46 protein-coding genes, 1 tRNA gene and 3 rRNA genes (2 of these 50 cut by a window edge) are annotated in these 57,671 nt (G+C 55.9%); 14 read left to right on the plus strand and 36 right to left on the minus strand.

Annotated elements, in window-relative coordinates; genetic code table 11:
- Window positions 1–731: the 5' portion of a tRNA dihydrouridine(20/20a) synthase DusA gene (gene dusA / locus EH164_RS20755; protein ID WP_124970650.1), read on the minus strand. Its footprint begins 268 nt before the window's first position; the window shows 731 of its 999 coding nt (coding positions 1–731); it begins with the start codon at window positions 729–731; the stop codon falls past the left edge of the window.
- Window positions 732–813: 82 nt separating this feature from the next.
- Entirely contained in the window at window positions 814–2,079 is a 1,266-nt protein-coding gene (gene traF / locus EH164_RS20760) for a conjugal transfer protein TraF (RefSeq protein ID WP_124971640.1), read from the minus strand.
- Window positions 2,080–2,410: 331 nt separating this feature from the next.
- On the opposite strand from traF, the gene zur reads away from it, so the two are divergent.
- Window positions 2,411–2,926 (plus strand): zinc uptake transcriptional repressor Zur, encoded by a 516-nt coding sequence (zur, locus tag EH164_RS20765; RefSeq protein WP_023478461.1) that lies wholly within the window; start codon window positions 2,411–2,413, stop codon window positions 2,924–2,926.
- 349 nt (window positions 2,927–3,275) lie between these two features.
- On the opposite strand, the gene EH164_RS20770 is transcribed toward zur, so the two are convergent.
- The 4 genes from EH164_RS20770 to EH164_RS20785 form a co-directional block, all read right to left on the minus strand.
- Window positions 3,276–3,485, minus strand: a complete 210-nt coding sequence (locus EH164_RS20770) for a CsbD family protein (RefSeq protein ID WP_023478538.1) — start codon at window positions 3,483–3,485, stop codon at window positions 3,276–3,278.
- Window positions 3,486–3,618: 133 nt separating this feature from the next.
- The gene (gene dinF, locus EH164_RS20775; RefSeq protein ID WP_124970653.1) at window positions 3,619–4,953 is read right to left on the minus strand and encodes an MATE family efflux transporter DinF; all 1,335 of its coding nucleotides are present in this window, start codon (window positions 4,951–4,953) and stop codon (window positions 3,619–3,621) included.
- 75 nt (window positions 4,954–5,028) lie between these two features.
- Window positions 5,029–5,643 (minus strand): transcriptional repressor LexA, encoded by a 615-nt coding sequence (lexA, locus tag EH164_RS20780; protein WP_023478391.1) that lies wholly within the window; start codon window positions 5,641–5,643, stop codon window positions 5,029–5,031.
- Window positions 5,644–5,751: 108 nt separating this feature from the next.
- Window positions 5,752–6,120: a diacylglycerol kinase gene (locus EH164_RS20785; RefSeq protein ID WP_124970656.1), complete on the minus strand. Its 369-nt coding sequence runs from the start codon at window positions 6,118–6,120 to the stop codon at window positions 5,752–5,754.
- A gap of 132 nt (window positions 6,121–6,252) precedes the next feature.
- Here EH164_RS20785 and plsB point away from each other — a divergent pair, with 132 nt between their 5' ends.
- On the plus strand, window positions 6,253–8,673 hold the full coding sequence (plsB, locus tag EH164_RS20790) for a glycerol-3-phosphate 1-O-acyltransferase PlsB (protein ID WP_023478464.1): 2,421 nt from the start codon (window positions 6,253–6,255) through the stop codon (window positions 8,671–8,673).
- Window positions 8,674–9,022: 349 nt separating this feature from the next.
- Here the strand turns inward: plsB and ubiA are convergent, their stop codons facing one another.
- The 5 genes from ubiA to malK form a co-directional block, all read right to left on the minus strand.
- Window positions 9,023–9,895, minus strand: coding sequence for a 4-hydroxybenzoate octaprenyltransferase (ubiA, locus tag EH164_RS20795; protein ID WP_124970659.1), 873 nt, complete (start codon window positions 9,893–9,895; stop codon window positions 9,023–9,025).
- Between the two features lie 12 nt (window positions 9,896–9,907).
- Entirely contained in the window at window positions 9,908–10,405 is a 498-nt protein-coding gene (gene ubiC, locus EH164_RS20800; RefSeq protein WP_023478465.1) for a chorismate lyase, read from the minus strand.
- A 181-nt stretch (window positions 10,406–10,586) separates the two neighbouring features.
- Window positions 10,587–11,534: a maltose operon protein MalM gene (gene malM / locus EH164_RS20805; protein ID WP_124970662.1), complete on the minus strand. Its 948-nt coding sequence runs from the start codon at window positions 11,532–11,534 to the stop codon at window positions 10,587–10,589.
- Window positions 11,535–11,642: 108 nt separating this feature from the next.
- A complete protein-coding gene (locus EH164_RS20810; protein WP_124970665.1) occupies window positions 11,643–12,995 on the minus strand; it encodes a maltoporin in 1,353 nt (450 codons plus the stop codon).
- Window positions 12,996–13,166: 171 nt separating this feature from the next.
- The gene (gene malK / locus EH164_RS20815; protein ID WP_023478364.1) at window positions 13,167–14,276 is read right to left on the minus strand and encodes a maltose/maltodextrin ABC transporter ATP-binding protein MalK; all 1,110 of its coding nucleotides are present in this window, start codon (window positions 14,274–14,276) and stop codon (window positions 13,167–13,169) included.
- Between the two features lie 370 nt (window positions 14,277–14,646).
- Between malK and malE the strand changes: the two genes are divergently transcribed.
- The 3 genes from malE to malG all read left to right on the plus strand — a co-directional run bounded on the left by malE (window position 14,647) and on the right by malG (window position 18,411).
- Window positions 14,647–15,837 (plus strand): maltose/maltodextrin ABC transporter substrate-binding protein MalE, encoded by a 1,191-nt coding sequence (malE, locus tag EH164_RS20825; protein ID WP_124970671.1) that lies wholly within the window; start codon window positions 14,647–14,649, stop codon window positions 15,835–15,837.
- 124 nt (window positions 15,838–15,961) lie between these two features.
- Window positions 15,962–17,506, plus strand: coding sequence for a maltose ABC transporter permease MalF (malF, locus tag EH164_RS20830; RefSeq protein WP_023478334.1), 1,545 nt, complete (start codon window positions 15,962–15,964; stop codon window positions 17,504–17,506).
- Window positions 17,507–17,520: 14 nt separating this feature from the next.
- Complete coding sequence (gene malG / locus EH164_RS20835) at window positions 17,521–18,411, plus strand: maltose ABC transporter permease MalG (RefSeq protein ID WP_023478487.1); 891 nt, start codon at window positions 17,521–17,523, stop codon at window positions 18,409–18,411.
- Window positions 18,412–18,486: 75 nt separating this feature from the next.
- Here the strand turns inward: malG and psiE are convergent, their stop codons facing one another.
- Window positions 18,487–18,897, minus strand: coding sequence for a phosphate-starvation-inducible protein PsiE (gene psiE / locus EH164_RS20840; RefSeq protein ID WP_124970674.1), 411 nt, complete (start codon window positions 18,895–18,897; stop codon window positions 18,487–18,489).
- Window positions 18,898–19,034: 137 nt separating this feature from the next.
- Between psiE and EH164_RS20845 the strand changes: the two genes are divergently transcribed.
- Together EH164_RS20845 and EH164_RS20850 are read left to right on the plus strand one after the other, a co-directional pair.
- The gene (locus EH164_RS20845; protein WP_124970677.1) at window positions 19,035–19,544 is read left to right on the plus strand and encodes a GNAT family N-acetyltransferase; all 510 of its coding nucleotides are present in this window, start codon (window positions 19,035–19,037) and stop codon (window positions 19,542–19,544) included.
- 9 nt (window positions 19,545–19,553) lie between these two features.
- Complete coding sequence (locus EH164_RS20850) at window positions 19,554–20,015, plus strand: acyltransferase (protein ID WP_124970680.1); 462 nt, start codon at window positions 19,554–19,556, stop codon at window positions 20,013–20,015.
- 35 nt (window positions 20,016–20,050) lie between these two features.
- On the opposite strand, the gene EH164_RS20855 is transcribed toward EH164_RS20850, so the two are convergent.
- From EH164_RS20855 to pgi, 5 genes are all read right to left on the minus strand, one after another.
- The gene (locus EH164_RS20855) at window positions 20,051–22,147 is read right to left on the minus strand and encodes a YjbH domain-containing protein (protein ID WP_124970683.1); all 2,097 of its coding nucleotides are present in this window, start codon (window positions 22,145–22,147) and stop codon (window positions 20,051–20,053) included.
- Window positions 22,148–22,149: 2 nt separating this feature from the next.
- Window positions 22,150–22,887, minus strand: coding sequence for a capsule biosynthesis GfcC D2 domain-containing protein (locus tag EH164_RS20860; protein ID WP_124970686.1), 738 nt, complete (start codon window positions 22,885–22,887; stop codon window positions 22,150–22,152).
- A complete protein-coding gene (locus tag EH164_RS20865) occupies window positions 22,884–23,522 on the minus strand; it encodes a YjbF family lipoprotein (protein ID WP_023478525.1) in 639 nt (212 codons plus the stop codon). The genes EH164_RS20860 and EH164_RS20865 overlap by 4 nt, the downstream gene beginning before the upstream one ends.
- A 64-nt stretch (window positions 23,523–23,586) precedes the next feature.
- Complete coding sequence (gene yjbE, locus EH164_RS20870) at window positions 23,587–23,829, minus strand: exopolysaccharide production protein YjbE (protein ID WP_071789442.1); 243 nt, start codon at window positions 23,827–23,829, stop codon at window positions 23,587–23,589.
- A 444-nt stretch (window positions 23,830–24,273) separates the two neighbouring features.
- Window positions 24,274–25,923, minus strand: coding sequence for a glucose-6-phosphate isomerase (gene pgi / locus EH164_RS20875; protein ID WP_124970688.1), 1,650 nt, complete (start codon window positions 25,921–25,923; stop codon window positions 24,274–24,276).
- Window positions 25,924–26,286: 363 nt separating this feature from the next.
- Here pgi and lysC point away from each other — a divergent pair, with 363 nt between their 5' ends.
- Window positions 26,287–27,636: a lysine-sensitive aspartokinase 3 gene (gene lysC, locus EH164_RS20885; protein ID WP_124970694.1), complete on the plus strand. Its 1,350-nt coding sequence runs from the start codon at window positions 26,287–26,289 to the stop codon at window positions 27,634–27,636.
- 359 nt (window positions 27,637–27,995) lie between these two features.
- On the opposite strand, the gene EH164_RS20890 is transcribed toward lysC, so the two are convergent.
- The 3 genes from EH164_RS20890 to EH164_RS20900 are packed head-to-tail and all read right to left on the minus strand — an operon-like array spanning window position 27,996 to window position 31,155.
- Window positions 27,996–28,781: a nucleotidyltransferase domain-containing protein gene (locus EH164_RS20890; RefSeq protein ID WP_023478385.1), complete on the minus strand. Its 786-nt coding sequence runs from the start codon at window positions 28,779–28,781 to the stop codon at window positions 27,996–27,998.
- Window positions 28,782–28,793: 12 nt separating this feature from the next.
- On the minus strand, window positions 28,794–30,020 hold the full coding sequence (locus EH164_RS20895) for an RtcB family protein (RefSeq protein WP_124970697.1): 1,227 nt from the start codon (window positions 30,018–30,020) through the stop codon (window positions 28,794–28,796).
- Entirely contained in the window at window positions 30,010–31,155 is a 1,146-nt protein-coding gene (locus EH164_RS20900) for a slipin family protein (RefSeq protein ID WP_124970700.1), read from the minus strand. The genes EH164_RS20895 and EH164_RS20900 overlap by 11 nt, the downstream gene beginning before the upstream one ends.
- Before the next feature lie 473 nt (window positions 31,156–31,628).
- Here EH164_RS20900 and rtcR point away from each other — a divergent pair, with 473 nt between their 5' ends.
- Together rtcR and panS are read left to right on the plus strand one after the other, a co-directional pair.
- Window positions 31,629–33,215 (plus strand): RNA repair transcriptional activator RtcR, encoded by a 1,587-nt coding sequence (gene rtcR / locus EH164_RS20905; protein ID WP_124970703.1) that lies wholly within the window; start codon window positions 31,629–31,631, stop codon window positions 33,213–33,215.
- Window positions 33,216–33,364: 149 nt separating this feature from the next.
- Window positions 33,365–34,306: a ketopantoate/pantoate/pantothenate transporter PanS gene (gene panS, locus EH164_RS20910; protein ID WP_124970706.1), complete on the plus strand. Its 942-nt coding sequence runs from the start codon at window positions 33,365–33,367 to the stop codon at window positions 34,304–34,306.
- Between the two features lie 53 nt (window positions 34,307–34,359).
- Here panS and EH164_RS20915 read toward each other — a convergent pair whose 3' ends face one another.
- Together EH164_RS20915 and EH164_RS20920 are read right to left on the minus strand one after the other, a co-directional pair.
- Window positions 34,360–34,698, minus strand: coding sequence for a helix-turn-helix domain-containing protein (locus tag EH164_RS20915; protein ID WP_023478347.1), 339 nt, complete (start codon window positions 34,696–34,698; stop codon window positions 34,360–34,362).
- Window positions 34,685–35,050 carry a type II toxin-antitoxin system RelE/ParE family toxin gene (locus tag EH164_RS20920; RefSeq protein ID WP_124970709.1) on the minus strand — a complete coding sequence of 122 codons (366 nt, stop codon included), beginning with the start codon at window positions 35,048–35,050 and terminating at the stop codon, window positions 34,685–34,687. Before EH164_RS20920 ends, EH164_RS20915 begins: the two co-directional genes overlap by 14 nt.
- Window positions 35,051–35,225: 175 nt before the next feature.
- Here EH164_RS20920 and EH164_RS20925 point away from each other — a divergent pair, with 175 nt between their 5' ends.
- Window positions 35,226–35,498, plus strand: coding sequence for a DUF3811 domain-containing protein (locus EH164_RS20925; protein ID WP_042712605.1), 273 nt, complete (start codon window positions 35,226–35,228; stop codon window positions 35,496–35,498).
- On the opposite strand, the gene rluF is transcribed toward EH164_RS20925, so the two are convergent.
- The 5 genes from rluF to metH form a co-directional block, all read right to left on the minus strand.
- Window positions 35,499–36,368 carry a 23S rRNA pseudouridine(2604) synthase RluF gene (rluF, locus tag EH164_RS20930; RefSeq protein ID WP_124970712.1) on the minus strand — a complete coding sequence of 290 codons (870 nt, stop codon included), beginning with the start codon at window positions 36,366–36,368 and terminating at the stop codon, window positions 35,499–35,501.
- Window positions 36,369–36,624: 256 nt separating this feature from the next.
- Complete coding sequence (locus EH164_RS20935) at window positions 36,625–38,256, minus strand: Na/Pi cotransporter family protein (protein ID WP_124970715.1); 1,632 nt, start codon at window positions 38,254–38,256, stop codon at window positions 36,625–36,627.
- Window positions 38,257–38,427: 171 nt separating this feature from the next.
- A complete protein-coding gene (locus EH164_RS20940) occupies window positions 38,428–38,904 on the minus strand; it encodes a hypothetical protein (RefSeq protein ID WP_241174988.1) in 477 nt (158 codons plus the stop codon).
- On the minus strand, window positions 38,879–39,655 hold the full coding sequence (locus tag EH164_RS20945) for a hypothetical protein (RefSeq protein ID WP_124970718.1): 777 nt from the start codon (window positions 39,653–39,655) through the stop codon (window positions 38,879–38,881). Before EH164_RS20945 ends, EH164_RS20940 begins: the two co-directional genes overlap by 26 nt.
- A 257-nt stretch (window positions 39,656–39,912) precedes the next feature.
- Window positions 39,913–43,599: a methionine synthase gene (gene metH, locus EH164_RS20950; RefSeq protein WP_124970721.1), complete on the minus strand. Its 3,687-nt coding sequence runs from the start codon at window positions 43,597–43,599 to the stop codon at window positions 39,913–39,915.
- A 241-nt stretch (window positions 43,600–43,840) separates the two neighbouring features.
- Here metH and EH164_RS20955 point away from each other — a divergent pair, with 241 nt between their 5' ends.
- The 3 genes from EH164_RS20955 (at window position 43,841) to EH164_RS20965 (ending at window position 46,586) form a co-directional block, all read left to right on the plus strand.
- Window positions 43,841–44,503 (plus strand): hypothetical protein, encoded by a 663-nt coding sequence (locus EH164_RS20955; protein ID WP_124970724.1) that lies wholly within the window; start codon window positions 43,841–43,843, stop codon window positions 44,501–44,503.
- 120 nt (window positions 44,504–44,623) lie between these two features.
- Window positions 44,624–45,451 (plus strand): glyoxylate bypass operon transcriptional repressor IclR, encoded by an 828-nt coding sequence (gene iclR / locus EH164_RS20960; RefSeq protein WP_023478496.1) that lies wholly within the window; start codon window positions 44,624–44,626, stop codon window positions 45,449–45,451.
- Window positions 45,452–45,569: 118 nt separating this feature from the next.
- On the plus strand, window positions 45,570–46,586 hold the full coding sequence (locus tag EH164_RS20965; protein ID WP_241174989.1) for a hypothetical protein: 1,017 nt from the start codon (window positions 45,570–45,572) through the stop codon (window positions 46,584–46,586).
- Here the strand turns inward: EH164_RS20965 and aceK are convergent.
- The 9 genes from aceK to EH164_RS21010 form a co-directional block, all read right to left on the minus strand.
- Window positions 46,583–48,331, minus strand: a complete 1,749-nt coding sequence (aceK, locus tag EH164_RS20970) for a bifunctional isocitrate dehydrogenase kinase/phosphatase (protein WP_124970727.1) — start codon at window positions 48,329–48,331, stop codon at window positions 46,583–46,585. The two genes, EH164_RS20965 and aceK, sit on opposite strands and share 4 nt — an antisense overlap.
- An 86-nt stretch (window positions 48,332–48,417) precedes the next feature.
- Window positions 48,418–49,728: an isocitrate lyase gene (aceA, locus tag EH164_RS20975; protein WP_023478373.1), complete on the minus strand. Its 1,311-nt coding sequence runs from the start codon at window positions 49,726–49,728 to the stop codon at window positions 48,418–48,420.
- 152 nt (window positions 49,729–49,880) lie between these two features.
- Window positions 49,881–51,482: a malate synthase A gene (gene aceB / locus EH164_RS20980; RefSeq protein WP_124970729.1), complete on the minus strand. Its 1,602-nt coding sequence runs from the start codon at window positions 51,480–51,482 to the stop codon at window positions 49,881–49,883.
- A 246-nt stretch (window positions 51,483–51,728) separates the two neighbouring features.
- Entirely contained in the window at window positions 51,729–52,658 is a 930-nt protein-coding gene (gene metA, locus EH164_RS20985) for a homoserine O-succinyltransferase (RefSeq protein WP_023478504.1), read from the minus strand.
- 133 nt (window positions 52,659–52,791) lie between these two features.
- On the minus strand, window positions 52,792–53,220 hold the full coding sequence (locus tag EH164_RS20990; RefSeq protein WP_124970731.1) for a YjaA family stress response protein: 429 nt from the start codon (window positions 53,218–53,220) through the stop codon (window positions 52,792–52,794).
- Window positions 53,221–53,318: 98 nt separating this feature from the next.
- Window positions 53,319–53,434, minus strand: a 5S ribosomal RNA gene (gene rrf, locus EH164_RS20995).
- Between the two features lie 195 nt (window positions 53,435–53,629).
- Window positions 53,630–56,536: ribosomal RNA gene (locus tag EH164_RS21000) — 23S ribosomal RNA — on the minus strand.
- 202 nt (window positions 56,537–56,738) lie between these two features.
- Window positions 56,739–56,814, minus strand: a tRNA-Glu gene (locus tag EH164_RS21005).
- 84 nt (window positions 56,815–56,898) lie between these two features.
- Window positions 56,899–57,671 (minus strand): 16S ribosomal RNA (locus EH164_RS21010) (it continues 769 nt past the right edge of the window).
- The 16S, 23S and 5S rRNA genes sit together here with 1 tRNA gene alongside, the layout of an rRNA operon.

Consider the following 57,671-nt stretch of genomic DNA (forward strand, 5'->3'; position numbering starts at 1 on the left):
ATGCCAGGGTTTTGATAGACTTCGCGCCCGACCATCACGCCATCCATATGTTCAAGATGCGCTTTCGCCTCTTCCAGCGATTTGATACCGCCGTTGATCGACATCGTCAGGTGCGGGAAGTCGCGTTTCAGCTGATAGACGCGCGGGTAATCGAGCGGCGGAATTTCGCGGTTCTCTTTCGGGCTGAGGCCAGAAAGCCAGGCTTTGCGGGCGTGGATCGTGAAGCTTTCACACTCGCCTTTACCGGCTACGGTGCCAATAAAGTCGCAGAGAAATTCGTAGCTGTCCTGCTCGTCAATGCCGATACGGGTTTTGACCGTCACCGGAATGGAGACGACATCGCGCATCGCTTTAATGCAGTCAGCGACCAGCTGCGCTTCGCCCATCAGACAGGCACCGAAACGGCCATTCTGCACGCGGTCAGAAGGGCAGCCGACGTTGAGGTTGATTTCATCATAGCCGCGCGCTTCAGCAAGCTTCGCACAGTGAGCCAGCTGCGCGGGATCGCTGCCGCCTAGCTGCAACGCCACCGGATGCTCCTCCTCGCTGTACGCCAGGTAATCGCCTTTGCCGTGAATAATCGCCCCGGTGGTCACCATCTCGGTATAGAGCAGCGTGTGGCGCGACAGCAGACGCAGGAAGTAACGGCAGTGCCTGTCCGTCCAGTCGAGCATCGGGGCAATCGAGAAGCGATGAGCGGGAAATGTTGAGGACGGTTTTTCTGGCAGCATGGCGATTATTTGAACATCAAAAGAAAAAGGGGCGCTACTATAGCACAGGCAAAACCGGAGGCGCAGCGCCTCCGGTTAATCCTTAGAATGTCAGGCTAAGCTGCGCACCGGCACCCCAGGTTTCGTCTTCGCCCACCAGCCCCATCAGATCGAGATGAACGCGGTTGAACGGCGAGAAGCCAACACCAGCGGTGAAGACATCTTTATCATCGCCTTTCACATCAGCGCGATAACCGGCACGCACTGCCAGCCAGTTAAGCGGACGCACTTCTGCCCCGACGCCGACATACTGCGAGTTTTTCTCGCTCTTAAAGCCTTTGGTTTCAGTCAGATCGCCGTCAGCACTCAGCGTTACCAGCTCGTTATGCCAGGCGGCACCGGCGGTGACGATCGGGCTAATCTGGTAGGTATCTTTGTAGTTACGCACTTCGCCTGTTCTGCCGTTACGGATGATGGCGTCCTGAGTGTCGATGTTACGCGAGATCAGGTTCTGACCGGTCAAACCGAGCGTCACGTTTTCATTGAGGTCAGCGGCGAGGCCAACGTCAACGTTGAAGCCGGTGTCATCGCGGCGGTAGCGGCTGCTGTTCCAGTCATCGCTGTCGTAGTCATAAATCGACGCCGTGTAGTTGTAGACCCACACTTTTTGCAGCTTCGGCGTTACGCCAACGGAGAGCGGAATGCCGCCTGCGTCAAACTGGTGTGCCAGCGCCACGCCAAAGTCGGTAACAATTGCGCCACGCCCGGAAGCGGTGGAGTTCAGGTTACGGGTGATCTCATCGCTGCCGTTTGGCGACAGCGCCGCGCCCAGCGCTTCACGCACCGCAACGGCATCGCTGTTCTGAATGCTGCGCAGGTAATCAATATCCTGCTGATCGATATTGGAGCTAACGCGTGCGTGGGCGTAGGCTTTGGTGACGAAAGCCGCAGAGAGCACATCGTTAGGGATGCTGACGGCAATACCGGCTGCCGCTTTTGCCTGCGCGGTTTTGCCACGCAGCTTAACCAGCTCGTCACCCAAATCTTTGGCCGCATTCTGGAATTGATCGATGGTGCCAAACGGGTTGGTAATAATCTCTATCGGCGTCAGATTATTGACGACATTTTTATACTGATCGACTTTGTCATTGATGTAATCAATTTCGTCGCGCAGATTGTCCTTATCTGAAATTTGTGCCTGTACGCTTGGCAGAATAACGGTGACATCATCTTCCGGTTGCCCCTTCGCCAGCAACGCCGGGTTGATCAGTGCTCCACTGCCATAGTTTGCCGATGCGACGCCCGTTCCACCCATTGCATCGTTACGCGCTTCTGCCCATGTATTGGCTGCTCCCGCCTGATTTGCCATAAAAAAGGAGACAGCAATGGCGACCACCGAAAGTTTCGCATTTATTTTCACAGTATGTTCTCGTAGCCAGATGAGTATTTAAGCCTGTTAGTTTGCGCACAAACAGGAATTTATATTGCTGTGAATAACAGTAGAAAAAGGCACTACCTCTTCCGAACGCTCCAGGGCGGCCGGTTCATATTTATAGTGATGGCACTCACTATTTATAGAAGAGGAAAACCGTTTCGGGAAGGAAAGTTCCGAAAGTGTGTTTAAAGTTGGCGGTCTCGGCGTTTCAGGCAGGACATGGTAAAGTGTGAAGCTTCATCTTTTCACCAACCCGAGAGCGCCTATGGATAAGACCACTTCGCAAGAGATGTTAGTGCAGGCTGAAAAGCTGTGCGCGCAGCGCAACGTGCGCCTGACTCCACAGCGTCTGGAAGTTTTACGTTTGCTGAGCCTGCAAAAGAGCGCCATCAGCGCCTACGATCTGCTAGACCTGCTGCGGGAAAGCGAACCCCAGGCCAAGCCGCCCACGGTTTATCGCGCGCTCGATTTTCTGCTCGAGCAGGGTTTTGTGCATAAGGTGGAGTCCACGAACAGCTATGTGCTGTGCCATCTCTTCGATCAACCGACGCATACCTCTGCGATGTTTATCTGCGACCGCTGCGGTGCGGTTAAAGAGGAGCAGGCGGAAGGGGTGGAAGATATCATGCACGCCCTGGCGGCGAAGATGGGCTTTGCCCTGCGCCATAACGTGATTGAAGCCCACGGTTTATGCGCGGCCTGCGTGGAAGTCGAAGCCTGCCGTCATCACGACCATTGCCAGCACGATCACAGCCTGCAGGTGAAGAAGAAACCACGTTAGAGATTTTTACTTTTGTGTTTCTGTTTCTCTTTTACAAGGTACAAGGCAATCCCAAAAGATTTCGCGTTTTAGCAAGGCGGCAAACGCGCGAATCATGGGGAGCATACGAAAGTATGTGACTCATGTGAGCAAGAGCAGCCAACGCAGATAAAACGTGAAAGATGAAGGGATTGGGAGCATAGATAAGTATGTGACCCATGTGAGCAAGAGCAGCCAACGCGGATAAAACGTGAAAGATGAAGGGATTGCAGATAAAACATGGAAGATAAGGGTGAGTAGGGAGGTACATCCTTGTACCTACGGGCAGGGTAGCCTGTGAGGGTTAATACACTTGAGGGGGAAGTGTTGGCTACCAGCGGTATTCGTTACGAGTTTCCCAATCCGTAACTTCCTTCTCCGCTTCGTCTTTCGCGTAACCGTAACGTTCCTGGATTTTACCTACCAGCTGGTCACGTTTACCTTCAATGACGGTCATGTCGTCATCGGTCAATTTGCCCCATTTCTCTTTAACAGTGCCTTTAAACTGTTTCCAGTTACCGCCGACTTCGTCTTTGTTCATAATTGACTCCTTATCGTTCGGTTAAAATGACGTTCTTGCGTGCTGAACGTATTAATTATTGTAGATAAGGATTCGGCGTTTGGTTTTTTATTCGGAATCTTTAACCATACACGCCAGACGAAGCCGCAGATCCTCATGCATTGTCGGCATTGGCAAACCAGCTGCCGTTGCGCCAGTGATGACGCCAGATTAGCGCCAGCGTGATACCACGCAGCGCAAGGAAAACGCCCAGAGAGAGCCATAAACCGTGGTTGCCAAGCCACGGCACCGTCAGCAGAGTCAGACCAAAACCGGCAGCGGCAACCGCCATACTGTTACGCATTTCAGCTGCGCGCGTCGCCCCCACAAACATGCCGTCGAGCAAATAGCACCATACTCCCACCAGCGGCAGTATCACCTGCCAGATGAGATAGTGCCCGGCAACCGCCTGCAGTTCAGGAATGGAGGTCAACAGCGCAATAATCGTGCTGCCCGCCAGCGTGTAGACAAGGGCAAAGGCGAGCGCCACAAGCCCTGCCTGCCTGCAGGCCGCGCGCCAGACGTGCAGCAGCTGGCTGCCATCGCGCGCGCCGTAAGCCTGACCAGAGTGGGCTTCGACGGCATAGGCAAAGCCGTCCAGCGCGTAGGCGGTAAAGGTGAGGAACATCATCAGCACCGCGTTGGCGGCGACCGTTTCGCTGCCGAGACGCGCGCCCAGCACGGTGATGGAGCCAAAGCAGAGTTGCAGCAGCAGCGAGCGCAGCATGATATCGCGATTGAGCGCCAGCAAGCGGCGAACGCCGCCGCGCCAGGCGGATTTCAGCATCGAAAGAGAGATAGCCTGTCGGCGTAAAACCTGCCACACCATCAGCAGGCCGATAAAGAAGGTGACATATTCCGCGATAACGGTGGCGAGCGCAGCGCCCTGCACATTCATATGCAGGCCCATCACCAGCCAGAGATCGAGAACGATATTGAAGAGGTTGCCGACCACCAGCAGTATCACCGGTGCACGGGCATACTGCACGCCGAGCAGCCAGCCAAGCAGCACCATATTGCCCAGCGAGGCGGGTGCACTGAGCCAGCGAATGGCAAGAAAGCGTCGCGCCTGCTCCAGCACCGCCTCACTGCCGCCGGTAATATGCAGCGCCAGGTCGATAAGCGGCGTGCGTAACAGCGCAATGACAACCCCTGCGCCGAGCGCCAGCAGCAGAGGCTGGACGAGCGCACGTGAGAGTGCAGAAGGATTTTTCGCACCAAATGCCTGGGCGGTCAGCCCGGTGGTGCTCATACGCAGAAACAGCAGCAGCATAAAGAGGAAGCTGGTTGCCGTTGCGCCAATCGCCACGCCGCCAAGGTAGACGGGGCTATCCAGATGACCAATCACCGCCGTATCAACCAAGCCCAGCAGGGGAACGGTGATATTGGATAAAATCATCGGCAGCGCAAGCCGCCACAAAGCTTTGTCGGATGCGGTTAACAGCGGCATAGCGTAAGCGTCGTTAAAGAGGAGAAGCGTGGCGCTGCGGCGCTAAACGGGGCGCCACAGCAGAGAAAAGAGGCGTTACAGCCATTCACCGTTACGGATCACGCCGACTGCCAGCCCTTCAATGGTGAAGTTCTGCTTACGCAGATCGACCACAATCGGGGAAAAGTCGCTGTTTTCTGCCAGCAGCTCAACGGTATTGCCATGTTTTTTCAGGCGCTTCACCGTCACTTCATCTTCGATACGGGCGACGATCACCTGGCCGTTACGCGCATCCTGGGTTTTATGCACCGCCAGCAGATCGCCGTCCATAATACCGATATCTTTCATCGACATCCCGCTAACGCGCAGCAGGAAGTCCGCATGCGGTTTAAAGAGATTCGGATCGACCTGATAGTGGCTTTCGATATGCTGCTGTGCCAGCAGCGGCTCACCCGCAGCGACGCGACCAATCAGCGGCAGACCGATATCGTTCTCTTCTTCAAGCAGCAAGCGAAGACCGCGCGATGCACCAGATACGATTTCGATCACCCCTTTGCGCGCCAGCGCTTTAAGGTGTTCTTCGGCTGCATTTGGGGAACGGAACCCCAATTGCTGTGCGATTTCCGCACGCGTCGGTGGCATACCGGTTTGGGTGATGCGATCGCGAATCAGATCGAACACCTCTTGCTGCCTGGCCGTTAATGCTTTCATCCCGCCCCCTGGGTGTATATACAGTTATGCTGTGAGTATATACAGTCAACGGCGATTTTGAAACCACATTTAAGCAAAAATCCAGAGTGTTATAGAATTATGGAAACGCTATCGAAAATGTGACCAAAGAAGCGAGATCCAGGTAAAGAGCGCCAGTAAGATTGTCATCAGCACCGCTGCCGAGCCCATATCTTTTGCCCGGCCGGAAAGCTCATGGAACTCAGGGCCAATACGGTCCACAACCGCTTCGATAGCGCTGTTGAGGATTTCAACAACCATCACCAGCGTGACCGAGCCAATAAGCAGGACGCGAGTAATGACATCAATATCCAAAAATGCAGCAATAATAATAGCCAGAACAACGGCGACGCCCTCCTGGCGAAATGCAGCTTCATTAATCCAGGCTGCGCGGACGCCTTTCCACGAATATCCTGCGGCTTTAATGATCCGGGTAAAACCGGTGGTATTATTGGCCATGAAAAGAACCTTTTTAACTATTAAGCGTCAATGAGTAGTGGTACACGCAGCGGTACCACAGAAATTATGCGTGCTTTCTGATATTCTTGCGGCGCAATGGCACTATTAATAACCAGAGGCTTTACACCCTTTATGTCCGGCTGGCCACGAATTTACTACAAATTACTGAACTTACCATTAAGCGTGCTGGTAAAAAGTAAATCGATCCCCGCAGAACCTGCACAGGAACTGGGGCTCGATACATCACGTCCTATTATGTACGTGCTGCCTTATAACTCAAAGGCAGACTTAATGACCTTGCGCGAGCAGTGCCTGGCGCATGAATTACCCGATCCCCTCGAACCGCTGGAGATCGATGGCGCGCTGCTGCCACGCTACGTATTTATTCACGGCGGCCCGCGCGTATTCACCTATTACACGCCGAAAGAAGAGTCGATCAAACTCTTCCACGACTACCTGGATTTGCACCGCAGCCATCCCGATCTGGATGTGCAGATGGTGCCGGTATCGGTGATGTTTGGCCGCTCGCCAGGGCGTGAAAAGGGTGAAATCAACCCGCCGTTGCGCATGCTCAACGGTGTACAGAAATTCTTCGCTGTGTCGTGGCTTGGCCGCGACAGCTTTGTGCGCTTCTCCCCGCCGGTTTCGCTGCGCCGCATGGCGACTGAACACGGCACGGATAAGATCATCGCGCAGAAACTGGCGCGCGTGGCGCGTATGCACTTCGCCCGTCAGCGTCTGGCCGCCGTTGGCCCGCGTCTGCCGGCGCGCCAGGATCTCTTCAATAAGCTGCTGTCGTCTAAAGCGATTGCCCGTGCGGTGGAAGATGAAGCGCGCAGCAAAAAGATCTCCCACGATAAGGCGCAGCAGAACGCTATCGCGCTGATGGAAGAGATTGCCGCTAACTTCTCCTACGAGATGATTCGCCTGACCGACCGTATCCTCGGCTTTACGTGGAACCGGCTCTATCAGGGGATCAACGTGCACAACGCTGAGCGCGTACGCCAGCTGGCGCACGAAGGCCATGAAATTGTTTATGTGCCCTGCCACCGCAGCCACATGGACTACCTGCTGCTCTCCTACGTGCTTTACCACCAGGGTCTGGTGCCGCCGCATATTGCGGCCGGGATCAACCTCAACTTCTGGCCCGCCGGCCCGATTTTCCGCCGTCTTGGCGCCTTCTTTATTCGCCGTACCTTTAAAGGCAACAAGCTTTATTCGACGGTGTTCCGTGAATATCTGGGCGAGCTCTTCAGCCGTGGTTATTCGGTAGAGTATTTCGTTGAGGGCGGTCGCTCGCGTACCGGGCGTCTGCTCGATCCGAAAACCGGTACCCTGTCGATGACTATCCAGGCAATGCTGCGCGGCGGCACACGCCCAATCACGCTGGTGCCTATCTATATCGGCTATGAGCATGTGATGGAAGTCGGCACCTACGCCAAAGAGCTGCGCGGTGCGACGAAAGAGAAAGAGAGCCTGCTGCAGATGCTGCGCGGCCTCAGCAAGCTGCGTAACCTCGGTCAGGGCTATGTGAACTTCGGCGAGCCGATCCCGCTGATGAACTACCTGAACCATCATGTGCCGGAGTGGCGTGAATCGATCGATCCGATTGAAGCGATCCGCCCGGCATGGCTGACGCCGACGGTTAACAGCATCGCTGCAGATCTGATGGTTCGCATCAATAACGCCGGGGCGGCGAACGCCATGAACCTCTGCTGTACGGCGCTTCTGGCTTCGCGCCAGCGCTCGCTGACGCGCGAGCAGCTGACCGAGCAGCTTAACTGCTACCTCGAGCTGATGCGCAATGTGCCCTACTCGCCGGACTCTACCGCACCATCCGCCAGCGCTGCCGAGCTTATTGCTCACGCGCTGCAGATGAACAAGTTTGAGGTCGAGAAGGACACCATCGGCGATATCATCATCCTGCCGCGCGAGCAGGCGGTGCTGATGACCTATTACCGCAACAACATTGCGCACATGCTGATGCTGCCGTCGCTGATCGCGGCGATTGTCACTCAGCATCGCGCGATCTCACGCGGCGAAATTCTGCGTCACGTTGAGCTTCTCTACCCGATGCTTAAAGCCGAGCTGTTCCTGCGCTGGGAAAACGCAGAGCTGGCAGAGGTGCTGGATAAGCTGATTCAGGAGCTGGTGCGCCAGGGGCTGATTACCCTGAAAGAGGATCTTCTCAGCATCAATCCGGCACACTCACGCACTCTGCAACTGCTGGCCGCAGGCGCGCGCGAGACGTTGCAGCGTTATGCCATCACCTTCTGGCTGCTGAGCGCCAACCCGGCGATGAACCGCAGTACGCTGGAGAAAGAGAGCCGTACGCTGGCGCAGCGCCTGTCGGTGCTGCATGGCATCAACGCGCCGGAGTTCTTCGATAAAGCGGTCTTCAGCACGCTGGTGCTGACGCTGCGCGACGAGGGTTATATCAGCGATACCGGCGACGCCGATCCGGCGCGCACGCTTGGCGTTTACCAGATGCTGGCGGAGCTGATGACATCGGATGTGCGTTTAACGATTGAGAGCGCGACGCAAGCGGAGTGACGGAAGTGCCGGATGGCGCGTAAACGCTTATCCGGCCTGGGTGGTAATGCTGAAGGGTATGCTCATTGCCGGATGGCGCGTAAACGCCTATCCGGCCTACGGGGTAACGCTGGAACTGTATGGTCATTGCCGGATGGCGCGTAAACGCTTATCCGGCCTACGTAATAACGCTGAAACCGTATGGTAACAGCCGGATGGTGCGTTAACGCTTATCCGGCCTGGGCGGTTTCAGCGGCTCCGAACCCGTAGGCCGGATAAGGCGCAGCCGCCATCCGGCAACTCAGCGCCCGAACCCGTCAATTCATTGCACGAGCGCAGCAACGACGCGCGCAACCCCGACAAACCCGCGTTATACGTGTAGATAACTCACCGCCAACCCCAGAAACAGCACCAGACCAACGTAGTTATTATTCAGAAAGGCTTTAAAACAGGCATCGCGCTCGCGGCCTGCAATCAACACCTGCTGATAGACAAACAGCGCCCCGGCGATCAGCACGGTGGCGTAATAGATCCACCCCAGCCCGTTCAACCAGCCAACTGCCGCCATCATCGCCATCACCAGCACCTGCAAAATGCCGATAATCAGCTTGTCGTGGCGTCCAAACAGGATCGCCGTCGACTTGATACCAATCTTCACATCATCGTCGCGATCGACCATCGCATATTCGGTGTCATAGGCCACCGCCCACAGGATGTTGGCGAAGAACATAATCCAGCAGCTCAGCGGCACGGACTCGCTCACAGCGGCAAACGCCATCGGTATCGACCAGCCAAACGCCGCGCCCAGCACCACCTGCGGCAGATGCGTATAGCGCTTCATAAACGGATAGATCCAGGCCAGGCCCAGCGCCGCGACCGAGAGCAGAATGGTCATCAAATTGAGGGTAAGCACCAGCGCAAAAGCCAGCAGCACAAGGATGATAAACAGCCCGCGCGCCTCATTTTCCGTCACCGCGCCGCTCGGTAATGGACGATTCGCGGTGCGCTTTACATGCCCGTCAAATTTACGATCCGCGTAATCATTCACTACGCAGCCAGCCGCGCGCATCAGCCAGACGCCAGCGACAAACACTAACAAAATCCACAGCGGCGGTACGCCCGGTGTTGCCACCCACAGCGCCCACAGCGTCGGCCACAGCAGTAACAGCGCACCAATCGGTTTGTCCGTACGCATCAGCCGATGAAAGGCCAACAGTTTAGTTGGCGTGAGACTCCACTCCATTTTCAGTTCCTCTTAGTACAGCGGTGACGCGGGCAGAAACAGTTCGGTCAACATCAGCGGTTTTCCGCCGAGACGCAGGCGGGAACGCCGCCCCCATAACTGCTCGTGGCGTCCAATATCAATAAAGTCACGCGTAAGTGTAGAAGAGGTGAAAAGATATCGCCCCAGCGGCGTATTCCCCAGCTTCTGTAGCGCCAGTTCCGGGCCGCTCAGGGTTGACTCGGGCACCACGGTGCGACCGGCAAGCCACGGCTCGCCGTCGGCGCAGAGCAGGATTTCCCGCAGCCAGTAACGGGCTTCATCGGGCAGATGATCGCGCTCTTCGGCGATCTCATCAGGCGTGACAAACCCCTCGCGGATTAGCGTAACCGTGACCTTTTTGCCCTGTTGTTCAAAACGTTTGGTCATGGAATCTTCCAGCAACAGCCACTCGAGCAGTTGCGGTTCCAGCGCGGGGATTGCGTCCAGGTAGCGCAGCGCACGCAATTGCGTAAGCGCAGGATGTGACATGCCATACTCTCCGGTACATAACGTCGCAGTAGTGTATCGCAGAACCGATGAGTGAGTGGCGGGAAAGTTTATTCGCTTTTCATCCGTGCAACAGTTACGCAACAGCGCGCCCGCACGGCGGAAAAAAAGGTGCGTCTGGCGACGCACCAGTTACTGCAAGTATCAACAACGTGGGGAGAGTTTACCCCTTGCCTTTTACACTGCTGATAAAAGTGGCACGGGCAGTTTTCGACCCGAGACGCTCCGCTTCATTCAATAATTTCAGGGCCTTATCGATATCACCCTTCTCAGCCGCCTGTTTGATCGCCCGGTTAAAGTAGCTCTCGGTATCATTGAGCATCGGCTCGCTTTTCGCGGCAGGCGCCGGAGCCGGTTCAGCCACCGGCGCTGGTGCAGGCTGCGTGTTATAGGCTGGTGCGGCGGTGTTGCCGACCGTCACCGCACTCGGTGCCGAGGAGCCAAACAGCGGGCCAACCAGGATGCTTGAGCTGCTGCTGTTTTTCACTTTCAGCTTAACCACGCCATCGGTGATATGGCGGGCAATGGGGTCGGGAATCGAAGGAACCGCGTTGCCCACGCCTTTGGCATAGGCTTTAGCAGGATCGAGCAGGGTTGTGGTTTTTTGCAGATCGCTCTGCGTGGTAAAGACCAGAATGTAGAGTTTCTGCTGGCCCAGCGCGGGCGTCAGCCGCATTACCCCTTCCAGCCGATCGGCGCTCATCACGCCCGGCTCCTGATAGGTAAAGTAGCTACCGGGAAAGTAGGCCGCAGGTGCCATGTTTTGATCGAAAACCAGCACATTTGGCGCGAAAACACCGCTCTCTTTATTAACTTCGCTGGTAAGTGTCAGGGTCAGCTCGCCGATGTTTGCCGGTACGCTAAAGGCGGCAACCGGGCCGGTAATACCGGCAACATTAAGATGCTGCCCGCCAGTAGAGAGCTGTACCGACTGGGTATTACTGGTATCGGCAGGCGTCCAGTTAAGCTGCTGTAAAGCTGAGGTTGGGATCGCGGGCGCAGCGGCGGTATTTTGCGGCACGATATTGACATCAGCCAGCGTGATACCCGGTACGCTCGCCAGTAAACCGACGGAGAGGGACAGGGCGATGAGACTTTTTTTCATTTTCATTGTTATCACCTTCAGGATGCAGAACAGCGGTAGCCAGGCAATAGCGCGCTGTTTGTAAGGATCAGAGGGGCTTGCGCCCCTCTTTTGGTCATCAGACTGCTATCAGGCTTACCACCAGATTTCCATCTGAGCGCCGAAGGACCACTCGTCGTTGTCGCCGCGACCGAAGGTCTGACCGCCGGTTCCGTTGCGGGTTGCCAGCGAGTAGTCGACGTTGTTGCCAGGATTACCGTTGTAGTTGTAGCCCCATTTCTCATCCCATTTCGCGTAGGTTGCGAAGACGCGGATTGCCGGACGGGACCAGATGCTGTCGCCAGCCTGCCATTGTTGCGCGAGGGTGATTTTGTACTGGTTGTTGGTGTCGTTAGTACGCTGGGATTTCACGTTGTCATAGCCAACTTCCAGCAGGGTGCTCATGATCGGCGTCCACTTGTACATTGGGCGCACACCCACGGTCCACCATTTGGTGCCGTTGTTGTTATCCCAGTCGATGTCCTGGTACATACCGACATACATCAGGTCCCAGCTATCGCCAAGAGAGATGGCACCGTGGTCGAGAATACGCAGCAGCGAGCCGTTGTTGTTGGTGCTGTAGGCGTTATTCGGGAAGGTGCTGTTGGTATCAATACCGACACCGCTGCCCTGAGAAAGCCCTTTGCCCTGCGAGGTCAGAGCATCAGTCCCGTACTGAACCACAAATTTGTTATAGCCTTTCAGCATGCTCTGAACATGCTCAGCGGTGAACATCCAGCCATCTTTGGTCGACGTGGCACCATTCAGGTATTCACCATCACGCGTGTTTGCACGACCATAGTCCACACCCAGTTCCAGTGTGCCGCCCGGGTTGACTTCCATCTGGCCTAAACGCACGTCAAAGACGTCGTTAGCGGTTTTTCTGTTGTAATCGTAAATATTGTTGCTGGAGAAGGTGGAAGAACCACCCGCTTCCGTTGAGCGAGTCACGGCGAGAGAGAGTTTGCCGAAGCCAAGATCAACGTTTTCCAGACCCGCGCCCGGACCGGAGATATCCCAGTAGTAGAAGTCGATCATGTGGACATCATGACGCTGGTAGAAGCGTTTACCTGCCCAGATGGTTGAACCTGGCAGCGCGTCAATCAGGTTTTTACCCTGCACATTCGCTTCACGGAAGGCAGGATCGGTCGCTTCCCAGTCATTCTGCTGGGCGACGGAATAGGCTACGTTAGTGTCGAAGTAGAAGCTTTTATCGCCTTCTTTCCACACTTCCTGACCGAGTTTTAATTCTGCATAGGTTTCACATTCGTTGCCGAGACGGTACTTGGAGCCCGCACCGGTGGCCTGGAAGCACTGCTGCTCGCCGCCGCTGCCGGTCCAGCCAATGCCGGAACGTGCATAACCTTTAAAATCAACAGCGCCCGCCTGAGCAGACAAAATGCCTGCCGTAATGGCGATTGCCAGAGGAACTTTGCGCAGAGTAATCATCGTTCTATCTCCTGAGAGCTTGCTTTTCTTTTTTTACACGCCCCCGTCCGGCTAACGCTTTGTTGGCTGCCGTATTCACCCGTGCGCCTACGTTTGTAAGCGCACAAAGTGCATGCCGTTGCCGCCTCGACATCATGCGAATGGCTTTGTGTAATCTCTTTGTGGGGTAGCTTAAACGCCAGGTTCTTTATGCAACCGGCGGCAGGCGGTGCCATCTTCGCGGAACAGATGGCAACGCTCCGGCGGTAAGCCGATGGCGAATGTGGCACCCTCTTCTACCAGCACCACGTCGTTCTGGCGGTAGACCAGGTTCTGACGTATTGCGGGGATCTGGATATGAATCTGTGTTTCGTGACCAAGCTGTTCGACGACCTGAACAGTGCCGGAGAGCGTGACATCGGCGATATCGCTGGGCAGCAGATGCTCCGGGCGAATACCGAGCGACATATTGGCGCCGACCTGCACGTTCGCACTGTCGACCGGCAGCCACACCTGCTGGCGGTTGGGCAGCTCAACCTGCACCTGCTCAATCGCCGTGGCGGTCACTTTTACCGGCAGGAAGTTCATCTTCGGCGAGCCGATAAAGCCTGCGACAAAGCGATCTGCCGGGTAGTGATAAAGCTCGAGCGGCTTGCCGACCTGCGCCACGCGCCCGGCGTCCAGCACCACGATTTTGTCCGCCAGCGTCATCGCTTCGACCTGATCGTGGGTGACGTAAATCATCGTGCGGCGCAGGCGCTTGTGCAGACGGGAGATCTCAATACGCATCTGCACGCGCAGCGCGGCGTCGAGGTTAGAGAGGGGTTCATCGAGCAGAAAAACGCGCGGCTCGGCCACCAGCGTACGGCCAATTGCCACGCGCTGACGCTGGCCACCGGAGAGCGCCTTCGGTTTACGCTCCAGCAGGTGCCCCAGTTGCAGCACTTCGGAGACCTGGGTGACGCGCGATTTAATCAAATCTTTCTTCGCGCCCGCGAGCGTGAGGCCGAATGACATATTGTCCGCCACCGACAGGTGTGGATAGAGCGCATAGGACTGGAACACCATGCCGATACCGCGCTCAGCGGGCGGCACATCATTCATGCGGGTATCGCCAATCAGCAGATCCCCGCTGGTAATCGTCTCCAGCCCGGCAATCATGCGCAGCAGCGTTGACTTACCGCAGCCTGACGGGCCGACAAACACGACGAACTCACCTTCGTGAATGTCCAGACTGATATCTCTCGATACCACCACATCGCCCCAGGCTTTCGTGACATTTCGCAGCTGTACGCTCGCCATCCCCATCTCCCTTCGTTACAACCTGATACCAACGGATACATTCAAAGTGGCCTGACTATGGCGTAACGATTTTTCCGGCGAATCCTCCACCCCCTGCGTTTTTTATGGGGGAGGAGATGGGAGGATGAGACGCGCTGCTCTGCCCCCCCGACGAGCGGGCGGCGGGTAATTTCGTGACCGGCTTTGCAAAAAACGGCGCATTTTTATGTGCGCTGCGACACATAACGAAAATCTCTGTAACAGAGATCACACAAATCACCCCAGGGGCGTAGGGGCGGGGATGATGAGAAGCGCTTGCCAAAAAAGGAGACTACTCCCGTCAAACCACCTTATGCGTATTCATGAGCACATCATCTAAAGGACGGGATATATGAAAATCAAAACAGGCGCACGCATCCTCGCATTGTCCGCAGTGGCAACGATGATGTTCTCCGCCTCTGCCCTTGCCAAAATCGAAGAAGGTAAGCTGGTTATCTGGATTAACGGCGACAAAGGCTATAACGGCCTGGCCGAAGTGGGTAAAAAATTCGAGAAAGATACCGGCATCAAAGTGACCGTTGAGCACCCGGACAAGCTGGAAGAGAAGTTCCCGCAGGTTGCAGCGACCGGCGACGGCCCGGATATCATCTTCTGGGCGCATGACCGTTTCGGTGGCTACGCACAATCTGGCCTGCTGGCAGAAGTGACGCCGGACAAAGCCTTCCAGGACAAACTGGTTCCCTTCACCTGGGACGCGGTGCGCTACAACGGCAAGCTGATCGCCTACCCGGTCTCTGTAGAATCCCTGTCGCTGATTTATAACAAAGACTTAGTGCCGAACCCGCCGAAAACCTGGGAAGAGATCCCGGCGCTGGATAAAGAACTGAAGGCGAAAGGCAAGAGCGCGCTGATGTTCAACCTGCAAGAGCCCTACTTCACCTGGCCGCTGATTGCCGCCGATGGCGGTTACGCCTTTAAGTATGAAAACGGCAAATATGATGTGAAAGATGTTGGCGTGGATAACGCGGGCGCGAAAGCCGGTCTCAGTTTCCTGGTGAAACTGATCAAAGACAAGCACATGAATGCCGACACCGACTACTCGATTGCCGAAGCCGCGTTTAACAAAGGCGAAACGGCGATGACCATCAACGGGCCGTGGGCATGGACCAATATCGACAAGAGCAAAATCAACTACGGCGTCGCGCAACTGCCAACCTTCAACGGTAAACCGTCGAAAACCTTCGTCGGCGTGCTGAGCGCAGGTATCAACGCCGCCAGCCCGAACAAAGAGCTGGCGAAAGAGTTCCTTGAAAACTACCTGCTGACCGATGAAGGCCTGGCGGAAGTGAACAAAGACAAACCGCTCGGTGCGGTAGCGCTGAAATCTTATCAGGATCAGTTAGCGAAAGATCCGCGCATCGCCGCCACCATGGCGAACGCTAAAACCGGCGAAATCATGCCGAATATCCCGCAAATGTCCGCCTTCTGGTACGCCACCCGTACCGCGGTGATCAACGCTGTCACCGGTCGCCAGACCGTGGATGCAGCGCTGAAAGATGCGCAGGGCCGCATCACTAAGTAAGAACGTAACGGCCCTGTTCCTCACGGAGCAGGGCTAACTGGACAGGCTGTATACATGCCAGATTTCACGCTGCCTCGCCAACAACGAAGCGGCGTGAAAAGGGGCGTGTAGAGAGGACACTCCCATGGATGTTGTAAGAAAACGCCACTGGTGGCAAAGCTCGCAGGTTGCATGGGCTGCCATCGCCGTAATTGGGCTGCTGGTGGCTTACCTTGTCGTCATGATGTATGCCCAGGGGGAATACCTTTTTGCCATCACCACGCTCGTGCTGAGTTCGGCGGGCCTCTACATTTTTGCCAATCGTAAAGCGTACGCCTGGCGCTATGTCTATCCGGGACTTGCGGGGATGGGGCTGTTCGTCCTCTTCCCGCTGATTTGTACCATCGCCATCGCCTTTACCAACTACAGCAGCACTAACCAGCTCACCCAGGAGCGCGCACAGCAGGTGCTGCTCGACCGCTCATATCAGGCGGGCAAAGCCTATAACTTCGGGCTCTATCCGGACGGGGATAAGTGGCAGTTAGCGCTGACGGATGGCGAGAGCGGCAAACACTATCTCTCCGACGCTTTTAAACCCGGCGGCGAACAGCAGTTGAAGGTTAAAGAGGTCGATGCGCTGCCTGCGGGCGAGCGCGCCAATCTGCGTGTGATTACGCAAAACCGCCAGGGGCTGAACCAGCTCACCGCGGTACTGCCGGATGAGAGCAAAGTGGCGATGAGCTCGCTGCGCCAGTTCTCCGGCACCCGCCCGCTCTATCAGGTTGAGCAGGACGGCACGCTGCTCAATAACCAGAGCGGCGTCAAGTATCGCCCGAACAACCAGACCGGCTTCTACCAGGCGCTTAACGCTGACGGCAGCTGGGGCAGTGAGAAACTGAGCCCCGGTTATACCGTCACTATCGGCTGGGATAACTTCACCCGCGTCTTTACCGATGAAGGTATTCAGAAACCGTTTATCGAGATTTTTATCTGGACGGTGATCTTCTCCATCCTCACCGTGGTGCTGACGGTAGCGGTCGGCATGGTGCTGGCCTGCGTCGTGCAGTGGGAGTCGTTAAAGGGTAAAGCTGTCTACCGGCTGTTGCTGATCCTGCCTTACGCCGTGCCGTCGTTTATCTCGATCCTGATCTTTAAAGGGCTGTTCAACCAGAGCTTTGGTGAGATCAACATGATGCTGAGCGCACTGTTCGGCATTAAACCGGCGTGGTTTAGCGATCCGAATACAGCCCGCGCGATGGTAGTGATCGTCAACACCTGGCTCGGCTACCCCTACATGATGATCCTCTGCATGGGGCTGCTGAAAGCGATCCCGGAAGATCTCTATGAAGCCTCGGCAATGGACGGCGCCGGGCCGTTACAGAACTTTTTCCGCATCACCTTCCCGCTGCTGATCAAGCCCCTGACGCCGCTGATGATCGCCAGCTTTGCCTTTAACTTTAACAACTTCGTGCTGATCCAGCTGCTGACCAACGGCGGCCCGGATCGCATCGGCACCACCACGCCGGCGGGCTATACCGACCTGCTGGTGAGCTACACCTACCGCATCGCCTTTGAAGGCGGCGGCGGCCAGGACTTCGGTCTTGCGGCGGCTATCGCCACGCTGATCTTCCTGCTGGTAGGCGCGCTGGCCATCGTCAATCTGAAAGCCACGCGCATGAAATTCGATTAAGGAGGAGGAAAACTATGGCTATGGTGCAGGCGAAATCGCAAAAGCTGCGGCTCTTTTTCACCCATGCGTTACTGCTGCTGTTTATCGCCGCGATTATGTTCCCGCTGCTGATGGTGATCGCCATTTCACTGCGTGAAGGCAACTTCGCCACCGGCAGCCTGATCCCGGAGCGCATCTCCTGGGAGCACTGGCGGCTGGCGCTGGGCTTTAGCGTTGAGCATGCCGATGGGCGCGTCACCCCGCCGCCCTTCCCGGTGCTGTTATGGCTGTGGAACTCGGTGAAGATCGCCGTGATTACCGCTATCGGCATTGTCGCGCTCTCCACCACCTGCGCCTACGCCTTTGCCCGTATGCGTTTTCGCGGTAAAGCGACGCTGCTGAAAGGGATGCTGATTTTCCAGATGTTCCCGGCGGTGCTGTCGCTGGTGGCGCTCTATGCCCTGTTCGATCGTTTAGGCCAGTACATTCCGTTTATTGGGCTGAATACGCACGGTGGAGTGATCTTCGCCTATCTCGGTGGGATCGCACTGCATGTCTGGACGATCAAGGGGTATTTCGAGACGATCGACAGCTCGCTGGAAGAGGCCGCCTCGCTGGATGGCGCGACGCCGTGGCAGGCGTTCCGCCTGGTGCTGCTGCCGCTGTCGGTGCCGATTCTGGCGGTGGTGTTTATTCTGTCGTTTATTGCGGCCATTACCGAAGTGCCGGTCGCCTCGCTGCTGCTGCGCGATGTCGACAGCTACACGCTGGCGGTGGGGATGCAGCAGTATCTCAACCCGCAGAACTACTTATGGGGCGATTTCGCCGCCGCGGCGGTGCTCTCCGCCATCCCGATTACCCTGGTGTTCCTGCTGGCGCAGCGCTGGCTGGTCAATGGCCTGACGGCCGGCGGGGTGAAGGGCTAAATTTCATCGTTGTCATACCCTTGTTGTTATTGCCACTGCACCCTCAATTTCGGCGGCCTGAACAGGCCGCCTTTTTTATTCGCGGCGCAGGCGCTGGGAGTTACAGATCCACAGCGTGATCACTAACAGCAGGATCGCCGCCGAGTAGATCAGCACATCCATCGGCGACTCATGATCGATAATGATCAACCGCACAATCGCCGTAATGCCGATATAGACAAAGTAGCGCAGCGGGAAGTGAAGCCCGGACTGAAAATACTTCACAATCAAGGCAATAAATTCGAAATAGAGAAAGTAAACCACCAGCCCTTCGACAAGCTCATATTTGCTGGTCTGTACCGGCGCGAAGAGCGCAATGGCCAGATGCAGCGTCTCTTTGCCTAAAAAAACAATCAGGATAATACCCAGCGCCAGCAGACCCAGGCTGAGTATGCCCTGCAAAATAGTTGAAACAAACGCCACCCGCGGGTGATTAAGCGACGACATAACAGCACCTCATTATTGTTAGAAGATCCTCTGTATATCGCGTAAATGTGATCTTGATCTACTTTTTTTACTTAGATTATGTGACAGCCCGTGATGAAATGTATCGCTGAGCCAGCGAAGCGGGAGAGTAATAAGCGATGATGACGATACGTAAAGCGAGCGTGGAAGATGCCGCGCTGTTGAGCGAGATGGGCTATGCCAGTTACACCCACCATTTCGCGCACTTATGGCAGGAGAAGAGTGAACTGGAGGCATTTCTGCACCAGGAGTACGCTGTGCCATCCCTGCAACAGAGCCTGCAAAGCGAAGCGGGAAACTGGTTTATCCTCTGCCATCCCAATCCGGTGGGTTTTGCTAAAGTCACGTGGCATTGCGCCAGTGACGATAATGGCCCTGCCGGCACGCTGCTGCATAAGCTCTATCTCTTACCTGGCGAAACGGGAAAAGGCTACGGCGAGCATCTCATTAATGAGATAGCGCGTGAGGCGCAAGGCCGCGGCGAGACCTTTTTCTGGCTGGAGGTGCTGGATGCCAACCCGCACGCGCAGCGTTTCTATCAGCGCCAGGGGTTCGCGTTTATTAAGAGCGCCCTCTTCACCACACCTTCGCAACAAAGCACGCTGCATATTTTCGGCAAAGCGCTTTAAGGAGCCATCATGCACACCGCCTCTCTTCGCCACGCCGCCGTTCGCAACGTGACCTGCGGTGAAAATGTGGTGATTTATGAGCCTGCCAATCTGTATGACTGCACGCTGGCGGATGAAGTTTTTGTCGGCCCGTTTGTAGAAATCCAGGGCAATACGCAGATAGGCAAAGCCACGAAGATCCAGTCCCACACCTTTATTTGCGAGTACGTCACCATTGGCGAAGGCTGCTTTATCGGCCACGGCGTGATGTTCGCCAACGATCTGTTTCGCGACGGCAAACCCGATCCAAATCGCGAAAACTGGGGGCGGATCACGATTGGCGATGGCGTATCTATTGGCAGCGGTGCGACGATTCTGGCGGTCTCGATTTGCGATGGCTGTGTGATTGGCGCGGGTAGCGTGGTGACAAAGACGATTACGGTGAAAGGGGTTTATGCGGGCAACCCAGCGCGACTGCTGCGCCGGTTGTGAAACAACGCCCTTCTCAGCACGAGAAGGGCGTTTGCTTACTGGAAGTTAACCGACTTATCGCTGGTCAGGCTGTAGAGATCGAACTTACGGCCCAGTTTCTGGCCGCCGTCACGCGTCAGCGGTGTCCAGCCGATGGCGGCACGGCTGCGGGTCGGGCTGGCGCTGAACAGATCCAGCGGTACGGAGACATACACCCCTTTGGTGAAATCCCCTTCGCCGTACTGCGCGGCGGAAACGTTGGTTTTCGTCGCATACGCCCCGACCACGATGCCGCTGTCGAAGTGTTTCGACACTTCCAGCGTCACCCCTTTATCGCCCGCCAGATACTGCCCGGCGCTCGCTTTCACCAGCACATTATCGGCAAACCACGGCGTCCAGTAGGCGGTGAAGTGCCCGGTTTTCACGCTGTAATCGGTGAACTTCATCATGTCTTGGGCGCTGCGCCAGTCACGCTGCTTCACGTAGTTCGCGTCAATGCCGAAGGCCAGCGGCCCGTCGACCGGACGCCACAACACCTCTGCACCCGCGCCGCCGTACATGGTCTCCATATAACCGCCATAGACCTGGCCATAGAAGTTATTGCCGAGATACTGGAAGTAGTTAGCCTGCAGGTTGTTCACATAGACATCGTTCTGCACATATTCACGCACGCGGGTACGCACACGCGGCAGCGCGGAGTCCTTCGGCGGGTTGGTGTAGTTAAACTTGTCATAGTTATTGGAGATGTTGCCGAACAGGCTGCCGGTGGTCAGCAGATGGTCGGTGACCCACCAGTCGGCGGTCGCCATCACCCCCAACTGATACATGTAGAAGCCTTCCGGCCCGCCGAGCGACTGGTTAAGCACCGGATCGAGATGGAAGTCGAAGGCCGTGCGGTCGATATACCAGCCCTGCTCGGTTTTATCCGGCACGATTGGCGTGACGCGTTTTTGCACCAGCTCCGTATCCTGCCCCAGCGGTTCGCCCTCAAGGTGGCGTTTCAGGCTGGCGACATCCGTTTCGGTGGTCACGGCTGGCATACGCAGGCGGTTTTCCGTCACCCGGATGATGCGAATACCGTCCGGCAAATCATTCATGATGATACGGTTTGCGCGCTCAACCCCTTCCTGGTTATGACGATATTTCACCTGCTCGCCGGTGACATAGAGCGTATCGCCCTTGACCTGAATTTGCGGGTCCGCGAGACCGGCGTTGTACTTCAGCAACGTCAGCTGATTCGCCACCACCGAGTGTTGCAGGATCGCATCCTGCGGCTGCGGTTGATACTTCGGCCGTGGATTATCGCTATAGGAAGGACGCAAATTATTGAAGTTATTGCGCAGGGTGAAGCCGAACATCCAGGTGTTGCCGCGCTCGTAGCTCAGGTTGATGTCTGCCCAGTCCGACACGCGATAGATCGCGCCGACGTTCACTTTGCTGCGCTGCGGCAGTTTGCCGGCAAAATCCTGCTGGTAGTTGTTGCCGTCATACTCCAGCTTCAGGCGCAGCGGGTTCCACGGCGTCTGGTACTCTACGCCGCCGAACAGCGCGCTCGGGCCGCGGAACATCTGGCTGGTATCCGTTGAACCGGCCTGTTTATAGCGGTTGTCACGCACGCAATAGGCTGACTTGTAGCTACAGAGCGGGTTTTTAATATTTCCATTGGTGCCGAGATAGCCCCAGCCGATACCGAGGGAGAAATCAAACGGTCCCCAGGCTTTGTTCGCCACCAGATATTCGCCATCGAACAGCCCCGTCCCGCCGATATCGCGCGCACCGACGGAGACCTGCGGCAGCCAGTAGCCCTCTTCCCAGAGGCGTAATTTCAGATCGAACGCTTTATCTTTATAGGTCTGGTTGCCGGAGAACGCTTCGACCGAGCTATATTTGCGCGTGCGCACGTCGGTGTAACGCAGTGTGGTTTCCAGCCACGGGAAGAGCTGCACCGAGCCAGAGTAGTAACGGTACTGGTCATTGTCGCGGTAGTTGAGGCTCAGTTCGCCCTCGGGTGCCATACGCGCGGTGGGCGTTTGCAGCAGGCCGACGCCGCCGAAATCTGACTGCGAAGGCCCGATCGGTTCCGGCCAGGTCTCTGCGTGACAAGCGGCGCTCACACCAAGCGCCAATATGCTAATAACAAACGATTTTTTCATTATTATTCCGGTATCCGATGCGTCAGGGACTGGAGAATGTCGGCATTGAGCTTGTCATTCTCATCGCTCCACAAACCCGGTGCGAAACCGACGAAAATCACGCTGCCGGGCATCGGCTCGACGTGACGACGGTTCCAGTAAGCCACCGGTACCTTTTGCGTTTTACCGTTGGGATAGACCACCCATGCGTAGCTGCGATCCGCGCCGCTCAACAGATCCATCTCGTCGAGGTAGCTCACCACATCGCGCTCTGGCGTAAAGGGTTTCTTGCCCGGGCGGCTCACCAGCCCGACTACGGTAATGGTGGTCGGCTGCGGTCCCACCCACAGGGTGTAGTCGCCTTCCAGCGGCCGGTTAGCGCGGCGGTGCGTGCGTAAAAAGTCGGGATCGAGTTCAACAAGTTGCCTGCCGGTGACCTTGATTCCCTGCAACTGCTGACGCAAGCCGTTAATGGTGGCGGCGCTGTCACCGCCCTCTTCTGACGCGAGCGTGGTGAGCCGGGCCAGCAGCGCCTGATGGCGTGCCTGCTCGGTAATGGTCGCCTTGCGCTCGCTGACCACCGCACCCGGCCACCAGCTGTTTGCCAGCCGCGGCTGACCCACCAGATCGACCAGATGTTCGGCATTGGTTAAGGTTTTCGGTTTGCTGTCGCCTGCGGTATAGACATCAACGTTGCCAGCCGCCAGCGCCAGCGGTGAGACGAGGCTTGAAAGCATCAAAAGGAGCGCGCGTGTTTTCATTGTTTGCCCGCCTTAATCAGCGTGGTTTTCACCGGGAACCAGTCCGCGCCAAGATACTGTTCAGACTGGCGGATCACCCCGTCCTCATCCACCCAGTAGCGGTTGCGCCAGCTTTTTTGATCCGTTGTGACCTCTTCGTCCAGCACGCGAACGCGGGTTTCGTCGCTGCCCAGCTGCACGGTGTCGGTGCCATTCCAGTGGAACACCGAGCGGGCAGTGGCGTAGCGCACCTGTTTGTATTCGGTCCAGCCCATCATGCGCGTCCAGCTGGTGCCATCGATAATTTGGTTAGGTTTCGCCAGCGGATCTGCCGCCAGGTTGGTGACATCAAGCAGGTTATCGGTGCCAAGGTGGGTTTTTACGATGCGATAGTTTTGCGTCACGATGACGGCCTGATCTTGCGTCACCCATTTTTGCTGCCCGTTTTCGGCAAATGCCAACACCACAAACAGCTGAGGGCCGTTATTCAGCCGCATATATTGGCTGGCGTAGGGCATATTACGGATATCTTCATCGGTAAGCTGCACGCCCGGCGTGCCAAATACGCTATTCCAGAGTGAATTCCCGAGGCCTTTGATCGGGCCAGAACATGCCTGAAGGAGCAGGCAAATCAAAATGATACCAGGTCGCTTCACGACTCTTCTCCGAAAGGGACGAAATAACCACACCGAAGTGTGGTTATAGTTAATGCACTCGCTATTACTGAGTACTTGTCGTGGTGGTGGTTGTGGTCCCCGTATTGGAACCATCACCGCCACCGGTTGCCGCCAGAGCGACACCTACCGCTGACCCTACGGTGCTCGCACTCGTTGCCGCAGAGCTGCCTGCAGAAACAGAGGTCGCTGCCGAGCCTGCTGCGTCACCGGTTTGCACCGGTGCAGCGAAAGCAGACGTCGCCGCAAGCGCGGTTATGGCAAAAATGCCATAAAGAGCTTTTTTCATATCAATTTCCCTTCATTGAATGAATGGAGATTTGCCTGAAAAAATTCAGGCGATAGGGAGTATACACAACTAAAGCAGATGAATTACGCCTCAGGAAATAGCGGGGAACCTTTTCGGAACATTAGCCGGAGCGTATATTTAGCAAGCAGTTAAATTTATAAATACTTTAAAAAACAAAGATATAAATAATCACATATTATTCACACAATAAGGCTAGTCCTAAAATAGATAGTAAGCGTTACGCTATGCGCGCTGATTTTCGGATAAACCTGATGAACCAAATTACGCATGGCAAAGGCAGCTATTCGGCGTGGATTAGCCTTAATGGAAATAACATTATTGGAATTACTTATATATTGATTCGCGCAGGCGGCGGATATTTAAGGCGCGGCGAGAATAATTGTGCAGGCAAAAAAAAGCGCCGCCGAAGCGACGCTTTCTCTGTTAACCGCGCCAGGATTTGTAGCGGTTAATCAGCCCGTTTGTTGAACTGTCGTGGCTGGAGATCGATTGATCGTCGCCCAGCTCTGGCAGGATACGGTTTGCCAGCTGTTTGCCTAACTCAACGCCCCACTGGTCAAAGGTGAAGATGTTGAGGATGGCGCCCTGGGTGAAGATTTTGTGCTCATAGAGCGCAATCAGCGCGCCGAGGCTAAACGGCGTGATTTCACGCAGCAGGATGGAGTTGGTCGGGCGGTTGCCTTCAAACACTTTGAACGGCACCACGTGGTCCAGCGTCGCCGGATCTTTACCCTGATCGCGATACTCCTGCTCAACCACGTCGCGGGATTTGCCGAATGCCAGCGCTTCGGTCTGGGCGAAGAAGTTGGAGAGCAGTTTCTGGTGGTGATCGGAAAGGGCGTTATGGGTAATGGCCGGAGCGATGAAATCGCACGGCACCATTTTGGTTCCCTGGTGAATCAACTGGTAAAACGCATGCTGACCGTTGGTACCCGGCTCACCCCAGATGATTGGGCCAGTCTGGTAATCCACGGCGTTGCCATTGCGGTCAACATATTTACCGTTGGATTCCATGTTGCCCTGCTGGAAGTAGGCGGCAAAGCGGTGCATGTACTGGTCATACGGCAGGATCGCTTCGGTCTCAGCGCCGAAGAAGTTGTTGTACCAGATACCGATCAGCGCCAGCAGCACCGGCAGGTTCTTATCCAGCTCGGTAGAGGCGAAGTGCTTGTCCATGGCGTGCGCGCCGGAAAGCAGCTCAACAAAGTTGTCGAAGCCCACTGAGAGGATGATTGACAGGCCAATCGCCGACCACAGGGAGTAACGGCCACCCACCCAGTCCCAGAACTCAAACATGTTAGCGGTATCAATCCCGAACTCACCCACCGCTTTCGCGTTGGTAGAGAGCGCGGCAAAGTGCTTCGCCACATGCTTTTCGTCACCGGCGGTTTTCAGGAACCAGTCGCGCGCGCTATGGGCGTTGGTCATGGTTTCCTGGGTGGTGAAGGTTTTCGATGCCACGAGGAACAGCGTGCTTTCCGGGTTCACTTTCTTCAGCACTTCGGCGATGTGGGTACCATCGACGTTAGAGACAAAGTGCATGTTGAGGTGATTTTTGTACGGGCGCAGCGCTTCGGTGACCATAAACGGGCCGAGATCTGAGCCGCCAATGCCGATGTTAACCACGTCGGTGATCGGCTTGCCGGTGTAGCCTTTCCAGCTACCTGAAATGATCGCTTCTGAGAAGCTCTTCATCTTCTCCAGCACCGCGTTCACTTCCGGCATCACATCTTTGCCATCGACCACAATCGGCGTATTGCTACGGTTACGCAGCGCGACGTGCAGCACGGCGCGATCTTCGGTGCGGTTGATCTTCTCGCCGGAGAACATCGATTGGATGGCACCAGCCAGATCGGTCTCTTTAGCCAGCGCCAGCAGCGCGTCGAGGGTCTCTTGCGTGATGCGGTTTTTGGAGTAATCCACCAGCATCAGATCGTCGAAGGTGGCGGAGAATTTGGTAAAGCGGTCACCGTCTTTTGCGAAGAGATCCGCAAGGGTGACGTCTTTCATTTCAGCGTAGTGTTTCTGTAGTGCCTGCCAGGCAGAAGTCTGCGTTGGATTGATGTTTTTCATAGCAATACTCTTCTGATTTGAGAAGTGAGACTGCCGTCGATTGTAGCGCCTGCGCGGGGAAGGTGTGATGGTTTTTATGTCAAAGGTTCGGTCGATGTGCGCAAAAGCCAGGCAAAAAACAGCGAAAACCAGCACAACATAAGTCATTTTACTAACAGCAAAAGCAGCATGAAAAATCCGCATAATCCCGACGTTGACACTGTGCCCGCCCAGCCTTTATTTATAAATACGCTGTTTTACGAAGTTTTTTGCAGGATAACTGCACGCTTCAGTTTCATCTACCCAGGCCACCGCTGTGGGGCGAAAGGCGAAGGTTCAACCTTGTGCCATGGCTGAAATGATATCCCCTGACACGAGGTAGTTATGTCAAGTTTCGTTGTCGCTAAATTTGGCGGCACCAGCGTTGCCGATTACGATGCCATGAACCGCAGTGCGGACGTGGTGCTCTCCGATAACAGTGTTCGTCTGGTGGTGCTCTCCGCTTCCGCGGGCGTGACCAACTTACTGGTTGCGCTGGCCGAAGGCCTCGAAGCGACCGAGCGTTTCGTCAAGCTCGACGCCATCCGCAAAATTCAGTTCGATATTCTGGAGCGTATGGGCAGCCAGGCGGTGATCCGCGAAGAGATCGAACGCCTGCTGGAAAATATTACTACCCTCGCTGAAGCTGCTTCGCTGGCAACCTCGGCGGCGCTGACGGATGAGCTGGTCAGCCACGGCGAACTGATGTCGACCCTGCTGTTTGTGGAAGTGCTGCGCGAGCGCAGCGTGCAGGCGCAGTGGTTTGATATCCGCAAAGTGATGCGCACCAGCGACCGTTTTGGCCGCGCCGAGCCGGACGTAGCCGCCCTCTCAACGCTTGCCACGCAGCAACTTGCCCCGCGCATCAATGAAGGCCTGGTGATCACCCAGGGCTTTATCGGCAGCGAAGCGAAAGGCCGCACCACCACGCTTGGCCGCGGCGGCAGCGACTACACCGCCGCTCTGCTGGCTGAAGCGCTGAGCGCATCGCGCGTCGATATCTGGACCGATGTGCCGGGCATTTACACTACCGATCCGCGCGTGGTGCCGGCAGCAAAACGCATTGATGAAATCGCCTTTGAAGAGGCGGCAGAGATGGCGACCTTCGGCGCGAAAGTGCTCCATCCGGCGACGCTGTTACCGGCGGTGCGCAGCGATATTCCGGTGTTTGTTGGCTCGAGCAAAGATCCGCAGGCGGGCGGCACGCTGGTGTGCAATAACACCACTAATCCGCCGCTGTTCCGCGCGCTGGCGCTGCGCCGTAAGCAGACGCTGTTAACGCTGCACAGCCTGAATATGCTGCACTCACGCGGCTTCCTCGCCGAAGTGTTCGGCATTCTGGCCCGGCACAATATTTCGGTCGATCTGATTACCACCTCGGAAGTGAGAGTGGCGCTGACGCTGGATACCACCGGTTCCACCTCCACGGGCGATACGCTGCTGACGCAGGGGCTGTTGATGGAGCTTTCGGCGCTCTGTCGGGTGGAAGTGGAAGAGGATCTGGCGCTGGTGGCGCTGATTGGCAACGATTTGTCGAAAGCGTGCGGCGTGGGCAAAGAGGTGTTCGGCGTGCTCGAACCGTTCAACATCCGCATGATCTGTTACGGCGCGTCGAGCCATAACCTCTGTTTCCTCGTCCCCGGAAAAGAGGCCGAACAGGTGGTGCAGAAGTTACATCACAACCTGTTCGAGTGAGGTTCTGGGCTCTGCCTGATGGCGGCTGCGCCTTATCAGGCCTACGGGAATAATGCCGTTTGTAGGCCGGGTAAGCGTAGCGCCACCCGGCAAAAAGCCCTGTCCGAAGCCAAAACCGGGTGCAATATCGTGGTTCTGCCTGATGGCGGCTACGCCTTATCAGGCCTACGGGAATAATGCCGTTTGTAAGCCGGGTAAGCGCAGCGCCACCCGGCAAGCAGACTCCGCAAGCCAAAACCAGCCGCAATATCGTGGTTCTGCCTGATGGCGGCTACGCCTTATCAGGCCTACGTAAACCATGCATATTTCAATCGCATGGCCGTTTGTAGGCCGGGTAAGCGCAGCGCCACCCGGCAGGGTTACGCCATCACCGTTTCAAACAGCAACTGGTCGAGATCGCGGACATTGCCGCTGCGGCTCTCGGGCAATGCATCCGCCACTTCACCGCGCGCCAGCTCCTGGCTGATAAAATCATGCATCAACGGCCGACGCGCGCCGTACTGCGCTTCACCTGCGCGCTGCTTCACCTCCAGCAGCTCATCGATTTCAGCCCGCAGCGGCGCGCCGAGATCGCTCCCTGCCAGCAGCGTGGCGAAACGCATCGGCGGCATCCCTTTCCCCGCCTCTATCCAGCGCACCGCCAGCAGCGGACGCAGCACATAGAAGTATTTCTTCAGCCGTACCTGCTCATCCTGCAAGTAGCTGCGGAAGTTCTTCTTCGCCATCGCGTAGTAGTGCCAACGCGCACGAACCGGTGAAAACCAGTGCGGCACCTGATCGCGTAACGCCGCCAGCACGCCCTCATCCTGTTGATAAACCACCGGCGAATCGAGCCACTCGATAAGCGTCGGGTTTGCGGCCTTCAATAACCCCAGCGCTTTGCGCCACTCCCAGCCGCAAACATCCAGCTCCGCGTCTATCGGCAGCTCGATCACATCGCGCTGCGGCTCAACGCGCAGATACCACTGCGGCTTATGCACATACAAAAAGCGCACATCATAATCGCTGTCCGGCGAGGCAAAGCCCCATCCGCGACTGCCTGATTCGCAGGCGTAGAGCACTCTCACATCATATTTGCGCTCTACTGCCTCTAACTCGAGCCGCACGCGTTCACGCATGGCGGCATCAACTCCGTGCTGTTCCATCTTTTCACCCTTTTATCCTTTTACGCACACCACCTGACGCAGGGTATGCACCACTTCCACCAGCGAGGCCTGCGCCGCCATCACGGCGTCGATATCTTTATAGGCCATTGGGATCTCATCGATCACCTCGCTGTCTTTACGGCACTCCACATGCGCGGTAGCGCGGATCTGATCTTCAACGGTAAAGCGCTTTTTCGCCGCGGTACGGCTCATGGTACGCCCGGCACCGTGGCTGCATGAGCAGAAGCTCTCCTCATTTCCCAGCCCGCGCACGATAAAACTTTTCGCGCCCATTGAGCCGGGAATAATCCCCATCTGCCCTTTTTGCGCCGAAACCGCACCTTTACGCGTTACCAGCACCTCTTCACCAAAGTGCGTCTCTTTTTGCACATAGTTATGGTGGCAATTTACCGCTTCCTGCTGGGTCATAAAGGGTTTAGTGACAATACTCGACAGCGCTGCCAGCACGCGCGACATCATCACTTCCCGGTTATGACGGGCGAAATCCTGCGCCCACTCGACCGCCTCCAGATAGTCGTCATAGTGCTTGCTCCCCTCGCGGAAATAGGCGAGGTTTCTGTCCGGCAGATTGGCGATATGCTGCTGCATATCCTGCTGGGCCAGGGTGATAAAGACGTTGCCGATGGCGTTACCCACGCCGCGCGAACCGCTGTGCAACATCACCCAGACCCGCTGCTGCTCATCCAGACACACTTCAATAAAGTGGTTACCGGTGCCTAATGTTCCCAGATGCTGATAATTGTTGGTCTTCAGCAAGCGCGGATATTTATCCGTCAGCCGCTTAAAGCGCGGCGCAAGCGACGCCCAGTGCGCATCCACCTCTTCCGGCGGTCTTGACCATGAGCCTTTATCGCGCTTTGATCGGTTTACCGAGCGCCCGTGCGGCACGGCTTGCTCAATGGCGCTGCGCAGCCCGCTCAGGTTATCGGGCAGATCGCTTGCCAGCAGCGAGGTGCGCACGGCAATCATGCCGCAACCGATATCCACGCCGACCGCCGCCGGGATAATCGCCCCTTTAGTCGGGATGACGCTACCAATGGTAGAGCCTTTACCGAGATGCACATCCGGCATCACCGCCAGATGTTTGAAAATAAAAGGCATTTTGGCGGTGTTAAGCAACTGTTCACGCGCTTCTGGCTCGACCGGCACGCCGTGGGTCCACATCTTCACCGGCGCGCTGTTTTCACGCGCCAGCAGGTTGTAATCGTTATGCTGCATTATCTTTTCCTTTAATATTTACAAGGCCGTGCAATACCTGGTCGAGACCACCGAAGACCGAGATCTTATCGATGCGCTCTGCGACACGCTCCAGCGTTTCCAGCTCTTTCAGGCGCAATGCCACCGGGTTACTCTCCATCACTTTCGCCGTATTCAACAACGAACGGGTGGCGGCGGTCTCTTCGCGGCGGCGGATCACATTCGCCTGCGCCGACTTTTCTGCCTCAACTAAGCGCGACAGAATGGTTTTCATCTCGCCCGGCAGGATGATGTCTTTCACGCCAAGCGATGCCACTTCAATGCCGAAGGCCGCCATGCGGTTCGCCACCTGCACGCTAACCACATCAGCAATAATCTGCTTATCTTCCAGCAGCTCATCCAGCGTGCGGGTACCGATCGCTTCACGCAGGGCAAACTGCAGCTCGCGGTAGAGGTGATCCAGCGGTTTGCTCAACTGGGCAAACGCGCTCAGCAGATCGCTGTAACGCCAGTTCGCCGCCAGGTTGAGGCGCAGGGTCACTTTATCTTTGGTCAGGATCTCCTGGCCGCTCACTTCCAGCACCTGCAGGCGCAGATCGACCACTTCCGCCTCCACCAGGTGGTTCACTTTCCAGTAACCGCTGATACCCGCCGGTAACAGCGCCTGGGTTTCACCATCAATTTTCAGCACGCCCGCATGCCAGGCGGGAACCTGCACTACAAGGATTGCGTCGCGCCCTTTCACTGCCGCGCCGCGTTTCGGCTGTAATACGGCGTTAACAATGTCGGCCGGGACGCTCACCTCGTCGGTATTGAGGCGCACCAGCGTCAGGGTGTCGTCCGCTTTCCAGTAAAGACGACGCGTGGCGGGCGGCAGGATCTCCAGCAGCATGCCGTTCAGGTAGAGCGCGCCCGCTTCGTTATCGCCCAGATCGGCTGCCAGGCAATATTTTTCCACCCACTCCGGCTGGAAACGGCGCAAATACTCGGCAAGACCCGCCGGCACTTCACTGCCGTCGCGGTTAACGATCAGCACATCCGGTTTTTTACCAAACCATGGCAGACGGTGCTCTCCGGTTTCCAGAACCTGGTAGTAGTCGCCCTCTTTTGCCAGTAACGCTAACTGACCTTTTCGAATTGTGATTTTGTTGGTCATCTCTGATCCCTCTTATTTTTGTTGTTACGACCGCGAATGCAGGGGCGAAGCGACAGGGGAAACACTGTTTTGCCTGCCGCCCGGCGCCATTATCGGCGGTCGTCTCATGTCACCGTAAACTGCGCGATGACGGGGTACTGCATCATGATTATCTGGAGAGATAATGGTTGCGAATTCGGGAGTCGAACCCGATCAATAACCGATTTTTCGCAGATGTCTCTGCACTGACGGAACGCCTCCGGGAAAACGGCGCTTGCCGCTCCTGATGCGCCGGCGGGGTCAATAACCCCAGCGAACTCAGCGTGTTGACGAGATAACTATTGCGAGAGGCGTGCCAAAAATAGGAAAACGAACAAATAAATTTATATTCTATTGAAAATTAATAATTTATTTTTTTAGCCTGATGCAAGGCATTGTGCCAGCCTACGAGATTTCTTATCTTTATATATCGCCTTTTATTATTCAGGATAAAGATGAAACGTCGGGTTGTGATTGGGGTGCTGGGAACAGTGCTGGATAAACGCGGAAAACGGCATAACCGCTTTCGCAAATGGCGACCGACGGTGGCGCTCTGCCAGCAAGCGGATTTTCCTGTCGACCGGCTGGAGTTGATCCACCAGCCGCGCGATGAAGGACTGGCGGCGCAAACCGCAGAAGATATCGCTGTGCTCTCGCCGCGCACCGAGGTGCGCACCCACCCGGTGGAGATCAAAAACCCGTGGGATTTCGAAGAGGTGTACGCCGCGTTTCTCGATTTCGCCACTCACTACCCTTTCGATACCGACAATGAAGAGTACCTGGTGCATATCACCACCGGGACGCACGTGGCGCAGATCTGCTGGTTCCTGCTCACCGAAGCGCGCTACCTCCCCGCCAGCCTGTTACAGACCGGTCCGGCGGCGCGAGGCGCCAACGATAAAGAGATCTCAGCGGGCGTTTGCTCGGTTATCGATCTCGATTTAAGCCGCTATGCCACGCTGACCAGCCGTTTTCAGCGCGAGCAGCAGCAGTCGGTCTCGTTCCTGAAATCGGGTATTGATACGCGCAACGCCACTTTTAACCGCATGATCGATCAGATTGAGCGCGTCGCGCTGCGCTCCTCTGCGCCGATTCTGCTTACCGGCCCGACCGGGGCGGGAAAATCGTTTCTGGCAAAACGCATCTTTCAGCTACGCCACGCCCGCCATCTCGTTGCCGGGCGGCTGGTGGCGGTGAACTGCGCGACGTTGCGCGGTGATAACGCCATGTCGACGCTGTTTGGTCATGTGAAGGGGGCGTTTACCGGTGCACAGCAGGCGCGAACCGGGCTGCTGCGTGAAGCGGATGGTGGGGTGCTGTTTCTTGATGAGATCGCTGAACTGGGGCTGGATGAGCAGGCGATGCTGTTAAAAGCCATTGAGGAGAAGACCTTTTTCCCCTTCGGCTCGGATAAAGAGGTGCAGAGCGACTTCCAACTGATTGCCGGTACCCACCGCAATATGCAGCAGTGGGTTGATGAGGGGCGCTTCAGGGAGGATCTCTACGCGCGCATCAATATGTGGACCTTTGAACTGCCGGGGCTGGCGCAGCGACGGGAGGATATCGCTCCCAATATCGAGTATGAGTTGCAGCGTTTTGGCCTTGAGCAGCAGACGCAGATCCGCTTCGATAAAGGCGCGCGCGAGCGATACCTGGCGTTTGCCTGCTCGGCGCAGGCGGCGTGGCGCGGCAACTTCCGCGAGCTGAGCACCTCGATTGCCCGTATGGCAACACTGGCAGAACAGGGCCGCATCACCGATACGCTGGTGGCGGAGGAGATCGCGCGGCTGGAGTACAACTGGCGCGGCGCGCCATCAATGAGCAGTCTGCCGGTCGACCCTGAGACGCTGGATCTCTTCGACAGACGCCAGCTGGAGAGCGTGGTGGAGGTGTGTCGCCGCACGCAGAGCCTCTCTGAAGCGGGCCGGGAACTGTTTGCGGTATCGCGGCAGAAAAAAGCCAACCCCAATGATGCTGACCGGCTGCGTAAATATCTCGCGCGCTTTGGCCTGAGCTGGGAGAGCGTGCGCGGCGCAACATAAACGATCTTCATCATAATTCGTTTGAATATTAATCCTTAGCACGATAAACATTGGCTATGGTCGGGCTTGAACCCGGCCGTTAATAAACCCCCGAATCGTTTACGAGAACGGGGAATAACACAACACAATGTCATCGCAAGGAAATCCCCATGCTCGCAACCTTCACGCGGCTGTTCCCGCTCTGGGCCGTGCTGCTCTCCGTTCTCGCCTACTTTTTCCCGCCGACGTTTGTCGCTATCGGCCCGTGGGTCACCACGCTGTTGATGCTGATCATGTTCGGCATGGGCGTGCATCTGACCCTCGACGACTTTAAGCGCGTGCTCTCCCGACCCGCCCCCGTCGCGGCGGGTACGTTTCTTCACTATCTGGTGATGCCGCTGGCGGCGTGGCTGCTGGCGATGATTTTCAAAATGCCCCCGGATCTGTCGGCCGGGATGGTGCTGGTCGGCAGCGTCGCCAGCGGAACCGCATCCAACGTGATGATCTATCTCGCCAAAGGCGATGTTGCGCTGTCGGTGACTATCTCTTCAGTCTCAACGCTGGTCGGGGTTATCGCCACGCCGCTGCTGACGCGCCTCTATGTCGATGCCCATATCCAGGTCGATGTGATGGGGATGCTGCTGAGTATCCTGCAAATTGTGGTGATCCCGATTGGGCTGGGTTTGATTGTTCACTACCTCTTCCCGCGCGTGGTGAAAGCAGTAGAACCCTGGCTACCCGCCTTTTCGATGGTCTGTATTCTGGCCATCATCAGCGCGGTGGTCGCCGGTTCCGCATCACACATTGCTTCTGTTGGGCTGATGGTGATTGTGGCGGTGATCCTCCATAACGCGATTGGTCTGCTCAGCGGTTACTGGGGCGGGCGTCTGTTTGGTTTTGATGAGTCCACCTGCCGGACGCTGGCTATCGAAGTGGGAATGCAGAACTCGGGGCTGGCTGCCGCGCTCGGCAAGCTCTACTTCTCACCGCTCGCCGCCCTGCCCGGCGCGCTCTTCTCGGTGTGGCATAACCTTTCCGGCTCGCTGCTGGCGGGCTACTGGTCGGGTAAACCGGTAGAGGGCCGTCAGGCAGAAAAGCGCGAAGTGAGTTAACGGATAAAGGGAGCGCAGAGCGCAGCAGGTCGATCTGCTCTCCCTGATATGGCTTAACCCACGGTGACGGTAACGGGTTTTCCCAGTTTGCCCAGCATTGTTATCAGCGCATCGACGGTGAATTTACTGGTTTTCTGATTCACTACGTCAGAGACGCGCGGTCGTGAAATATTCAGCTTCGCAGCGACGTCGGCCTGCTTAAGTTTGTTTTCATCGATCCAGTCTGAAATCTCCTGCATCAGCTGCTGTTTGATCGCTAATAGGGCGAGCACCTCTTTTTCAGCTTCCTGCGCGAGAAGGTGCGACTCGGCGTCATCGAATCCCAGTTCGGAAAAGATATTCGCATCGGCGGGGGTGATATGACCGATCGGGCCATGGTTATCTTTTTTCATGTTGACTCCTGTGGTGCTCAATAACATCACGGTAGCGCAATCGGGCCAGCGTTTTATCGGCTAATGCCGTGCGCTGCGATCGTTTGTTAAAACAGTGCAGAATATAAATAGCCTCTTCAAAACGGGCTATATAGAAAATCCGGTAAGCGCTAGTACGATCTCGAAGGCGGATTTCAGCGACGCCGGGACCTATTTCAGCCATCGACTTCCAGTCCGTTGCATCCAGCCCTGACTGAATTTTATGCAGTTGATATCCCGCATCTTTACGCACCTCCACAGGGAAAGCGCGTAGATCGTTGAAGGAGGTCCCCATCCAGATGACAGGTTTTAACGCAGGCCGGAAAGTGAGCATACTACATCCTTGTATAAAATTTTATACCTATCGTGGAATGTAGATTACCCTTGTAGACGAGAGTGTCACCTGACTTGGCGATAACCTGCGAGCCAATTTCCAGTTATGGCGTTCTTGCCTGCGCTTTTGACGCGTTATCGCGTAGACTCGTGACACTTCCTTAGGAGAACATGCCATGGCCGTGACCAGACTGACGCAGAAAGAGATGACCGAAAGTGAACAGCGGGAGCTTAAAACGCTGCTCGATCGCGCCCGCATTGCGCATGGACGCCCGCTGAGCAACTCTGAGGCGAACCATGTTAAGAAAGAGTATATCGATAAGCTGATGGCGCAGCGTGAAGCGACCGCGAAGAAAGCCCGCCAGGTGAAAAAGCAGCAGGCTTATAAACCTGATGAGAACAGCACTTTTTCGTGGTCGGCAACCACGCAAACGCGCGGACGCCGCTGATTAGCGCCCTTTCTTTTTCCTGCCCGGCTGGGTAAAGCGCTTACCGGCCGGTTTCGCCCGGCTCTTCTCTTCCGGCTTTGCCGCTTTTACCGCGGGCTTTTTCGCCGCCTGCGGTTTCGCTTTGTTCTGCCCCTTCGGTTTCGCTTCTGAGGTGGAGTTCTCAATCAGCTTAAACAGCGCAATCAGCTCATCATCGGTGAGATCGCGCCACTCGCCGGGCGGCAATCCGGTCAGGCTGACGTTCATAATGCGCGTGCGCTCAAGCTTGGTCACCTCATAGCCAAAGTGTTCGCACATGCGGCGAATCTGGCGGTTAAGCCCCTGCACCAGCGTGATGCGGAAGGTAAAAGGCGCTTCCCTCTTCACTTTGCACTTTTTGGTTACCGTACCGAGGATCGGCACACCTGCGCCCATCCCTCGAACAAACTCATCGGTAACCGGCTTGTTGACCGTGACCAGATACTCTTTTTCATGGTCGTTTCCCGCCCGCAGGATCTTGTTCACCAGATCGCCGTGGTTGGTCAGAAAAATCAGCCCCTGTGAATCTTTATCGAGACGGCCAATGGGAAAAATGCGGCTGCTGTGGTTAACGAAATCGACAATATTGTCCTTTTCGCCCTCTTCGGTGGTACTGACGATGCCAACGGGTTTATTCAGCGCGATAAACACCAGATCTTCTTCACTTCGCGGTTCGATAAGTTGCCCGCTCACTTTCACGACGTCTCCGGCCACCACCTGGTCGCCAATGCCGGCGCGTTTGCCGTTGATAAAGACGTTGCCCTGTTCGATGTAACGGTCAGCCTCGCGGCGTGAGCAGATTCCGCTTTCGCTAATGTATTTGTTTAAACGTGTAGATTGGGTTGGCAGCATAAGTTCTCCTCTGAAAGCGGAATATAACGTTGTTGAGCTGAAGAGAAAAATGGATTTTTGCCCCAGCGGCAAAGAAATGTGCGCTAACTCGTTAAAATATATGCACTATGTGAAAGCGAGCAAAGTAGTCTGCGAGACGCTTTCCAGAAGAAGAATGGGGGACTTTTTTCCGTACCAGTGGAAGATTATTTTATTGCTGAAGACATCAGACCGACAGTCAAACGCTAAGCTACCGTGCCCGCAGGCACGGCGTGGATTAATACTCTTCGCGGGATTCGTCTTCGTCGGGCTGCTCCAGCACGCTATAGGCCACCGAGCAGAAGAGCGAGTTGAGGCGCTTCATATCGCCGAGCAGGCCGAGGTGCAGCGAGCTGGTTTCAATACTCTGCACGTTTTGCTGATGCAGACGATCGACGTGCGCATGAGAGTAACGGCGGTTCAGAATACGGAAGCGGTGCTTGCTGCGGCGTAACCGGCGCGCGCTGGTGACATCGCGGGAGAAAAAGACCGACATCGCCAGCTTCAGGTTGTTAAGCAGTTGCTCATGCAGAGCATCCAGCTCTTTCAGCCCTTCAAAGGAGAACGCGCGCCGCGCGGCGAGGGATTTATCAGCGATCTCACTGCCCATGCGCTCAATAATGTCGGAGGCCTGCTCAAGATTGAGGGACATCTCAATCACCTCGCCCCAGCGTTTAGACTCCTCCTCCGCCAGCTCATCTTTCGGCATGCGCGCCAGGTAGAGTTTGATGGCGGTGTAGAGCACATTCACATCGTCGGCCTGCTTGCGCAGCTCCTTCTCCTGACGCGGTTCGCCATGCATCACTTTGTGCAGCCCTTCCAGCATCTGCTCCATCGCATCGCCCATACGCAGGGTTTCGCGTGCGGCATTGGCCAGCGCCAGCGTTGGTGTATCAAGCGCGGAGCTGTCGAGGTGTTTCGGCTTGAGGCGTGCATCCAGCTCCGGCTCTTCGTGAATAATACGTTTACAGAAGCGCGCCATCGGGCTGGCAAACGGCACCATCGCCAGACAGCGGATGACGTTGTAGAAGACATGGAAATAGATCACCAGCTCCGATTCCGGCAGCGGCAGTTTCTGCATCCCGTCAGCAAGCAGGTGAACGAAAGGCAGGATAAGCAGGCTGCCCACCAGCTTGAAGAGCAGGCTGCCGAGCGCAACGCGGCGGGCGGCGGCATTAGCCCCGCTGTTATTCAGCATCGCCAGCAAACCGGAGCCGAGGTTGGCACCAATCACCAGGCACAGCGCCACCGGGAAAGAGATGATACCGGCTGCGGTTAACGTCGCGGTCAGCAACACCGCGGCGAGGCTGGAGTAACTGATAATGGCAAACACCGCGCCAATCAGCGCGTCGAGCATGATATCCCCGGTCAGCGAGGCGAAAATCACCTGCACCCCATTCGCCTGGGTAATCGGCGTCACCGCCTGCACAATCAACTCCAGCGCCAGCAGGATCAGCCCAAGGCCGATGCTGACGCGGCCAAGCTGCCCTTCGCGGGTCTGTTTACGCCCAAGAAAGAAGATCACGCCGACAAAGATGAGCAGCGGCGAAAGCCAGGAGAGATCGAAGGTCAGCACCCGCGCCATCAGCGCGGTACCCACATCCGCGCCGAGTACGATCACCAGCGCGGGGGTCAGCGCCACCAGATCCTGGGCGACAAAGGAGGCCACCAGCATGGTGGTGGCGTTGCTGCTCTGCACCAGCGCGGTCACGCCAATACCGGCGCAGAAGGCGAGCGGTTTTTTCTCTACGCTGCGGCTAAGCACCGTGCGTAAACGCGCGCCAAACACGCGCATGACGCCGGTTCGTACAATGTGTGTGCCCCACACCAGCAGGGCGACAGCAGAAAGAAGATGTAGCAAAGTTAACACGGAATCAGCTTCTCCTTATCGTTATGCGCTGCCTGTTATCCACCTGGATACGGCAACTTTATGAAGTAAGTATAAGGCGTTAAACCTGAGACGGGCACAGGGCGCGCAATCCGCGCCCTGTGAGTTGTAAGAATAGATGACAGTTATGTGACAGAAGCGAGGCGTTGGCGGTTAACGCGTTAAAGCGGCATCCGCGCGTGGGGTGCCGTTGCGTTTTGCCCAGACCACCGAGCCAATTTTTAACGCTTCCGACAACATAAACAGCACAACCGCGCCCCATGCTGAGCTAAATCCACTCAGATGCATCATCATCGGGATCAGCGCAACAGAGCATTTTAATGAGAACACGCGGGCAATTTCCTGCACGACAAAGAAAATCATATTGATATTTTTCTTCGCCAGAAACGACCACGCGGAAAATATTAATGAAACAATTAATACAATATTAATAAAGAACATCAACTGCATTAATCCGCCCGTCACACCGCTGACGCCTAAGCGGCCATAGTTGGAATAAAATGCGCTGATGTCAGAATAAAAAGGTACGTTACCGCTCTGCATCGAAAAAAAGAGATATCCGAGCAGCGCCAGCACGTCCATCACGCCCCAAAAGATAAATATTTTATTTCTTAAATTCATAATCTTCATCCCTTACGCCTGGAATCCAGTGCCATGATTTACCTGACACCGCCCAGGCATCATCACCCTCAAGATATTTCTGGTAGATCGTCCGTTTTTCGCCGTAGCGGCGAATCACCGAACGATTATAGAGGAACTCGCGCGTATCGGATGCCAGGTCTGCCGGCAGCGGCGTCCACAGCTGAATTTTATCGCGCGAGGTGTTCATATAATCTTTGCCATCAGAGCCGAAGACGCGGCCTTCGTCGCCCATACTGGTCGCACGGTTAAGCAGCATCACCGCCGCATTCTTCACGCCGTGGAAGTCCGTTTCGCTGGTTTTCCAGTAGCCGGGGCCAAACTCATCCGTCACCGGCGCGAAATCGCTGCGGGTCGGGGCCGGACGCCCGTGTACCGCCACGCTATCTTTAAAGCCGTTAATAATCGTACGCACAAAGACGGAGTTGAACGACAGGCTCTGCACGCAGAACAGCTCAGCGTTTTCGGAAATAAAGAACGGATAGTAGAAGCGGTTGCGTGCACTGACGTTCGGCCTGACCACCACTACAATGCCTTTATCAATCAGGCTATCGATATAGTTCTCTTTTTGATGGCCCAGCGGATCGTGCGGTAAACCATATTTAAAACCGTGATGAGGTTTAATGGTGTAGCCATCAATACTGCCTAAAAGATTATTAGGGCTACTTTCAATAAAGTACTCTTTTTTAATGATGTTTTTTGCAATATCTGGCGCAAGGATATTCTCATAATCCTTCGGCAATAAATTTCTTTTCCTGATATCATAAATATCCATTTTATAATACTCACGTTTAATTGATGTCAGCCAAAAGCAGCGCAAAAAAGAGAGCAACTTTACTTTTTAATCTGCCTCCATCATACGCATGAAGCGGAATGAGGGCCTAAGAAAATATCATACTTTAAGAATGTTCTTAGTTCAAATTTGTATTATGTCTGCTTCACGATAGTTTCGTGAAAATGAAATGAAAAAAACGGGGCAATTAACCTGCCCCGTATAATTTAATCCGCATCGTAACCTAAATGGGACGCCAGCCAGCGCTCCACTTCCGGCACGCTCATCCCTTTACGGCGCGCGTAATCTTCCACCTGGTCACGCTGAATTTGCGCCACGGCGAAATATTTACTCTCCGGATGGCTGAAGTACCAGCCGGAAACCGAGGCGCCAGGCCACATGGCGAAGGACTCCGTCAGCTTCATGCCGGTATGTTTCTCCACATCCAGCAGTTGCCAGATGGTCCCTTTTTCCGTGTGCTCCGGGCAGGCCGGATAACCCGGTGCCGGGCGGATCCCCTGGTAATTCTCGCGGATCAGCGCCTCGTTGCTGAGATTTTCATATGGCGCATAGCCCCAGTAGACTTTGCGTACCCGCTCATGGAGATACTCGGCGAAGGCTTCCGCCAGCCTGTCGGCTATCGCCTTGACCATGATCTTGTTGTAGTCGTCGTGCGCGGCGTCATACGCATCTGCCAGCGCGTCCTCTTCCAGTCCGCCGGTCACGGCGAAAGCACCGATGTAGTCCGCTTTACCGCTCTGTTTCGGCGCGACAAAATCGGCAAGGCAGTAGTTAGCAAAGCCGATTTTTTCCGTCTGCTGGCGCAGATGGCAGCCCAGCGCCAGCAGCTCAGTGCGGGTTTCATCCCGGTAGATCTCGATGTCATCACCGACGCGGTTCGCCGGGAAAATGCCCACCACGCCGCGCGGGTTGAGCCGCTTCTCTGCGCCGAGCATATCAAGCATCTCGTTGGCATCGGCGAAGAGCCGTTTTGCCTCTTCACCCACCACTTCATCTTCGAGGATGCGCGGATATTTACCCGCCAGCGACCAGGTCATAAAGAAAGGCGTCCAGTCGATGTAGTTACGCAGCGTCTCAATATTGGCCGTGACCTCCTGCACACCTAAGCGGTGAGCGACCGGCGGCGTGTAGCTCGCCCAGTCAAAGGCGAGATCGTTTTCACGCGCGGCCTGTAGCGTCACGGGCGGCGTGCGCGGTTTTTTACGCGCGTGCTGAATGCGCACCGTTTCATACTCTTTGCGTGTGCGGGCGACAAAATCATCGTGCTGCGTGGCAGAGAGCAGCGCAGAGACTACGCCGACGGTGCGCGAGGCGTTCTGCACATAGACCGTCGGCCCGCTGTAGTTCTGCTCGATTTTGACCGCCGTATGGGCTTTCGAGGTGGTCGCGCCGCCAATCAGCAGCGGAATGGTGAAGCCCTGACGCTCCATCTCTTTCGCCACGTTGACCATCTCATCAAGCGAAGGGGTGATTAGGCCGGAAAGACCAATCAGATCGGCATTCACTTCGCGGGCGGTTTTGAGGATTTTATCCGCTGGCACCATCACGCCGAGATCGATAATTTCGTAGTTGTTGCACTGCAGCACCACGCCAACGATGTTCTTGCCGATATCGTGCACATCGCCTTTTACCGTGGCGATCACCATCTTACCGTTGCTGCTGCCCTTCTCTTTGCTGGCCTCGATGTAGGGCTCCAGATAGGCCACTGCCTGCTTCATCACGCGGGCAGATTTCACCACCTGCGGCAGAAACATTTTGCCTTCGCCAAACAGATCGCCGACCACGTTCATGCCATCCATCAGCGGCCCTTCAATCACTTCGATCGGGCGCGCAGCCAGCTGGCGGGCCTCTTCGGTGTCCTGCTCAATAAACTCGGTGATGCCTTTAACCAGCGAATATTCGAGGCGCTTTTTCACCTCCCAGCTGCGCCACTCCGCCTGCTGGGCAGCAGCGCCCTCATCGGCACCTTTACTGCCGCGATACTTCTCCGCCAGATCCAGCATGCGCTCGGTGGCATCGTCGCGGCGATTAAGGATCACATCTTCTACCCCATCGCGCAGCTCGGCGGGCAGATCGTCATAAATCGCCAGCTGACCGGCGTTGACGATGCCCATATCCATACCGTTACGAATGGCGTAATAGAGGAAGACAGCGTGGATCGCTTCACGCACCGGGTCGTTACCGCGAAACGAGAAGGAGACGTTCGACACGCCGCCGGAGATGAGGGCGTGGGGCAGTTCGCGTTTGATATCTTCGCAGGCACCGATAAAGTCCTGCGCATAGTTGTTGTGCTCTTCGATCCCCGTCGCCACGGCGAAAATGTTGGGGTCGAAAATGATATCTTCCGGCGGGAAGCCCACTTCCTGGGTCAAAATCTGATAAGCGCGACGGCAAATCTCAATCTTGCGCGCGCGGGTATCCGCCTGACCCACTTCATCAAAGGCCATCACCACCACCGCAGCGCCATAGCGGCGCACCAGCTTCGCGTGATGGATAAAGGCCTCAACGCCCTCTTTCATTGAGATGGAGTTAACAATGCCCTTGCCCTGGATGCACTTCAGCCCTTTCTCAATCACCTCCCATTTGGAGGAGTCAATCATGATGGGCACGCGGGCAATATCCGGCTCACCGGCAATCAGGTTGAGGAAACGCACCATCGCCGCTTCGGCGTCGAGCATCCCTTCATCCATATTGATATCGATGATCTGCGCGCCGCTCTCCACCTGCTGGCGAGCAACATCGAGCGCTTCGTTGTACTTCTCTTCTTTAATCAGGCGTTTGAATTTGGCTGAGCCGGTGACGTTTGTGCGTTCGCCGACGTTCACAAACAGGCTCTCATCGCCAATATTGAGCGGCTCAAGACCGGCGAGACGGCAGGCGACGGGCAACTCCGGAAGTTTGCGCGGCGGCACACCAGCAACCGCGCGGCTCATCGCCGCAATATGTTCTGGCGTGGTGCCACAGCAACCGCCGACGATGTTGAGGAAACCGGCCTGCGCCCATTCGCCGATTTGCGCTGCCATGGTGTCGGCATCGAGATCGTATTCACCAAACGCATTCGGCAGACCGGCGTTCGGGTGCGCGGTGACGTAGCACTCGGCAATGCGCGACAGCTCCTGCACATACTGGCGCAGCTCGTCCGGCCCCAGCGCACAGTTGAGACCGAAGGTGAGCGCATCGGCATGGCGCAAAGAGTTATAGAAGGCTTCGGTGGTCTGCCCGGAGAGCGTGCGACCGGAAGCGTCGGTGATGGTGCCGGAGATCATGATCGGCAGATCGATGCCCAGCGCGTCGAACTCCTCTTTTACCGCGAAGATCGCCGCTTTGGCGTTGAGGGTATCGAACACCGTTTCGATCATGATCAGATCGGCTCCCCCCTCCACCAGCGCGCGGGTTGATTCGCGATAGGCAGTAACCAGCTGATCGAAGGAGATATTACGAAACGCCGGGTCGTTAACGTCCGGCGAAATGGAGGCGGTGCGGTTGGTTGGGCCGAGCACGCCGGCTACATAGCGCGGTTTATCCGGCGTCTGCGCGGTCCACTTATCAGCGCTGGCACGCGCCAGCTTCGCGGCAGCAAAGTTGATCTCCGCCGACAGGGATTCCATCTGGTAATCCGCCATGGCGATGGTGGTGGAGTTAAAGGTGTTGGTTTCAATAATATCCGCGCCTGCCGCAAAGTAGGCATCGTGGATATCGGCAATCACCTGCGGTTTGCTGAGAACCAGCAGGTCATTGTTACCTTTCAGATCGCAGGGCCAGTCGGCGAAGCGTTCGCCGCGGAAATCCTGTTCACTTAAACGATAGCTCTGGATCATGGTGCCCATGCCCCCATCCAGAACCAGAATACGTTCACTTAACTGCTGTTTCAGTTGCTCAACGTTGCTGCTCACACTCACTCCCGACGGCGCCAGATCAGGCCAAAAGGCCAGCAGGACATACTGGCATAAAGTCACAGAGTGGAAAAGCGACGCGGGGGGAATATGAGAGAAGTTCACTTAACGCCTGTAAGCTCGGTTGCCGCGCCAGTCACTAACCTTTCCGGGGGATTCCTTGTTCAAGTTTTGGGCGATGCTGCCGATGTATGCTAAATCTTTTGCCTCTTTATAAACGCACCTCGTCACGGAACAGATTATGTCGTTTTTACGCTCATTGTTTGGCAATAAAAAACCTCGTCTCAGCGACTTGAAACTTAATGTTGATAAGTGGCAACTGTATGAGACATTTGAAACCACTATGATGTGGTTTACACCAGAACGAAACGCAGTGCGCCTGCAACTGCTCCCACCGACGCAGTGGCCCTTCGCCTTAGATGATATTGCCGCGGCTACCCGCTACTGGCAGCAGGAAACGGCCAAAATCGATGGAGCATTGGTGGAGCTGATAGCGCTCGATATTCAGGGAATGGCAGCGTTGCAAGGCATATTTAAATATCGGGACCCTACACCTGGTTCGCTTGGTATGTATTATGTCGCGATTATCTGGCTCCCCTTAAGCCAGGGTATTTTCCAGATTAATGCTGAAGCGATCGAAAAAGGCGATACCGGTATACGCGAAGCGTTCGTCACGAACTTGCTTCTTCACCAGGGCTATGAAGCGCCAGCCGAGGAGGAACCCGAGTTTATCGAATCCGCCGACGCTCTTTTCGCCAGGTTGCGTGAAAGCAAGCTACGCTGTCTGCCGAGCGACGAGCGGCAATACGATGAGGTATTCCCTGAGCACCCTCTCAGCCAGGTAAGAGAGACCATTGCGTTTTGCGCTCAACATTGTCAGCTGGCAAAACACTTGCGGCAATAAACAAGCTGTGGAGCCGTTTTTCGATATGTCTGGGCGAACTCATCCGATCAGTCCACCAAGGAGTTACGTTATACTCTGGCAAAACGAAAACCATTTCCACGATACAGAAAAGGAGCTCCTATGGTCGCTTCCGTCCCCGCAAAACGTGGCAGAAAAGCCGCCGCTCCCGCCGCGCCCGCTGGCGGGCAGGTGCAATCCTTAACGCGCGGCCTGAAATTGCTCGAGTGGATCGCCGAATCACACAGTAGCGTCGCGCTGACCGAACTGGCGCAGCAGGCCGGTTTACCCAACTCCACCACCCACCGTTTATTGACCACCATGCAGCAGCTGGGCTTTGTCCGCCAGGTGGGCGAGCTGGGGCACTGGGCGATTGGCGCGCACGCCTTTATCGTCGGCAGTAGCTTTCTGCAAAGCCGCAACCTGATGGCGATTGTGCACCCGATACTGCGCAAGCTGATGGAGGAGTCCGGCGAGACGGTGAACCTGGCGGTGCTGGATAAGAGCGATCATCAGGCGATCATTATCGATCAGGTGCAGTGTACGCAGTTAATGCGTATGTCCGCGCCGATTGGCGGCAAGCTGCCAATGCATGCCTCCGGGGCGGGAAAAGCGTTTCTTTCCCGGCTGGATGATGAGCAGGTTGGTAATCTGCTGCACCGCCAGGGGCTGCACGCTTACACCCACGCTACGCTGGTGTCGCCGCTGCATCTGAAAGAGGATCTCGCCCAGACGCGTAAACGCGGCTACTCCTTTGATGATGAAGAGCATGCGCTCGGCCTGCGCTGCGTCGCCGCCTGCATCTTTGACGAGCACGGCGAGCCGTTCGCTGCCATCTCAATCTCCGGGCCAATTTCGCGCATTACTGACGATCGCGTCACGGAGCTGGGCGCAATGGTGATCCGCGCGGCAAAAGAGGTGACGCTGGCTTACGGCGGCATCCGCACCTAAAAAAGAGTTCTCTTTATAAGCGCGAGCTTTCTCGCAGGCGATAGAAGGGATCTCTGATTGTTGTTCCCCCTCAGGCAGTGGCACTTTGGCGGCAATGCCCTTTCTGAGGTTCTGTTTGATGAAGTGTAATAGTCGTATGCTTGCCGCCATTCTGCTGGCGCTGCCTGTTCCGGTGTGGGCGCATGTGAAATGGTTTGTGGATTATGACGTCAAAATCGCCCCGGCCTCGCTGACGGCGATTGCCGGTTCACTTAGCTTTTGGGCGCTGCTGGTTTTCGCCACGCTGGTGATTTTCGCCACCTCGCTGGCCGACCGCCGCCTCCCTTCATTACATGAGATCCCGCGCTTTCGCCCGCAACTTCAGCGCGCCCATCACTGGGTTCCTGCAATTATGCGCGTGGGAACCGGCCTCTTTTTTCTCATCCTCGGCCTCTTCTATCCACAGGTGATCCTTACCCCAGAGCTGATCGTGGCCAACCCGTGGCTGACTTTTATTCATCTCGCCATTGCCCTCACCGCCTTGACGCGTAAAACCAGCTTTATCGCCGGGCTGCTGATGCTGTTTCTTTATAGCTATGCGGTGCAGCTTTACGGCGCGTTCCATATGCTCGATTACCTGCTGTTTGTCGCCCTCGGTATCTATCTCATTAGCCAGACCTTTCTAGCGGTAGAAAACGACGAGCGGGTGATGGCCTTTGTGCGGCTGATGCTCTGCTACTCCTTTTTATGGGGCGCCGTGGAGAAATTTATGCAGCCGAATCTCTATTTCCAGTTACTGGGCGCGCACCCGTGGCTGGCGATGGGGCTGGACTGGGCTTTCTTTGTGCGCGGCTGCGGGTTTGTGGAGCTGTGCCTGATTTGGCATATCTACAGCGGCAAGCTGGCAAGCTACGCCTGTATCACTCTCTTCGCGCTGATTGCGGTGCTGGCCTTTATTCCCTTTGGCATCACGGACGTGGTCGGTCACCTGGCTTTTATTGTGCCGCTGGTGGCGATCCTGCTTACGCCAAGGGAAACCGTGCTGTTTCGCAGCGCCATAGCTAACACCGCCGCCTTTCTGGTGATGCTGCTGACGCTGCTACTGTTTGGATCCCTGAGCTACTCGGTGTTGCAGTACAACACCCATCTGCATTAACCGGCCTGCCGCAGCGCGCTTTGGGCGAAGCGAATGCAGAAGCGCTGGCGTTTGCGGTAGGCGTAGACATCCTCGACGTGCCCCTGGCGAATACGCTCCTGCAAACCACGCCAGTAGTCAGCGCGAAAGAGATCGGCATGCATCTCTTCAAACAGCGGGCCGATCTCCGGGTCGGCGCAGAGCCAGTGGCGAAACTCTTCAGGAAAAACATCGCCCGGCGCGACGCTGTACCACGGCTCGGCGCTCAGTTCATCTTCCGGGTAACGCGGGGCGGGGATATCGCGGAAATTCACTTCCGTCATGTAGCAGATTTCGTCGTAGTCATAAAACACCACCCGGCCGTGGCGCGTCACGCCGAAGTTTTTAAACAGCATATCGCCGGGGAAAATATTGGCGGCGGCAAGCTGACGGATGGCATTGCCATACTCTTCCACCGCATCGCGCAGCTGCTGGCCTTTCACCTGCTCGAACCAGAGATTGAGCGGCACCATACGCCGTTCGATGTAGAGATGGCTGATGGCAATCCGATCGCTGAGATCGGTGATTTTACCCGGCGCCTGCTCCAGCAGCAGCGCCATCAGCGGCGGCGCAATCTGCCGCTTCTCCAGCACAAAATTTTCAAACTCCTGAGTGTCGGCCATGCGCCCGACGCGATCGTGCTCCTTTACCAGCTGGTAGCAGGCGCGAACGTGGGCGGCGCTCATCTCTTTTTGCGGCGGGAACACATCTTTAATTACTTTGAAGACGCGATCGAACCCCGGCAGGGTAAACACCAGCATCACCATGCCGCGAATGCCCGGCGCTTCAGTAAACTGCTCATCGCTGTTAGTGACATAGTGGAGATATTCGCGGTAACTCTCTGTTTTCGCATGCTTCTGGCAACCAATCGCCATATAGAGCTCGGCGGTGGTTTTGCCCGGCAGGATCTCGCGCAGCCACTCAACGGTGGCCGCCGGGAGCGGCGCATAGACCATAAAGTAGGAGCGGGCGAAACCAAACACGATACTCGCTTCGGCGTGCGTGGTGAGGCAAGTGTCGATAAACAGTTCCCCCTCCTCGCTGCGATGGATCGGCAGCAGAAACGGCAGCGTCCCCGCCGAAGTGATGAGTTTGCCCACCAGCCAGGCGGCCTTATTGCGATAGAAAAGCTCGTTCGCCACCTGTAAATGCGCGTGGTTGAGCGCATCCATGCCGAACGCTTCAAGCAGGTGAGCGCTGATATAACGCACGTCGCGCGCTTTATCCTGCCACGGCAGCCGCAGCGGCAGATCCGATAACACTTTTGTCAGCAGCGCTTCCCAGCCGCGCTCCGGCCAGAAGGCTTTCGCCAGCGGGCGCGGAATGGTGCGAAAACGGCGTTCGGGCTGTGAACTGAAGATGAAAAGCCGCTCGGGCGACAGCGAGCGATGATCGAACAAGCGGCAATAGACTGAGTTAAAGAAGCTTTCGGCAATTTCAAAGCGGGGATAGTCGGGCAGCAGCTGCGTGTAGTGCGCTTTCACCTCTTGCAAAAATTCCGCGTCCGGATGCTGGCTGTCGGTGATACAGCGCAATTGCTCCACCACCAGACCGACGTGGTGATCGTAGAGGTGGATACGCTGTTTCATCGCCTGCTGCACGGCGTGCCAGTCCGCCTGCTCAAAGCGCTGCTGCGCCCCGGCGGTCACTTCCAGAAAGCGCCCATACTGCGCGTCAAAACCCTGCAAAATGGTTTGTGCAATTAACAACGCCAGGCCACGCGACATGGGCACCTCCAGGGTGAAAACCGGGTAAGTGTGTAAGCCGGAGACGCGCCCGCGCCATCCGGCAGCCACAATGCAGTTGTGCGTGATTAGACGCCGAACTGCGCCTCTTCTGTCGATCCGGTTAACGCCGTGACCGACGAGGTTCCGCCCTGAATAATGGTGGTCACTTTGTCGAAGTAACCGGTGCCCACCTCCTGCTGGTGCGAAACGAAGGTGTAGCCCTCTTTCCCGGCGGCAAACTCCGGCTGCTGCACCTTCTCAACGTAGTGCTTCATCCCTTCCCCCTGCGCATAGGCGTGCGCAAGGTCGAACATGTTGAACCACATGCTGTGAATGCCCGCGAGGGTGATGAACTGGAATTTGTAGCCCATATCCGACAGCTCCTGCTGGAAGCGCGCGATGGTGTCGTCGTCGAGGTTCTTCTTCCAGTTAAAGGAGGGCGAGCAGTTGTAGGCCAGCAGCTTGCCGGGAAATTTCGCGTGAATGGCGTCGGCAAAGCGGCGCGCCAGCGCCAGGTCTGGCGTCGAGGTTTCACACCACACCAGATCGGCGTAAGGGGCATAAGCGAGGCCACGGCTGATCGCCTGCTCGATGCCAGCATGCGTGCGGTAGAACCCTTCGCTGGTGCGCTCCCCAGTAATAAAGGCGCTGTCATAAGGATCGCAGTCGGAGGTGATCAAGTCGGCGGCATCCGCGTCGGTACGCGCGACCACTAATGTCGGCACGCCAAGCACGTCGGCGGCCAGTCGCGCGGCAACCAGTTTTTGCACCGCTTCCTGGGTCGGAACCAGCACTTTACCACCCATATGGCCGCACTTTTTCACCGAGGCGAGCTGATCTTCGAAATGAACCGCCGCTGCACCGGCTTCGATCATCGATTTCATCAGTTCAAAGGCGTTAAGCACGCCGCCAAAACCCGCTTCCGCATCGGCAACGATCGGCAGGAAATAGTCAACATAACGCGGGTCGCCAGGCTCAATACCGCTCGACCACTGGATCTGATCCGCGCGGCGGAAGGTGTTATTGATACGCTCAACCACCGCCGGCACCGAGTTGGCCGGATAGAGGGACTGATCCGGGTACATGCTGGCAGCAAGGTTGGCGTCCGCCGCCACCTGCCAGCCGGAAAGATAGACCGCCTCGATGCCCGCTTTCGCCTGCTGCAACGCTTGCCCGCCGGTTAATGCACCAAGGCTGTTCACATAACCCTTTTTCGACTCACCGTTTAGCAGACGCCAGATTTTGGCCGCGCCAAGCTGCGCCAGCGTGCACTCCGGGTTGACCGAGCCGCGTAACTTCACCACCTCTTCCGCGCTGTACGGGCGGCGAATGCCTTCCCAGCGTGATTGTGTCCATTCCTGTTGCAGTGCTTCAATTTGTTGGGTACGGGTTTTCATATGCAGATGCTCCCTATTCTTCTCCTGGCGTACCAGGCGTTATTGATGAAGGCCGTTTGCTCAGGGCCAGCCCCCCCACCGCAGCCTGTTTGTCATAGCGGGGACGGTGAGCACTGCCCTGGCCAACGTGGCGAACAAATTAGCCTGGGTAGTTACGCCAGCAGGCGGTAGCCCGGCAGGGTTAAGAAATCAATCAGCTCATCGGAGGTTGTGATCTGCTCCATCAACCGTGCGGCATCGTCGAAACGTCCGCTACTGTAACGGTGCTCACCCAGCTCTTCCTGGATGACCTGCATCTCTTCAGCCAGCATCTGGCGGAACAGCGCTTTGGTCACCGGTTTGCCGTTGCTGAGCGTCTTCTGGTGGTGGATCCACTGCCAGATAGAGGTACGGGAGATTTCCGCGGTGGCGGCATCTTCCATCAGGCCGTAAATCGGCACGCAGCCGTTGCCAGTGATCCACGCTTCGATGTACTGCACCGCCACGCGGATATTGGCGCGCATCCCCTCTTCGGTGCGCTCCCCTTCGCAGGGTGCCAGCAGCTCTTCTGCGCGGATCGGTGCATCCTCTTCGCGGGTGACGAAAAGCTGGTTTTTATGCTCGCCCAGCGCCGCGTTGAAAATCTCCATCACGCTGTCGCCAAGGCCGGGGTGCGCAATCCATGTCCCATCATGTCCGTTATCCGCTTCCAGCTGCTTGTCGGCTTTCACTTTGTTCAGCACCCAGTTATTGCGTTCGGCATCTTTGCTGGGGATGAACGCCGCCATGCCGCCCATGGCAAACGCGCCGCGACGATGACAGGTTTTGATCAGCAGGCGGGAGTAGGCGCTGAGGAAGGGTTTATCCATCGTCACCACCTGGCGATCCGGCAGTACGCGGTCCGGGTAGTTTTTCAGTGTTTTGATGTAGCTGAAGATGTAATCCCAGCGCCCGCAGTTCAGTCCGACAATATGGTCACGCAGCGCGTGGAGGATCTCATCCATCTGGAAGACGGCCGGCAGCGTTTCAATCAACAGCGTTGCTTTGATGGTGCCGCGCGGCAGGTTGAAGCGATCCTCCGTGAAGCTGAAGACTTCGCTCCACCAGGCGGCCTCTTGCCAGGCTTGTGTTTTCGGCAGGTAGAAGTAAGGGCCGCTGCCTTTGGCGAGCAGACTTTTATGGTTGTGGAAGAAGTAGAGCGCGAAATCGAACAGGCTGCCCGGGATCGCTTCTCCGCGCCAGGTGACATGTTTTTCCGGCAGGTGTAAGCCGCGCACGCGGCAAACCAGTACCGCAGGATCGGGCTTCAACTGATAAATTTTTCCCGCTTCATTGGTGTAGCTGATGGTGCCGTTGACCGCATCGCGCAGGTTAATCTGCCCGTCGATTACTTTTCCCCAGTTTGGCGCCAGCGAATCTTCAAAATCCGCCATAAATACTTTCACGTTTGCATTCAGCGCGTTGATGACCATTTTGCGCTCAACGGGCCCGGTGATCTCTACGCGACGGTCCAGCAGATCGTCAGGAATACCGCGGATCGTCCAGTCGCTTTCACGGATGGAAGCGGTTTCCGAAATAAAGTCTGGCAGCTTGCCGTTATCAATCTCTTGCTGCTGGTGAATGCGCGCGGCCAGCAGTTGATTGCGTTTTGGCGTGAAGCGCGCGACCAGGTCGCTGAGGAATTCTACTGCTGCCGGCGTCAGGATCTGCTTCTCCTGCGCGCCAAATGGCTGGGTAAAGGCCAGTTCTTCAGTTGTGGTCGCCTGTTGTGTCATGGTGCGGTCTCCTCTTTTGGCAGCGAACTCATTTTCCAGGGCAAACGAAGATCGGTTGTGCAGTTTTCGTGCAGCAGGATCAATCCTGGACAATAAATTTTCCAAAATCAAAAACAATTTCCATTTTAATTATAAATACATGATAAGTGATTGATTAGAGTGGAGATAAATTTTTATTGGTGCGTGAAGTGATTTTCGCAAACAAAAAAGGCACCCGAAGGTGCCTGTCGTCTGATGCTGAAACGCTTAATCCAGCGTCGGATTCATATGACGCAGATCGTATGGCGTGATCTGGTAGACGTAGTAGTTGAGCCAGTTGATGAACAGCAAATTACCGTGGCTGCGCCATGAAGCACGCGGTTTGTTTTGCGGATCATTTTGCGGGAAATAGTTGTGCGGCAGTTCAGGTTTAAGGCCCGCTTCCACGTCGCGGAAATATTCGCTCGCCAGCGTGTCGGGATCGTATTCCGGATGGCCGGTGACAAACGCAATGCGCTTATCTTTGCTGGCGAAGAGGTAGGCATCGCCATCTGCCGTTTCCGCCAGGATATCGAGATCGGTGTAATCACGGATCAGTGCTGCGGGGAAATCGGCATAGCGCGAGTGCGGCGCGAGAAAATAGTCATCAAAGCCGCGCGTCAGCAGGGCATGAGGCTGTAAGAGGTGATGCTCGTAGACGCCCGAAAGCTTATCGCTGCGGGTCTGTTTCGGAATGCCGTAGAGGATATTGAGTGCTGCCTGCACGGCCCAACAGACGAAAAGCGTAGAGGTAACGTGATCTTTTGCCCATGCCAGCACCTGCTCGATCTGCGGCCAGTAGGCAACATCGTTAAACTCAACCAGGCCTAACGGCGCGCCGGTGACGATCAGGCCATCGAAATTTTCGTCGCACACTTCATCGAAATTACAGTAGAAGGTGTTGAGGTGCTCAGCGGGGGTATTGCGCGACTCGCGTGAATCGATTCGCAGCAGGCGGACATCAACCTGCAGCGGGGAGTTGGAGAGTAAACGCAGGAACTGGTTTTCCGTCTCGATCTTTTTCGGCATCAGGTTGAGGATAAGCACCTTCAGGGGACGAATTTCCTGCACTGTCGCGCGTGAAGTCGTCATCACAAAGACGTTTTCATCCCGGAGAAGATTGACGGCCGGCAGCTCGTCCTGCACCCGAATCGGCATAACTTATATCCTCACAACATACGTTTATACGTTTAGACATCCAGACAGCTGACAATACCCATAAATGGTCTGAATGTCGAGCCTGCCGGTGGAAGGTGAGAAAGTTTCACATTACGGCTTACGCGGTGAGGGTTCAGCTGATGATGGTAGGGTTGTTATTGCCCGGTGGTTTTGGCTTTTTAACTTGCTGTAGCACCTCCAGAATCTGAGGATCGCTAAGTGGGGCGGGATTGGCAATAACATAAGGCGCGCGGCACCGACCACGTGCTGCGCCGAAGGTCATTTCCATGATGGCACGCTCTTCCACCGCCGATAAACCCCCTTCGTTCATCTCCAGCGCATGAGCGAGAATGGCCAGCTTACCGGCTCCGGGAAGGGCATGCCAGAAAGAGCGAGGGGCAACTTCCATGATCAAATCATGGAGCAGTTTTTCCGCAAGAAAGAAGTCAGCAATAATGATGCGCTGGTTGCTGAAGGGTTGATGGCCGGAAACCTGCTGCTGGGTGTTGAGATTGCGTACAACCATACGGTTTTTATACAGCTGAACGTAAAGCGTGACCATGGCTACTTCCTTTAGCGGTGAAGGGGGGATTAAAACGCGTGGAAAAAGCATAGCAAAAAGCCTCATGCTTTCGCATGAGGCTTTCGGCTTTGTTTGATGCCTGGCAGTTCCCTACTCTCGCATGGGGAGACCCCACACTACCATCGGCGCTACGGCGTTTCACTTCTGAGTTCGGCATGGGGTCAGGTGGGACCACCGCGCTAGTGCCGCCAGGCAAATTCTTTGTGCCCGGAACGTCTCTTTTACCCTGATGCGGCGTTGGCTGCGCTCGTAAAGTCAGTCACATACTTCAGTATGCTCCTTCCTTTCCGTCACTTGCCGCCTTGCCTCAGTGCAAAAGCGTTCGTTCCTTCAAATCTGGTATCAGCTGAAAATCTGTCTCTCATCGCCAAAACATCTTCGGCGTTGTAAGGTTAAGCCTCACGGTTCATTAGTACCGGTTAGCTCAACGCATCGCTGCGCTTACACACCCGGCCTATCAACGTCGTCGTCTTCAACGTTCCTTCAGGACTCTCAAGGAGTCAGGGAGAACTCATCTCGGGGCAAGTTTCGTGCTTAGATGCTTTCAGCACTTATCTCTTCCGCATTTAGCTACCGGGCAGTGCCATTGGCATGACAACCCGAACACCAGTGATGCGTCCACTCCGGTCCTCTCGTACTAGGAGCAGCCCCCCTCAATTCTCCAGCGCCCACGGCAGATAGGGACCGAACTGTCTCACGACGTTCTAAACCCAGCTCGCGTACCACTTTAAATGGCGAACAGCCATACCCTTGGGACCTACTTCAGCCCCAGGATGTGATGAGCCGACATCGAGGTGCCAAACACCGCCGTCGATATGAACTCTTGGGCGGTATCAGCCTGTTATCCCCGGAGTACCTTTTATCCGTTGAGCGATGGCCCTTCCATTCAGAACCACCGGATCACTATGACCTGCTTTCGCACCTGCTCGCGCCGTCACGCTCGCAGTCAAGCCAGCTTATGCCATTGCACTAACCTCCTGATGTCCGACCAGGATTAGCTGACCTTCGTGCTCCTCCGTTACGCTTTAGGAGGAGACCGCCCCAGTCAAACTACCCACCAGACACTGTCCGCAACCCGGATTACGGGTCCACGTTAGAACATCAAACATTAAAGGGTGGTATTTCAAGGTTGGCTCCACGCAGACTGGCGTCCACGCTTCAAAGCCTCCCACCTATCCTACACATCAAGGCTCAATGTTCAGTGTCAAGCTATAGTAAAGGTTCACGGGGTCTTTCCGTCTTGCCGCGGGTACACTGCATCTTCACAGCGAGTTCAATTTCACTGAGTCTCGGGTGGAGACAGCCTGGCCATCATTACGCCATTCGTGCAGGTCGGAACTTACCCGACAAGGAATTTCGCTACCTTAGGACCGTTATAGTTACGGCCGCCGTTTACCGGGGCTTCGATCAAGAGCTTCACCTTGCGGTTGACCCCATCAATTAACCTTCCGGCACCGGGCAGGCGTCACACCGTATACGTCCACTTTCGTGTTTGCACAGTGCTGTGTTTTTAATAAACAGTTGCAGCCAGCTGGTATCTTCGACTGGTTTCAGCTCCGCGAGCAAGTCGCTTCACCTACGCACCAGCGTGCCTTCTCCCGAAGTTACGGCACCATTTTGCCTAGTTCCTTCACCCGAGTTCTCTCAAGCGCCTTGGTATTCTCTACCTGACCACCTGTGTCGGTTTGGGGTACGATTTCGTGTTACCTGATGCTTAGAGGCTTTTCCTGGAAGCAGGGCATTTGTCACTTCAGCACCGTAGTGCCTCGTCATCACGCCTCAGTGTTAAAGTGAACCGGATTTACCTGGAACACACACCTACACGCTTAAACCGGGACAACCGTCGCCCGGCCGACATAGCCTTCTCCGTCCCCCCTTCGCAGTAACACCAAGTACAGGAATATTAACCTGTTTCCCATCGACTACGCCTTTCGGCCTCGCCTTAGGGGTCGACTCACCCTGCCCCGATTAACGTTGGACAGGAACCCTTGGTCTTCCGGCGAGCGGGCTTTTCACCCGCTTTATCGTTACTTATGTCAGCATTCGCACTTCTGATACCTCCAGCATGCCTCACAGCACACCTTCAACGGCTTACAGAACGCTCCCCTACCCAACAACACATAGTGTCGCTGCCGCAGCTTCGGTGCATGGTTTAGCCCCGTTACATCTTCCGCGCAGGCCGACTCGACCAGTGAGCTATTACGCTTTCTTTAAATGATGGCTGCTTCTAAGCCAACATCCTGGCTGTCTGGGCCTTCCCACATCGTTTCCCACTTAACCATGACTTTGGGACCTTAGCTGGCGGTCTGGGTTGTTTCCCTCTTCACGACGGACGTTAGCACCCGCCGTGTGTCTCCCGTGATAACATTCTCCGGTATTCGTAGTTTGCATCGGGTTGGTAAGCCGGGATGGCCCCCTAGCCGAAACAGTGCTCTACCCCCGGAGATGAATTCACGAGGCGCTACCTAAATAGCTTTCGGGGAGAACCAGCTATCTCCCGGTTTGATTGGCCTTTCACCCCCAGCCACAGGTCATCCGCTAATTTTTCAACATTAGTCGGTTCGGTCCTCCAGTTAGTGTTACCCAACCTTCAACCTGCCCATGGCTAGATCACCGGGTTTCGGGTCTATACCCTGCAACTTAACGCCCAGTTAAGACTCGGTTTCCCTGCGGCTCCCCTATACGGTTAACCTTGCTACAGAATATAAGTCGCTGACCCATTATACAAAAGGTACGCAGTCACCCCATAAAAGAGGCTCCCACTGCTTGTACGTACACGGTTTCAGGTTCTGTTTCACTCCCCTCGCCGGGGTTCTTTTCGCCTTTCCCTCACGGTACTGGTTCACTATCGGTCAGTCAGGAGTATTTAGCCTTGGAGGATGGTCCCCCCATATTCAGACAGGATACCACGTGTCCCGCCCTACTCATCGAGCTCACAGCAAGAGTGCTTTTGTGTACGGGGCTGTCACCCTGTATCGCGCGACTTTCCAGACGCTTCCACTAACACTCAGGCTGATTCAGGCTCTGGGCTGTTCCCCGTTCGCTCGCCGCTACTGGGGGAATCTCGGTTGATTTCTTTTCCTCGGGGTACTTAGATGTTTCAGTTCCCCCGGTTCGCCTCGTTAACCTATGTATTCAGTTAACGATAGTGCAACGGATTGCACTGGGTTTCCCCATTCGGACATCGCCGGTTATAACGGTTCATATCACCTTACCGGCGCTTTTCGCAGATTAGCACGTCCTTCATCGCCTCTGACTGCCAGGGCATCCACCGTGTACGCTTAGTCGCTTAACCTCACAACCCGAAGATGTTTCGTAAAACACCATCAGTTGCGAAAATTTGAGAGACTCACGGAACAATTCGCATTGTTCTGTTTTTCAATTTTCAGCTTGATCCAGATTTTTAAAGAGCAAATATCTCAGACATGACTCACTGTTCACACAGGAATCAGGTTTGAGATACATCGGCAGGTGACTTTCACTCACAGACCAGCAAGTGGCGTCCCCTAGGGGATTCGAACCCCTGTTACCGCCGTGAAAGGGCGGTGTCCTGGGCCTCTAGACGAAGGGGACACAAAGTCTCACTCGCAAGACGCCTTGCTATTTACTTTTCATCAGACAATCTGTGTGGACACTGCAGGGAAAGGTTCTTTAAGGTAAGGAGGTGATCCAACCGCAGGTTCCCCTACGGTTACCTTGTTACGACTTCACCCCAGTCATGAATCACAAAGTGGTAAGCGCCCTCCCGAAGGTTAAGCTACCTACTTCTTTTGCAACCCACTCCCATGGTGTGACGGGCGGTGTGTACAAGGCCCGGGAACGTATTCACCGTGACATTCTGATTCACGATTACTAGCGATTCCGACTTCATGGAGTCGAGTTGCAGACTCCAATCCGGACTACGACGCACTTTATGAGGTCCGCTAGCTCTCGCGAGATTGCTTCTCTTTGTATGCGCCATTGTAGCACGTGTGTAGCCCTGGTCGTAAGGGCCATGATGACTTGACGTCATCCCCACCTTCCTCCAGTTTATCACTGGCAGTCTCCTTTGAGTTCCCGGCCGGACCGCTGGCAACAAAGGATAAGGGTTGCGCTCGTTGCGGGACTTAACCCAACATTTCACAACACGAGCTGACGACAGCCATGCAGCACCTGTCTCACAGTTCCCGAAGGCACCAATCCATCTCTGGAAAGTTCTGTGGATGTCAAGACCAGGTAAGGTTCTTCGCGTTGCATCGAATTAAACCACATGCTCCACCGCTTGTGCGGGCCCCCGTCAATTCATTTGAGTTTTAACCTTGCGGCCGTACTCCCCAGGCGGTCGACTTAACGCGTTAGCTCCGGAAGCCACGCCTCAAGGGCACAACCTCCAAGTCGACATCGTTTACGGCGTGGACTACCAGGGTATCTAATCCTGTTTGCTCCCCACG

The organism is Kosakonia sp. CCTCC M2018092 (genome assembly GCF_003864115.1).
Lineage (GTDB): Bacteria > Pseudomonadota > Gammaproteobacteria > Enterobacterales > Enterobacteriaceae > Kosakonia > Kosakonia cowanii.

Excerpts from the sequence above, each read along its gene's own strand:
- EH164_RS20785 (WP_124970656.1), bottom strand. The coding sequence starts at position 6,120 with ATGGCCAATAATACCACCGGTTTTACCCGGATCATTAAAGCCGCAGGA.
- lysC (WP_124970694.1), top strand. The coding sequence starts at position 26,287 with ATGTCAAGTTTCGTTGTCGCTAAATTTGGCGGCACCAGCGTTGCCGAT.
- EH164_RS20925 (WP_042712605.1), top strand. The coding sequence starts at position 35,226 with ATGGCCGTGACCAGACTGACGCAGAAAGAGATGACCGAAAGTGAACAG.
- iclR (WP_023478496.1), top strand. The coding sequence starts at position 44,624 with ATGGTCGCTTCCGTCCCCGCAAAACGTGGCAGAAAAGCCGCCGCTCCC.
- EH164_RS20965 (WP_241174989.1), top strand. The coding sequence starts at position 45,570 with ATGAAGTGTAATAGTCGTATGCTTGCCGCCATTCTGCTGGCGCTGCCT.
- malF (WP_023478334.1), top strand. The coding sequence starts at position 15,962 with ATGGATGTTGTAAGAAAACGCCACTGGTGGCAAAGCTCGCAGGTTGCA.
- malG (WP_023478487.1), top strand. The coding sequence starts at position 17,521 with ATGGCTATGGTGCAGGCGAAATCGCAAAAGCTGCGGCTCTTTTTCACC.
- EH164_RS20940 (WP_241174988.1), bottom strand. The coding sequence starts at position 38,904 with ATGAAGATTATGAATTTAAGAAATAAAATATTTATCTTTTGGGGCGTG.
- EH164_RS20890 (WP_023478385.1), bottom strand. The coding sequence starts at position 28,781 with ATGGAACAGCACGGAGTTGATGCCGCCATGCGTGAACGCGTGCGGCTC.
- aceA (WP_023478373.1), bottom strand. The coding sequence starts at position 49,728 with ATGAAAACCCGTACCCAACAAATTGAAGCACTGCAACAGGAATGGACA.
- EH164_RS20900 (WP_124970700.1), bottom strand. The coding sequence starts at position 31,155 with ATGACCAACAAAATCACAATTCGAAAAGGTCAGTTAGCGTTACTGGCA.
- rluF (WP_124970712.1), bottom strand. The coding sequence starts at position 36,368 with ATGCTGCCAACCCAATCTACACGTTTAAACAAATACATTAGCGAAAGC.
- EH164_RS20860 (WP_124970686.1), bottom strand. The coding sequence starts at position 22,887 with ATGAAAACACGCGCGCTCCTTTTGATGCTTTCAAGCCTCGTCTCACCG.
- malK (WP_023478364.1), bottom strand. The coding sequence starts at position 14,276 with ATGGCGAGCGTACAGCTGCGAAATGTCACGAAAGCCTGGGGCGATGTG.
- EH164_RS20810 (WP_124970665.1), bottom strand. The coding sequence starts at position 12,995 with ATGATTACTCTGCGCAAAGTTCCTCTGGCAATCGCCATTACGGCAGGC.
- yjbE (WP_071789442.1), bottom strand. The coding sequence starts at position 23,829 with ATGAAAAAAGCTCTTTATGGCATTTTTGCCATAACCGCGCTTGCGGCG.
- psiE (WP_124970674.1), bottom strand. The coding sequence starts at position 18,897 with ATGTCGTCGCTTAATCACCCGCGGGTGGCGTTTGTTTCAACTATTTTG.
- rtcR (WP_124970703.1), top strand. The coding sequence starts at position 31,629 with ATGAAACGTCGGGTTGTGATTGGGGTGCTGGGAACAGTGCTGGATAAA.
- EH164_RS20920 (WP_124970709.1), bottom strand. The coding sequence starts at position 35,050 with ATGCTCACTTTCCGGCCTGCGTTAAAACCTGTCATCTGGATGGGGACC.
- metA (WP_023478504.1), bottom strand. The coding sequence starts at position 52,658 with ATGCCGATTCGGGTGCAGGACGAGCTGCCGGCCGTCAATCTTCTCCGG.
- EH164_RS20770 (WP_023478538.1), bottom strand. The coding sequence starts at position 3,485 with ATGAACAAAGACGAAGTCGGCGGTAACTGGAAACAGTTTAAAGGCACT.
- plsB (WP_023478464.1), top strand. The coding sequence starts at position 6,253 with ATGTCCGGCTGGCCACGAATTTACTACAAATTACTGAACTTACCATTA.
- panS (WP_124970706.1), top strand. The coding sequence starts at position 33,365 with ATGCTCGCAACCTTCACGCGGCTGTTCCCGCTCTGGGCCGTGCTGCTC.
- malE (WP_124970671.1), top strand. The coding sequence starts at position 14,647 with ATGAAAATCAAAACAGGCGCACGCATCCTCGCATTGTCCGCAGTGGCA.
- ubiC (WP_023478465.1), bottom strand. The coding sequence starts at position 10,405 with ATGTCACATCCTGCGCTTACGCAATTGCGTGCGCTGCGCTACCTGGAC.
- ubiA (WP_124970659.1), bottom strand. The coding sequence starts at position 9,895 with ATGGAGTGGAGTCTCACGCCAACTAAACTGTTGGCCTTTCATCGGCTG.
- aceB (WP_124970729.1), bottom strand. The coding sequence starts at position 51,482 with ATGACACAACAGGCGACCACAACTGAAGAACTGGCCTTTACCCAGCCA.
- EH164_RS20895 (WP_124970697.1), bottom strand. The coding sequence starts at position 30,020 with ATGCAGCATAACGATTACAACCTGCTGGCGCGTGAAAACAGCGCGCCG.
- aceK (WP_124970727.1), bottom strand. The coding sequence starts at position 48,331 with ATGTCGCGTGGCCTGGCGTTGTTAATTGCACAAACCATTTTGCAGGGT.
- dinF (WP_124970653.1), bottom strand. The coding sequence starts at position 4,953 with ATGCCGCTGTTAACCGCATCCGACAAAGCTTTGTGGCGGCTTGCGCTG.
- zur (WP_023478461.1), top strand. The coding sequence starts at position 2,411 with ATGGATAAGACCACTTCGCAAGAGATGTTAGTGCAGGCTGAAAAGCTG.
- EH164_RS20990 (WP_124970731.1), bottom strand. The coding sequence starts at position 53,220 with ATGGTCACGCTTTACGTTCAGCTGTATAAAAACCGTATGGTTGTACGC.
- pgi (WP_124970688.1), bottom strand. The coding sequence starts at position 25,923 with ATGAAAAACATCAATCCAACGCAGACTTCTGCCTGGCAGGCACTACAG.
- traF (WP_124971640.1), bottom strand. The coding sequence starts at position 2,079 with ATGGCAAATCAGGCGGGAGCAGCCAATACATGGGCAGAAGCGCGTAAC.
- malM (WP_124970662.1), bottom strand. The coding sequence starts at position 11,534 with ATGAAAATGAAAAAAAGTCTCATCGCCCTGTCCCTCTCCGTCGGTTTA.
- EH164_RS20850 (WP_124970680.1), top strand. The coding sequence starts at position 19,554 with ATGCACACCGCCTCTCTTCGCCACGCCGCCGTTCGCAACGTGACCTGC.
- EH164_RS20955 (WP_124970724.1), top strand. The coding sequence starts at position 43,841 with ATGTCGTTTTTACGCTCATTGTTTGGCAATAAAAAACCTCGTCTCAGC.
- lexA (WP_023478391.1), bottom strand. The coding sequence starts at position 5,643 with ATGAAAGCATTAACGGCCAGGCAGCAAGAGGTGTTCGATCTGATTCGC.
- EH164_RS20855 (WP_124970683.1), bottom strand. The coding sequence starts at position 22,147 with ATGAAAAAATCGTTTGTTATTAGCATATTGGCGCTTGGTGTGAGCGCC.
- EH164_RS20845 (WP_124970677.1), top strand. The coding sequence starts at position 19,035 with ATGATGACGATACGTAAAGCGAGCGTGGAAGATGCCGCGCTGTTGAGC.
- EH164_RS20915 (WP_023478347.1), bottom strand. The coding sequence starts at position 34,698 with ATGAAAAAAGATAACCATGGCCCGATCGGTCATATCACCCCCGCCGAT.